The organism is Pseudomonas sp. H26/SER47-MNA-CIBAN-0231, from assembly GCF_040310465.1.
Taxonomy (GTDB): Bacteria; Pseudomonadota; Gammaproteobacteria; order Pseudomonadales; family Pseudomonadaceae; genus Aquipseudomonas; species Aquipseudomonas atacamensis.
In genome coordinates, this window is sequence record NZ_JBEOPW010000007.1 from 56,377 (window position 1) to 110,792 (window position 54,416).

Consider the following 54,416-nt stretch of genomic DNA (forward strand, 5'->3'; position numbering starts at 1 on the left):
TTTTGAATTTTTCCGCGATCGATGACTCCGTTAGATCAGAGCAGACGGAGTAAGTCATGGAAAACAACCTATTCGTCATCAATTACAAGCTTCACGGTGTGCCCAAGTCCTTCATCATCCGTAGCAAATCGATGCAAAACGCTGATGCCTGGCACTGGGCTAGTTGCGATGCGGGTGTAGCACCCATTCCCAGACCTGGTCGCCCGCCGCTGAAGATGGTGTCCAAACCTCAAGCCGAAAGATTTGGCATTACCGATGTCACCTGGCGAGCCAGCTCAACGTAGCAGTGCGTGGTATGGCGCGGGCTATTGATGAATCCGCTTCATGTCGTAACAGCCCGCAAAGTCCGATTATCCGCTGAATATTCCGACATCAGCTTTTGAAACCAACGCTGATTCGATCCGTCGTCCACTCTGAAAATACAATCGAGGTCACGATGTCGCCTTTCGATATCCAGCGGATGCTGATAGACGAATTTCCCTTAACGTTTTTGCTGGAGGTAGGTTTCAGGGCCACTTTCGCGTTCCTCGCAGTGTTTCTTTTTTTGAAATCCAGCGGTCGACGAGGGATCAGACAGCTTTCACTTTTTGAGCTGGTCGTGATTCTGACATTAGGCTCAGCGGCAGGAGACGTGTCTTTCTACCATGACGTTCCGCTATTGCCGGTTGCAGTGGTCTTTCTCACGCTCCTGCTTCTGTACCGGCTTACCGTTCTGGTGATGACGAAGAGCAAGAAGTTCGAAGCCTGGATGGATGGGCTTCCGGTAACGGTCATTCGTGACGGTCTCTACGAGCTCAAGTCTTTAGAAACGTTGAACATCTCATCTAACGAATTGCTGATGGAGTTACGACAGCAAGGGGTTGAACATCTCGGACAAGTAAGGCTTGGGCTCGTTGAGACCGACGGCGACGTCAGCCTTTATTTTTTCGAACAGAAAGATCTGCGCCCTGGGCTGTCCGTCCTGCCATTAGAGCATCGTGCCGAGTTTGAAACTGCGCCTGCATCGGGTTCGTATTGCTGCGTAAATTGCGGTTTCCCCCAGCACATGGTGGAGGCTCAACGAGCAGACTGCCCTCGGTGCAACCACAGCATTTGGTCAACTGCCCTCAACAGTCCACGCTGTCGGTGACGCGTCCCGCAATGTCGGTCGCCCTTACAGCACGCGCAACGCTGCGACTCCGCGCCCGACGTAAAAAAGAGCCCCGTAGGGCTCTCTTATCTCAACGCATAATTATTTGGTTAGCCATGACTCAACGGTTTCAGAACCGTGCTCCGCTTTCCAGTCTTTGAGGCCACGATGGTTACCGCCCTTGGTTTCGATTACTTCACCAGTGTGCGGATTTTTCTAGGTCTTGACTTGGCGGGGCTTGCGCCGCCCAAAGTTTGATTGGACAGCGGGTTCGCGACGACCAGCTCGTGGGTCAAGCACGTTGATTACGTCTTTCAGGCTGTAACCGTATTCGCAAGGAGATCACGCAGCTTAGTCTCAAACTCAATTTCTTTTTTAAGATCAGCGTCACCTTTTAGCGCTTCCAACGCCTTGAGTTGTTCTGCGAGATGTCTTTCTAATTGGCGGTATTCTGCGAGCTTGGACATGGACATTCTCTTTGGACGGTTGGTGAAGGTCTTTATGAAATAATATCTCAGATTTATAGATGGATAATCTAGCGATGATCATCACTGCGTGCAGAATCAACCTTAATCTGGCCCGATTCACCTAACGTGCGGTATTGCTCACGAAGTTTTCTGAGTTCACTCGATCCCATTTGCTCCAAACCGAGCGTGGCATTCTGCGCATCGTGAGTAGCTCGTATAAGCTCATCAATCTTCAGATGCAGGATGTCGTTGTCACGGTTCTGGGTGTTCTGAATCAGGAACACCATCAGGAAAGTAATGATTGTGGTCGATGTATTGATGATGAGCTGCCATGTATCGTTGTAGTGGAAGTATGGGCCGGTCGCCGCCCAGGCGATGATCAACAAAATTGCGCTCAAAAACGTCTTCGGGCTGCCAGCCCAATTGGATAGCGATTGGCAGAAAAGGGAAAATCTCATAACACACACTCTGGATGAACACAGTCTGTTGACCGCATAGAAGCCAGAAATACTTTATTACATTTTAACCGTCTGTCGGTTTCGAGTTTCCCGCACGGCCTTCCTTCAGCACTAACAAAATTTGAACGCCTGATTCCACCGACTGGTCATTTCTTCATGCAGCCCACATGCGTGGACATGCAAATGACGCGTCTCGACACCGAGACTTATACAGTGGAGAGGAGAAATAAGATGGCTAGAAAAACTGTTGAAGACCTGTTTATCCACGAACTTTCCGATATTTATAGCGCTGAGAAACAGATCACTCGCGCCCTCCCCCGCATGGCACGCGCGGCGACCAATCCTCTCTTGGCTGAAGCCTTCAATGCGCACCTGGAGGAAACCCAAGGACAGATTGAGCGGATTGACCAGCTCGTCGAATTGACTGGCTTAAAGCTCAAGCGCATGAAGTGCGTAGCGATGGAGGGACTGGTCGAAGAATCGAAAGAGCTTTTGGAGGAAATCGAGAAAGGTGCCGTTCTCGATGCGGGACTTATTGGCGCCGCGCAAAAGGTCGAGCACTACGAGATCGCCAGTTACGGCACGTTGATCGCTATGGCGAAGCACTTGAACTTGACTGATGCTGCCAAGCTCCTCAGCGCAACACTTGCCGAAGAGAAAGCTACGGACGACAAACTGTCGAAGATCGCCGAGCAAGGTGGTAATCAAGCGGCAACCATGGAATCAAAGTAACGCACGACCTGGTGACATGGGCGAAGTTGTGAAAACAACATCGCCCTTTTTTCTACAGCGTTCTTTAAGAGACTCTTCCCCCTCACCTTGGCTGTTCGCCGCCGCCAGCGGCCTCAGCGCGCCCCGTGGACGCATGCATAACATGTCAGCAGCACGGACGCGCTGGACGCCAACACCGACGTGCGACGAAACCTTTCGTGGCTCATAGGTAAGTGCTGGCAGTGCTAGCCGCGTTTCATTTGCGGTGATCAACATTCAGCTAATGCACAAGCATTCGCCCTATCCCTTCCCGTCAGAAAAAGACGATATCTCGGGAAAATTAATCGTAAACGTTGTGCCCTCGTCGGCAGTCGAGTGCACAGCGATATCGCCACCATGGGCCAAAGCGATTTCCCGGACTATGAAGAGGCCAAGCCCCACGCTACGGTTCTGACTATCCTGGTCTGAACCACGGGTCATCGGTTCGAAAAGCTTGGATCGAGCGGACTCAGGAATCGCCGCGCCGAAGTTGTGAACCGAAATGCTTGCACGGTTAATATCAAGGCTGGAGATGACAGTAATCGGTTTTTTCTGGTCGCCGTACGCCGCACTGTTGGCGACTAGGTTGCCGATGATCTGTTGTATACGGTCAGCGTCGAGTTCGACATTTCCCCGCCCAACCGTTTGATGCCGAAGATCGACATCTGGAAAGGCAACTCGTAGCTCTGCGACGCTTTTAGCCACTACCGAATGTAGGTCAATGGCTGAACGCGAGACGGATATACCTCGTCCGACTCTAGCTAAAGCAAAATCCAAAAGGTCAGTGATCATTCGATGCGCCCGATCCGTGGAATTGCTGATGTGGTTCAGCATGAGCTTTTCCTTCCCGTCAGGCATTTTCCGACCGAGAATCTCTGCCGCCATTTTGATTGCCGTCAATGGGTTCTTCAGGTCATGGCTGACGATCGCAACCATTTGCTCCGCGAATAACGCGCGACGCTGAGCTTTTTCATAAGCTTTGTTTAGCTTCGTCTGCGCCTGCGACAACGCTGCATCAGCGGCCACTTTATTCGCGAGAAGCTTTTCAGCGAGTTGCTTGGCTTTCAATAGCTCACGTTCGTAGTGATCCCGGTCGGTGGTACAGAACAACGCCAGTTGATAAACAACACCGGACTCATGCTGCTGACGAACGCCATTGAGTAGCATAGAAATTAAGGTCTTATCGCGGTGAACCACATCCAACTTTACCTCGGCCACCGAGCCCTGCATCTGTATCAGTGGCGCCCAATGTGTTTGGTGGAAAATTCGTCCGCCCATCGTAAGCAGATCTTGAAAGCGCCGGCGCTCCAGGTCGGTTTTCTCCCAACCGATCCAGGTACAGAAAGTTTTATTGGCGCTCAGGATGCTGCCGTCTTCCCGAGTAACGACCAAGCCGCAAGGCGCGTTGTCGAAAAGCGACTGCGAATCGGGAATTAGGGACGGTTCACCGGCCATCGCCGCCTTCCGTCCAGGGCGAAAGGAAGCTGTCCATCGCTTCAGAGCACGCACTGGGCACACTCATGTGCGGACAATGACCAACATTGGAAACTAGACAGAGGGTGCTATTGGGCAGGATCTGATGCAGGTACTCACCTACGGCGACTGGGGCGATGATGTCATCCGTGGATTGCAATATCAGCGTCGGAGTTTCTAAACCGACTACGTCATCCCGGTTATCCGACATGAACGTCACTCGGGCAAATTGCTTCGCGATCTCCGGATCAGTACGGCAAAAGCTGTTCGTCAGCTTCTCACCAAGAGCCGGTTGACCGGGAGCCCCCATGATGACGGGGGCCATGGTGCTAGACCAGCCGAGATAATTGCTATCGAGGGTATCGAGCAATGAGTGGATGTCCTCAAGCTTGAATCCGCCGACGTAATCCCCGGAGTCGACATAGCAAGGTGAAGGGCCAATCATCACGTGAGCAGCGATGCGGTCGCTGTGGGCCCTATCGGCCAATACGCCGATCATGGCACTGACGGAGTGACCGACCACTATGACTGGGCCACTGGCGAACTCATTGATGACTTCAGCCAGATCTTGCGCATAACCGTCTAACGAACCGTACTTTTCCGAATCATAAGCCGTGAGATCAGACTGTCCCGCGCCGACAAGATCATAAAGAACGACCCTAAATCGATTCGTAAAATGGTCGACGAGGTAACACCACATGGTTTGGTCGCAGCCGAACCCGTGGGAAAAAACGAGAGTTGCCGGGCCATCACCGAGCACGTTCACGTTGTTGCGATGTTGGACGGACATGCATGACGCTCCGGATGGCCCAAAAGAATTTCAGGCGCAGCACGCAGTGTAGCTAGCTAAGCATTGCAGGTCACGAATAGGATCGGTTCCACAAGAATCCCTCTTGAGACCCCGCGCTTTAGCCTTGTCATGAGTCGATATACACACGAAGGTTGATGCAAGCGAACCAGCTTTGCTTTTGGTTCACGCGTAGGGAGCATGTACGAGGCTACAGGTAGTCTTTTGCAGACCATCCTGGCATCGAGGTAGTGGGTGCAACCGCCCCGCTCCTAGCTCGGCACTGGTTGTCGATGTCCTCCATAAAAGCTCGCCATTGATATCTGTCGATCACCCCGATAATCAACAGCGCTTCGCAATAGCCGAGGAGATAAGCATGGCGTTTGTCAAAATCGCTTCGGCTTGAAGCCCTTCGCAAGCCAGCGAGACTTTGTCTGAAATGTGTGATCGCCGCGTCGGTAGTCATAGGCACGGGAGCGCCTCCTGTTCTTTGCAAGTCCAGCGCTGCACATAGGCGTTGCACTCTATAAATACCATTAACAGCTTTGAACTTTCGCGATACGTTCGTTCATTGGACAACTAACTTGCGATCATGTCACGGGCTAATCAGTCGTCGACGTCTGACGCTAGTGAAAGCGGCTGAATCAAATGTGAGCCCTGATTACGAACGTTCCCCACCTCCTTGCCAACCTTGTACCAATGAAAATCTGTAGCGGGCCTGCATTGCTCCATCGCTAGTTCACGAGCTCGCTCAGGTGAGGTATCCGGGTCAATCCATTCACGCGCATGCTCCGGCGATAAGACTAAGGGCTTGCGATCGTGGATATCGACCATGCCTTCATCACTCGCAGCAGTGATGATGACAAAGCCGTCGCGGTCATCCGGTTCTAGGCCTTCGTGCACCTCCGCCAAACCTGCGAAGAACATCGGAATTTGCTCTTTTAGAGTAATAAAATACGGCTGCTTTTTCTTCGGATCTTCTTCGTCCTTTACCCATTCGAACCAGCCGTTCGCCGGCGCGAGTACGCGTCCGTTTGGCCAGAGCTGATTGAAGAACTTGCCGGTGATGACGGTCTCGACTCTGGCGTTTATCGGGTCGGGACGCTTACCCTTCGCCCAGAACGGAGCCCATCCCCATTTGACCTTATCAATGCTCAGGCCCTCTTCCACCGGCCGGATGATTTCGACCCGCGTCGACGGCGCGACGTTGTATCGCTCAATGGGCCAAAGGTCATAGCCATTGATAACTAGCTGCTTTGGCGCAAGCTCCTTGAGGTAGTGATCCATCGATTCGTAGATCGAGTAGCGTCCGCACATGCTGTCACCCGTCGAATTGTCGTGCCTATGAGATTGACCGCAAGCGAACCAAATCGTTAACTGTATGCATGTACAGTTAACCTCCTAAGGCTTGCATCATGAGCATCACCCTCCTCGGCCCCCTCGCTACTGGCGGTACGCAGCTGCCCCTTTATTCATCCAAGGTACCGGCGGGCTTCCCTTCCCCTGCGGCTGACCACATCGAAAAGCACATTTCCCTGGATGAGCTGTTCGATATCAGGGCGCCGCACGTGTATCTGGTAAGGATTGATGGGGATAGCATGCAGGGCGCGGGCATCTATTCCGGGGATATGGTGATCGTCGATCGAAGCATCGAAGCGGTCAGTGGCGATATCGTTATCGCCGCGTTGAATTCGGAGCCCTTCTGCAAGCGCCTGCTTCTGCGCGAGAACGCCGTGTTGCTTGTGTCAGAGAACCCAAAATATCCGGCTAGACATGTCATGGAAGGCGATGAGCTTGTGATCTGGGGCGTTGTGAAATACAGCGTGCGCGATCATGACAATACGTGAGCCTGTCTTCGCCCTGATCGACTGCAACTCGTTTTACGCGAGCTGCGAGCGCGTCTTTAGACCCGACCTCGCCAAGACACCTATCGTGGTGCTGTCCAACAATGACGGCTGTGTGATCGCGCGTAGCTACGACGCCAAGCCGTTCGTAAAAATGGGGCAGCCGTACTTCCAGATCAAAGACCATCTACGCCGGCATGGAATCGTGGCCTTCAGCAGTAACTACGCTCTGTACGGCGACATGAGCGAGCGCGTCATGACTATCATCGAATCGATGGTACCGGCGCTCGAGGTCTATAGCATCGACGAAGCGTTTGCTGATCTGACTGGCATGCCTGGAGATCTGTCCGCGCTTGGCAGGCACATGCGCTCCACCCTTCTCAAGCGCACAGGTATTCCAGTTGGGGTGGGGATTGCACGCACGAAGACGCTTGCCAAACTCGCCAACCACACAGCCAAACGGCTGCTGGATATCACGGGAGGCGTGGTGGATCTGTGCGATCCGTTCAAACGAGACTGGACGTTGCGCAACACCGATGTCGGCGAAGTCTGGGGCATTGGCAAGCGCATGAAGGCTCATCTGGAAACAATGAGCATCAAGACCGCCATGGACTTGGCGAAAGCCGATCCATGGATGCTTCGCCAGAAATTCAGCGTGGTGATCGAGAAGACTGCTCGTGAGCTGGCCGGTACGCCATGTTTGGAACTGGGGGAAGCTGACCCACCGAAGCAGGAAATTTGCTGCAGCAGGATGTTCGGCACGCGGCTCACGCAGATTGAGCCGATCAAGGAAGCGGTCGCTACCTACACCCAACGCGCGGCGGAAAAGCTCCGAAGGCAAAACTCACTCTGCAAGAAAATCCGAGTCAGCATTCGCACCGGTATGTTCAACCCTGACGAAGCGAAATATGCGAATGGCGCCTTGGTGGAGTTGCCGTACCCGACCAATGACGTGCGGCTGATGACGAAGGCTGCGACCGAAGCGGTCAATCGTCTCTTCCGTCCCGGCTACAAATACAGCAAGGCAGAAGTGCTGCTGATGGATTTGCGACAACCCGGCGAATTCACTGATGACCTTTTCGCGCAATCCCAGCCGGCGATGGCAGACAAGGTGATGGGGGTGCTGGATGAGATTAATGGCCGCTGGGGACAGGGAGTGCTGCGTTTAGCCAGCGTGCCTGCAGCGCCTGGCTGGGCAATGCGTCGGGAGCTGATGAGTCAAAGTTACACGACGAAGTTAAATCAGCTGTGGACGGTGAGAGCAAAGTAGCGACCACGAAATGGCATCTACCGCCGCAGAAACGAGCAGCCTTGAACGGCTGCTTAGGGTCATTTTCAGTCAGTCACGACAGGCAGAAATCGGCCAAAAGCGGACACTTGATTCCGGGGTCGCTCAGCGACCCATCGGTCATTCAGGAATGGATATACCGGCATGAAGTAGCGCCGCGATAATAAACGGAGACTTTTTCTCCAGATACTCAGCCATCCCACCAGTATTGCTCGACTCCAACTGAAACTTCAGCGCTTCATACTGCTGGCGGATCGAGGCATCGCGCGTAAGCAAATCTCTGAACCCAAGCATCTGGGTGATCGTAAGGTGGCCACGGGTACAAGCGTGAAGCTTGTGCGTGCGAATCCCATCCACATTACGCCGATAGAAATGATGCCCTTCCGATAGATCACTTCCTCGTACATATCCCAAACCCATCAACACCTCGTCCCGCGCCGCCGCATTGCGATGATCGTGAACCTCGATGAGCACATCGATTTCGGGCTTCGCCGCGATCCCTGGAACAGAGGTGCTTCCAACGTGGTGTATTGCAATCAGTTCATCGCCAAAGGCCGAAGCGATGAGTGGTTTGTCTGCCAGAAAGCGGGCGGGCCAAGTGGGATTGTAGGGAGTGATCTTGCTGGTCAATGCCATGTCCGTTCCTTGGCGACTAATATCTAAAGCACCGAATTTTCAGTCAAAACATCTGCATCCGCCAGTGACTGATAACGAAACCTCGGCATTAGGCGATTTAGCAGATCGAATTAGAATCTGGTCGAGGTTGGGTAGTTGTCTTGTCCCGCGTCCGCTGCTGGCCGAAAGCAGTCACTCCTACCCGAATCGTCCACGGAGAATTGGCCATGAAAACCGCCGTAATATCCGACACTCACAATCTCCTCCGCTCCGAAGCAATCGGCGCGCTCCAAGGCTGTGACCTGATCATCCACGCCGGCGACATCGGCAACCCGGACATCCTCGTCCAATTGTCCAAAATTGCCCCCGTCCACGCCGTGCGCGGCAACAATGATCTCAGCAGCCCATGGGCCAAAGACCTTCCCGACCTTCTGACCTGCACGCTCAACGGCTGGCACACCATCCTAATCCACGACATCGCCGACGTCCCCGCCGATCTAGATCCAGACATAAAGCTCATCATCACCGGCCATTCCCACAAACCGCGCATCGAATGGCGCGGCGATCGTCTATACGTGAACCCTGGTAGCGCCGGCCCTAGGCGTTTCAAATTGCCGGTCACGCTGGCAATTCTCGACATCCAACCCGACAGCATCGAGCCGCGCCTGATTTCCCTGCTGGATCCCCCCACGTGAAATCGCTACGGTTACCGCCATCCAGAGCAGGGAATCCACGCGTAATCTGCAGCGCCAACAGTCGCCGCAGCGTTTTGTAGGAGCAGCCAGCCTCTGAAAACTGCTGAATAACGCCCTTGGCCCCAAGCTGCCCTCGTAGGTTAAGTCAGACACCAATCGCCTGTGGCCGAACATCGTTCCTTCGCGCAGCGCCTCTCGCGTCTCTAAGTGTTAGCAATCAATGAAAGCTACACGCGAAGGTGTCAGGGGGACTATGGTAAAACCCAAGGACTAGCCCATCAGCTGACATCAACATTTTTAACCGAGGCACCCTCACTGGTTGCTTGGGCAAGTTCCACCTGTGCACGTGATTTCTTGGTTCGTCTTCAGCCATTTCGTATGATGAGCAACCTAAGTTTGGGATGCTTGGCGTGAAACCATCATCAAAAAAAGCTTCAACCACTCCGCCCGTACCTACCGGCGTCACCCAGAATTTAAGCGATGCTGTTAGTCAGCTTTCTTGGGACGATTTGCGAATCATCAAGACGCTAAGCGAATGCGGTAATAGAGCCGCGACAGCGAAAAGGTTGGGTATCAACGTATCCACCGTATCGCGTCGTGTGGCTCAAGTGGAAAAGACGCTTGGGGTCGCCCTATTTGACCACCGTCGCTCGGGGTATATGCTGACGCCCGAGGGGATTGAGTTAAGGGCCCTCGCCGAACGCGTCGAGCTTGATATCGTGAGCGTCACGCGTAGAGTTTCTCGGGTGGGTCAAGGGCTACTTGGAAAGCTTAGGATCACTACGAGTGACTCCCTGCTGCTGTATTTTCTCACGCCGATCATCGCCGACTTCAAGGCGCTTAATGAAGGAATTGCAATCGAGGTTCTGGTTGGCAACGAGACGTTAAGTCTCGCTCGCGATGAATCTGACGTGGCGGTGAGAGCGACGAAAAAACCTGCTGAAAGTCTCGTCGGGCGCAAGCTCGCTTCGATTGCATGGGCGCCTTATGGCAGCATAAAACAAGCGACTAACTCCCCATTCGCAGATGGCCAACAGTGGGTGTCCTATTCCGCAGGATTATGTGGACTGAAGGCCAAAAGCTACGTCGAAGACAGAGTCGGCGCTGACTGTATTTCTTATCGTACCGACTCAGTCGCGGCCGCGAGCGTCGCCATTGCGGCAGGACTTGGTTATGGATTTCTCCCGTGCATGCTGGGAGACATTACACCTGGGTTAACACGCGTAGGGCCAGTTGTGCGCGAACTACAGGACGAGCTCTGGCTGCTTACGCATCAGGACATTCGAAAGTCATGGAGAGTCAAAGCATTCATGACTTTTTGTGCAGCAGCCGTAGCGCATCAAAAGCCTTTGATCGAAGGGCAGCTGGATCTCCCGGTTGCGCAGGGCGAACCGGGAGCGTCTCTTAGTCGGCGCGAGATCCGATGACCGCCTTGCAGACAATTTCAATCAGCTGTGAACGTTGAGCCAACCTGGATACACCGATGATATTGCTCGCGCACTGGGGGCGCTCAGTGCGATATGCGGCTTTGCGCACATCACCTACGACGGCGAATGCCGCGTCCATATCCAATACGTACAGCGTTTCTTCGACGACATCATCAAGGGTTGCTCCATAGAGCGCGAGCAGCTTGGCGATGTTGTCGTAGGAGGCACGCATTTGCTCTCCTATCGACGAAAAATCGCTGGGTTTACCCTCGCTATTCAGGGGCGCGGGAGCAACGAGATTACCCTCCTCATCGTGGTTGAACTGACCCGAGATATAGATCTCGTTTCCGACTTTTCTGGCCTGAGGATAGCCGTAGCCCTCCTCCCATGAAACTCCCCAGTAAGCGGTGTTTTTGCCGTGCGGTTGTGAGGCAGCCATTGCTTTCTCCTTGCAGATGACGAATCGAATGATGTCGATTCGAGTTGTCGGGAGGCAAAGGCTAGCACCGGAAACGCTATTGAAAATGCGCATTTTTGCGCCTCCCGCCGCGCAAAATTGCGCCCCCATCACGACACGCATTCCGTTAAATTTTTTCCATCGACTGACCGCTGGATTGAGCTTATCAACCGGCTACTGGGAAAAAGGAATCAGGATGAAAAACGAAACATGCGCGTCCTCACTTAAGGATTTGGCTAAACAAACCGGACGCTTGAAGCCTTGGCAGATCCAGCGCGCCAAGCAGTTGATGCTCGATAACTTGGATGCAGACATCTCCGTGGCAGCTATCGCACAAGCGTGTGCGCTATCGCGCAGCCATTTCACCCGTCAGTTTAAAAACAGCACTCTCGTCTCACCCAAAGAATGGATGCGAGAGCAGCGGATTTTACGGGGCAAGCAGCTGCTTAAGACGTCGAGATTGTTGCTTGCGGACATTGCACTGGAGTGTGGCTTCTCTGACCAGTCTCACTTCTGTCGAACATTCGTGCGAACCGAAGGTGTGACCCCGAGGGCTTGGAAACAGAACAATCAATCGCCTGCGCTGTGATTTGATGAGCTGCATAACGGGGCGAGCGCACACGTGAGCTCGTCGGTAAGCTGCGTAAGCGACTAGGTTTTTCAGGATGCGTTGTCTTGTTTGAATGTAAAGTCAGCGCTAAGATTTTAGATGAGCACACCAGTGCCAGGACTAGGAAAATGGGGAGTTTGTTTAAGGGTTACTCTTATGATCGCGGCCGAACGGGAGACGACACCATGCGCACTCAAGAACAAATCCTCTTGGAACAGGCTTTGGCCGAGGCCCTAAAGAAGCAACAGGCCGAGCAATGGCTGGCAGAGAACAGCGAAGCCGTAAATGCCTACAACAGAGAAGTGGAAGCCCACGGCGTGTTCAGCGATCAAGTACGGAGTTTCTGATACCTAAGCGAGTTTTGCAACTCCCTAGAAACGACAGTGAACAAGACTTAGTAGGGCCAGAGCAGCGAGGTTGTAAATTAAGGCGCACTCACCCAAGCCCGGGAAAAGTTGATCTAAATCGAGCGTAAGCGCCTTCATATACAATTACACACCCAATCACACCCATTAAGCCTGTCTGTGTAGCTCTCATTACCTACGAATATGCGCTCATGACACGCTTAGTATCGTGAGGAGGGCCTTGCTGACTCTCAGCCAAGGTTCCTCCTGCATTCAAATCGATACTTTTGCCGATTAAACTTTTAAACAATAGATGAGTATGATTTCAGGTAATCAAATAGTGCACTATTCGCTAGATCAAAAGAGGCTTTGTCTGATGTTGCGTGCCCGGTACTCCACTCAATGCTCCTGTCCCATATACTCCAGACACGCGTGACGAGCGAGCTGGACGAATCTGCAAGCTCCAAGCAGAGCTGAACGGCATGCTTTGGGCTCAAAAGAAATTCATCTTTTCCCTTTTTGAATCCCACAACGCCATCCCGCCTAGTTTTAAGAAACACCACGTTGGCGGGGTAATCCAAATCCTCCCCGGCTCCCTCATAAAGCCAACCCGTTGCGAAAAACTTATAGCCTGCTTCCGGGATGTAAAGCGTGTCGTCATAGATCCCCATCCCCGTACGCGAAGTCTTTTTGGGTATCGCACTCACGTGGTGAATGTGTCCGTTACGCCATGGCATATCGAAATGTCCAAGACCAGTGCGTAGAGCTGCCATTAGAAATCCTTGAGCCAGCAAATCGGCTTGAGTTGGGCTCAAGTGGTAGGCGTACTCATCAATTTTGAGCACGACTTGGTCTCCGTCCCTGTAGGCGCCTACAAGACTAGAAATCTCACAGGCTATTCGGCCTCGGAGATAATCATATGGTTGTGTTGATTCATGCGTGGTGACGGTAGCCATATATCTTGAGCCTCTCAGCGCGTTTATTGTTTGTTTATTTGTTAAACGGCTCAAAAGCGAGAATACTTTAGCTCCAATCAAAATATTTTTGCGTTTGGTTCTGCGTTGTGAAAAACAGTACGCACAATACAACTCAATATTGACCAACGGCCAAAAATCGATATTATTGACCCTGTGCACGATGCCCACTTTTTCTATATTCAGGAACAGATCTTTAAGGGCGTCGCATGAAATTTCTTATCAGCTTCATTCGCATCGACACGACTATACCCGACGACTTATGGGCCAATCGCTCTGCATTGAGTTGCGTGTGCCACGAATACGTGACGACTGACACATCTGATTTTCAGGACTGCAGCAACTTGCGCGACATCGAAGCAGCCTTCGAAGCCAATAAGAATTATGCAGAGGATGGTGATAGCTTGCTCTGCCCTCAAGCTATAATCAAAGTTATTCGGATCGAGCCTGTACCTGATACAGCCTGATCTTTCCAGTACGTCCTTGTTCGACTAACGCGGAAGAGGCTGCCGGTTTAATCATCGGTCTCTTCCTTGATATTCGCCGAATGCACCTAAGTGAATATTCCTACAAGGGATCGTTGAAAGAATGCCCTGAGCAAGAAGCATCCGGAGATTTCGTGCATTAACTCCGCGATTTCCCAATTTTCTTTTTGAGAGTAATCGAAGTTGGTTACGAATTCGTTGAGATCAAAGCCCATCTCAACCAAGATGGCCTGAATCTGTGGTGTCTCTCAAAAAAACCCCGATGCAATTCAAATTACTTCGCACTTTCTAAGTTTGATTGTCATGAAGCCTCGTGGGCGCTCAATCAGTTTGCTAGGGCGCGAATGAGAAGCTCACTGAATCGAAGGGGGCTCTTGGATTGCCTGGCTCGAAACCATCAGAAAGTTACGCAGGGTTTGTCGGCCGATGTCACGATGGAACGTTGCGATGACGTATCGCGAGTTGAGTGTGTTGAGAATCCAAAATCTGCCTTCACGCCGGGCGCAAACGATGTCAGAGGTACGCATGTAGTGACCGTCATCGAAACGTCCGAACGGGCCTTTACGCGTGTGGCCAAAGACGACTCCTACGGCAACATTGTTGCTGATGGCAACGCCGCAAAGATAGGCCGTGATGGGGCCATCGAAGTTTTCGTTTTGGGCTTTTGCGATTCTTCTAAGATCAAAGTCAGAAAGGCGTTTACTGTGAAATTCCAGAATGATAGGACTTTTCATTTGGCTGCCTTTTTACTGACCGCCACTCAAATACATCTGCGTAAGATTTGAGAGAGAGCGGTGGTTGAATTTTTTCTGAAATGAGTCGTGATATACAGAACCGTTTTCCAAGTGCATCAAACACACAGGAATGTCATTGACATCATTACCTACAGACACGCTCGACAACCTATCCATCTTCCAATCATTCCCACCATTAATCCTCGGCGGTGTGATCGCCCGGACAGATTTGACCACAATTCCCTTGTCTTGGGACTTGATTACTTCTCGCAGTCTGTATTCATCATTGATCATGAGTTCAAGCTCAAAAACTCTACTGCCTTCCTGCGCCTCGACTACAACGTGGTACCAATGCGTTCGGAGTACGCGCGACACAGCGTTCCAGTGTGCTAGGCCTTCGCCAAACATCGTTAGTCTTCCCTCAAGATCATCTTTATATGTTCGGAACATCAAAGGTCTCGCGTATATCTCTGGCAGGGCCTAAGAGAATTAAAAAATTGAGAAAATAGCTTGGATAGATGCTGACTTGCGGTGCCCGGGGCCAAGCAAAACATAGACAGAATTCCGAGTGACGAACAAAAAACCGTCAGTGAACGCAGTCCCCATGCTCGATCTTACCCAGTGACCTGGTTCGAAGCGTTGCTGTTCATCGTCGACCACTTTGTGGGCAAACATAAACATTGGCTGACAACCAGCGGCGGCCACTTTGGCTCGTTCATCCTCGGTGACGATGGCATCCATAATTACCCATTCTTCAACGGCGCAGAGGGGCATCCATTTGTAGATCTTCTTGGCCAATGCGAGGGCTTCGTCGAGGGAGAGATCAGACCCCTGTAATTCAACGCCTGAATCACCTAAGAGGCCGACGTCAAAAGCGCTATCCACACCCCACCCCCTCTTTTTGTCAATATTCAATAAATTCGAGCGGGGGCGAAGAGCCGCCACACCTACAAATATATATGTTTGTGTGGCGGCAGGCAAATGCGACATACCGTCTCCTTTTATCGGGATACTGAAATGTCGCTGCGCAAATCATATGCAGCAGTAGTTCAACTGCTTCGCGTGCAGAAAGGCCTGTCCCAGACGGAGCTTTCTGGTTCTGTAACACAAGCGCACATCAGCGCCCTTGAGCTTGGAAAAAGCTCCGCAACTGTCGACACGAGTGTCCAGATTGCCGCCGCGCTGAAGGTTGAGCCAATCACCCTACTCGCACTCGCTATCGCATCTCATGAGAAACGGACAATACGTGAAGTCCTCCTGGCTTCACTGGCGGAGGCAGAAGCTTTAGGGCTGGCAGATAATCCCCTACCTACAAAAACGCAAGCAACGGTTCCTCCAGGCGTGCTGGAGGCGCGGAAGAAGTGGCTGGATGTTCAGGAGTTAAAAGCCCGAGGTTTCAGTCAATCTCAAGCGTCGAAGGAGTTGGGCATACCTGAAAGCACGCTGCGGAGGCTGTGGCATAAAGCATTCCAGAGCTAAATGGTCGGAATAGAAGTTCTGGACATTGACGCCGAGGTGGTACCAGGGAGAGCTCGGGACACGCCATGCTAATGCAGCACCCCATCACCAAACATTCCGGGAATGCCTGGCATAGCAGCTTTGTGCCAACGGAAGATATTTTGGTCTCTGAAACAGTCGAGTCGTCAGGAGTGAGGCGGTGACACCTGACAGATGGAGGAGATGCCTTCCAGCGAAGACGACTTCCGTTGTCCTAGCCCCTTGAGCACATAGACGGTGTTCCTGGTTTCGAAGAGATAGCTGTCATCAAAGGTTCGAGCGATTGTTGACCTAACCCAGTCGCAAGGTCGAACCGCCGCTGTTCCGTGAACGATTTTGTAGGCAAACACAAACATAGGCTGGCATCCAGCCGCAGCCAACTTGGACTGCTTTCATCTGTGAGGATGGCATCCAGGTTCACCCAGTTTCAGCGACGCAAAACGGCATGCATTTGTACCGTTTTCGAGCCGCGAGAATTAAGTCCTCTAGGAGGGGGAGCCATCAGTTCAAAACCACCCTCCCCAAGCAGTCATCGTTGCTAGGACTAACCATCAAGCACTACCCGTCGTGCAGGACGGCACATTGTCTTTGGGGTCTACCGTGACGTACAGCACTTGGGTGCATTTCTCGGTAAATCGCTACTAGGGCGTGGAGGCCAGGATCTGAGTCGCGGAGGCCCATCTTGCCTCAATGATTTACTGGATCTTTAGAGGTTCCGATGGCGGACATTGGTCAGAGTGTGAGACTGCACCGGACATGCTGCGCTTCGCCAGCATCGGCGACTGTCCATTTCCGCATCCAAAATTCCGGACAGCTCCATTTTTGCATTAAGCCCGGTTTTACTGGGCTGAATGCTGTCCATATTTTTAGAAGCTCACTATTACGGGGATTCGACAAGACGATCGTCTCGATCCCGACCTGGCGGCTGATGTCCGAGTCGTTCAAGAACTGGCGCGGCATGCAGCAGTCCGGCGGTCGGCGGATCAAACGCAGCCTGTTCATCGATGCCAGCGGCGTGCGCTTCATCCGCGACGACGAGGAAGAAAAGCTTTCCCAGGTGCACCTGCTGACCGACTACATGGGCCGCAAGAAAGCCGAGCTCAAGGCCTGGAATGAGGCCCAGGGCAATGTCGCGGCAATGTCGGCCAACCGCCGCCGCATGACCAACATCGGCACCTTCCGCGCCTACGCGCTGGCGTATCTGAAGAGTCACCCGGAGATTCAGCCGAACATGACCTGCATGGTCCGGCAGATGCAAACCACCGCGCAGGGCATTCCGCTGGAAATCTACTGCTTCACCCGCACCACGGTGTGGGCCGATTACGAGCGGATTCAGGGGGATATTTTCGATTACCTGCTGGCGGTGTTGCCGGAGTTTGGCTTGAGTCTGTATCAACAGCCGAGTGGCGGGGATTTGCGCGCAGGCTTGCTGCCGGCGGTGCTGGGCTCGGCGAGTATTGCGGAGCCGGAAAAACATCTGATGTAACCCAAAGATCCAATGTGGGAGCGAGCCTGCTCGCTCCCACAAGGGTTATGCGGCGACCGGGGATCTGCGGATGCCCAACCGGCTGATCCACACAGCCGCCAGAATCACACCCCCGCCAAGGAACAACCGCCCCAGTTCCTCATGCTGATTCCAGATCAGCAAATTCAACAGCAGCCCCACCGGCACATGCAGGTTATTCATCACCGCAAGTGTGCCGCCATTGACCATGCATGCGCCCTTGTTCCACCAGTACAGACCCAGCGCAGTCGACACCAGTCCGAGAAACAGCAACACCGCCCATTGCAGCGGCGCTTCCGGCAGGAAGTTCGACTTGCCGAACAACAGGAACGCCGGCAGCACCACCGCAAGTGCGCCCAGGTAGAAATAACCGAAGCGGCGGTAATGCGGCAGATCGCTCGGATGCTTGGCCACCAGATGCTTGTACAGGACCTGCCCGGCGGCATAAGTGAAGTTGGCCAGTTGCAGCAGCAGGAAGCCCATGAAGAAGTCGGGACTGATGCTGTCGAAGCGAATCACCGCCGCACCGCCGACTGCCACTAGCGCAGCAACCAATGCCCACGCATTAAAGCGACGGTTCAGCGCGTCTTCGATCAACGTCACATGCAGCGGCGTAAGAATGGTGAACAGCAAAACCTCCGGCACCGTCAGCACGCGGAAGCTCAGGTACAGGCAGACGTAAGTGACCCCGAACTGCAACGCGCCGATCAGCAACATGCCACGCATGAACGCCGGCTCCACCGAACGCCAGCGGGTCAGCGGAATAAACACCAGCCCGGCCAGCACCACGCGCACCAGCACCGCGAAGTAACTGTCGACATGCCCTGCCAGGTACTCGCCGATCAGACTGAAGGAAAACGCCTGGATCAGCGTCACAAAAAGTAGATAGCCCATGCTCGCCTCGAAAATCGAATGGCGGCGACGATAGCGGGTTTTGCCGCTCACTGCGAATAGCCGGAAACACAAATAACCGGTGGGAGCGAGCCTGCTCGCGAAGGCAGCGTGTCAGACGGCAGATACTTTTCTGAGACACCGCTTTCGCGAGCAGGCTCGCTCCCACAAGGAGTCATGTGTTGTTCGTCAAATCGCAGACAAAAAAAAGCCCGATCTCGCTAAAGCGTTCAATCGGGCTACAGCACTCAGGAGCAAAAGTGCAAAGGGAGGTTCGATGCGCGTGGAACCTTGAAGGGGTTGCGCCAGGTCACTAGACCATCCAGCGATTATCTGGCGATTAACCGATCAAGCGACCTGAGACAGTTTGGCGTTGGCCTGATTCAGGCCCTTCTCCTGGAAGTCACCGCCCAGGTTCATGCCCTCGGCATGGATAAAGGTCACGTCGTTGATCCCGATGAAACCCATCACCTGACGCAGGTACGGTTCCTGATGATCCGCCGGGCCACCGGCATACACACCACCGCGAGCAGTCAGGACAAAGGCGCGCTTGCCGCTGAGCAGACCTTGCGGGCCGGTTTCGGTGTACTTGAAGGTCACCCCGGCACGCAGTACATGGTCAAGCCAGGCCTTGAGCGTGCTCGGGATCGCAAAGTTGTACATCGGTGCCGCCAGCACCAGCACGTCGGCGGCAAGCAGTTCATCAGTCAATTGGTTGGAACGATCCAGCGACGCCTGTTCGCTGTCGTTGCGCTGTTCGGCGGGCTTCATCCAGCCACCCAGCAAGTTGGCGTCCAGATGCGGCACCGGGTTCGCGGCGAGGTCACGCACGGTGATCTGATCGGCAGGATGCGCGGCTTTCCACTGAGCGATGAAGGTCTGGGTCAGTTGACGGGAAACCGAGTCTTGCTGGCGGGCACTGCTTTCGATGATCAGAACGCGGGACATGGTGTGTAGCCTCCATCCGAGAATGTTGTAAGTCGATGGAGTGAAGGTTAAACAGAGCTGAATCGATGAAAAAGCGCAAATATCCGCTGTAACCCATCGATAAATTCGTTTATAAGCTAGACCCATATCCCCTGTGGGAGCGAGGCTGCTCGCGAAAGCGGAATGTCAGTCACATCATCTCTGGATGACACTCCGTCTTCGCGAGCAGGCTCGCTCCACAGGGAAATAGCGTTATTTCGGGGTGCAGGTCAGTTTGATGCGCAGCTTGATGATCTCGCGGGTGAACTTGGCCGTGGCGTTTTTATGCTTGCCCGCCGGCACATCGATGCTGCGCGTGCGCGGTGCTTCCGGGCCGTTGCTGAACACCGCACGGCAGGTCGCATCGACGTCACCGTAATTGGCTACGCGGATCGAGCCGATGTCGTTGTCCGTGTCGTAAGTCTCGTAGTCGATCTTCATGCCGTTGAGATCCTTTTGCACATCGATTGGATAGGCAAACGCGGTCAACGGCAGCAGCGCCAGCACCACACAACAGAATTTTTTCATTCGGCAGTCTCCATGAGGGACGGCCAGCTTAGGACAAGAGGAGCTATTGATGAAAGCGCCCCGCGTGACCCTTGATCAATGGCGAACGTTGCAGGCCGTGGTCGACCACGGCGGATTCGCCCAGGCCGCCGAGGCCCTGCACCGTTCGCAATCGTCGGTGAGCTACACCGTCGCCCGCATGCAGGATCAGCTCGGCGTGCCATTGCTGCGCATCGACGGGCGCAAAGCTGTGCTCACCGAAGCCGGCGGCGTATTGCTGCGCCGTTCGCGGCAATTGGTCAAACAGGCCAGCCAACTCGAAGACCTCGCCCATCACATGGAGCAAGGCTGGGAAGCGGAAGTGCGGCTGGTGGTCGACGCCGCCTACCCGAGCGCGCGGATCGTCCGCGCCCTGACCGCGTTCATGCCGCAGAGTCGCGGCTGTCGCGTGCGTCTGCGCGAGGAAGTGTTGTCGGGGGTCGAGGAAGTGCTGCTCGAAGGCGTGGCGGACCTGGCAATCACCGGACTGAGCATTCCCGGCTACCTGGGTGCGGAATTGAGTGATGTCGAGTTCGTCGCCGTTGCCCATCCTGATCATCCGCTGCATCGGCTCAACCGCGAGCTGAGCTTTCAGGATCTGGAAACCCAGATGCAAGTGGTGATCCGCGACTCCGGGCGCCAACAGCCGCGCGATGTCGGCTGGCTCGGCGCCGAGCAGCGCTGGACCGTCGGCAGCCTCGCCACCGCCGCGACCTTTGTCAGCAGCGGCCTGGGATTTGCCTGGCTACCGCGGCACATGATCGACCGCGAATTGAAGGATGGTTCGCTCAAGCTGCTACCGTTGGATCGGGGCGGCAGCCGCAATTCGAGCTTCTATCTGTATTCGAACAAGGACAAACCCCTGGGCCCGGCCACGCAGATCCTCATCGAACTGCTGCGCACCTTCGACACCTTGCCGCTGGACGCACCGTTTGCCGCACCTGAACAAGCCTGACACGGAGTTCACCGATGGCGTATTTCGAGCACGAAGGTTGCAACCTGCATTACGAGGAATATGGCCACGGTGCGCCGTTGCTGCTGGTCCACGGGCTCGGCTCGAGCACCCTGGACTGGGAAATGCAGATCCCCGCGCTGGCCGCGCACTTCCGGGTGATCGTCCCGGACATTCGCGGCCACGGGCGCTCGGACAAACCCCGCGAGCGCTACAGCATCGCCGGGTTCAGCGCCGACCTGCTGGCCTTGATCGAACACCTGCGCCTCGGCCCGGTGCACTACGTCGGGCTGTCGATGGGCGGGATGATCGGTTTTCAGCTGGCTGTCGATCAGCCGCAAGCGCTCAAGAGCCTGACCATCGTCAATAGCGCGCCACAGGTCAAATTGCGCAGCCGCGATGATTATTGGCAGTGGTTCAAACGCTGGAGCCTGATGCGCCTGCTCAGCCTGGAAACCATCGGCAAAGCCCTCGGCAGCAAACTTTTCCCCAAGCCGGAACAGGCCGATCTGCGACGGAAAATGGCCGAACGCTGGGCAAAAAACGACAAACGTGCTTATCTCGCCAGCTTCGATGCGATCGTGGGCTGGGGCGTTCAGGAACGACTTTCCCGGGTGTCCTGTCCAACGCTCGTCATCAGCGCCGACCGTGACTACACACCGGTGGCGTTAAAGGAAACCTATGTAAAACTGCTGCCGGATGCGCGGCTGGTGGTCATTGACGACTCGCGCCATGCCACCCCGCTCGATCAACCCGAACGCTTCAATCACACGCTGCTGGATTTTCTCGCCACAGCCGACCTTCACTCTCAGGATCACTGACCCATGCTGAAAAAACTTGCCCTCGCCGCCGGCTCCGTACTGTTTGCCGCCAACCTGATGGCTGCTACCCCGGCCAAGGCGCCTCACGTGCTGCTGGACACCACCAACGGCCAGATCGAAATCGAACTGGACCCGGTCAAGGCACCGATCAGCACGAAGAACTTCCTTGAATATGTCGACAGCGGCTTCTACAACAACACCATTTTCCACCGCGTGATCCCGGGTTTCATGGCTCAGGGCGGCGGCTTCACCCAGCAGATGCAACAGAAAGAAACCAAGGCGCCGATCAAGAACGAGGCCAGCAACGGCCTGCACAACGTTCGTGGCACCCTGTCGATGGCGCGTACTTCCAACCCTGATTCGGCGACCAGCCAGTTCTTCATCAACGTCGCCGACAACGCGTTCCTCGATCCGGGCCGTGACGCCGGTTACGCGGTGTTCGCCAAAGTGGTCAAGGGCATGGACGTCGTGGACATCATCGTCAACTCGCAGACCACCACCAAAAGCGGCATGCAAAACGTGCCTGTCGACCCTGTGATCATCAAGTCGGCCAAGCGCATCGACTGAGTTTCGCCGGGCATATCGAGCGGCGCCGGGCTGAGCCTGCGCCGCTCGCACTGATAAAAGGAGAGCCCGGATTCCGGGCGGTTATCTGATGCTCTATCGCCGTTTCGAACAACTGATCGATATCTTCCGCGACGCCCCGACGGCGTCCCCGCCGGACCGCGTCTGGCCCTTCTACGTCTATTACCTGAAGCAGGTCTGGCCGAGTTTCGCTGCCCTGCTTGTTATCGGCCTGTTTGCCTCGTTGATCGAAGTAGCGTTGTTCAGCTACCTGAGCCGCATCATCGACCTGGCGCAAGGCACGCCCAACCCGAATTTCTTCAGCGACCACGCCCTCGAATTGACCTGGATGCTGGTGGTCGCTCTGGTGCTGCGACCGATCTTCTTTGCCCTGCACGACCTGCTGGTGCATCAGACCCTGAGCCCGGGCATGACCAGCATGATCCGCTGGCAGAACCACAGCTACGTGCTCAAGCAGAGCCTGAATTTCTTCCAGAACGACTTCGCCGGGCGCATCGCCCAGCGCATCATGCAGACCGGCAACTCGCTGCGCGATTCCGCCGTGCAAGCGGTGGATGCACTGTGGCACGTGGTGATCTATGCGATCAGCTCGCTGGTGCTGTTCGCCGAAGCCGACTGGCGCCTGATGATCCCGTTGCTGACCTGGATCGTTGCCTACATCGGCGCGCTGTATTACTTCGTGCCACGGGTGAAGGAGCGCTCGGTGGAAGCCTCCGACGCGCGCTCGAAACTGATGGGCCGTATCGTCGACGGCTACACCAACATCGCCACGCTGAAATTGTTTGCCCACACCAATTTCGAACAGCACTACGCCAAGGAAGCCATCGAAGAACAGACCGTCAAAGCGCAGATGGCCGGTCGCGTGGTCACCAGCATGGACGTGGCGATCACTACCATGAACGGCCTGCTGATCGTCGGCACCACGGCGCTGGCGTTGTGGCTGTGGACGCAGTCGCTGATTACCGTCGGCGCGATTGCCCTGGCCACCGGCCTGGTGATTCGTATCGTCAACATGTCCGGCTGGATCATGTGGGTGGTCACCGGCATTTTCGAAAATATCGGCATGGTTCAGGACGGTCTGCGCACCATTTCGCAACCGGTCAGCGTCACCGACCGCGAGCAGGCAAAACCGCTGGCCGTGGCCTCGGGCGAAGTGCGTTTCGAGCACGTGGATTTTCACTACGGCAAGAAGAGAGGCATCATCGGCGACCTCAATCTGACGATAAAACCAGGGGAGAAAATCGGCTTGATCGGCCCGTCCGGCGCCGGCAAATCGACCCTGGTCAACCTGTTGCTGCGCCTGTACGACGTCGAGGGCGGGCGCATCCTGATCGACGGGCAGAACATCGCCGACGTCGGCCAGGAAAGCCTGCGTGCGCGGATCGGCATGATCACCCAGGACACCTCGCTGTTGCACCGCTCGATCCGCGACAACTTGCTTTACGGCAAACCCGACGCCACCGACGCTGAACTGTGGGAGGCGGTGCACAAGGCTCGCGCCGATGAGTTCATTCCACTGCTGTCCGACGCTGAAGGCCGCAGCGGTTTCGATGCGCATGTCGGCGAGCGCGGGGTGAAATTGTCGGGCGGTCAGCGCCAGCGCATCGCGATTGCGCGGGTGCTGCTCAAGGACGCGCCGATCCTGATCATGGACGAAGCGACCTCGGCACTGGATTCGGAAGTCGAAGCAGCGATTCAGGAAAGCCTCGAGACCTTGATGCAGGGCAAAACCGTGATCGCCATCGCCCACCGTCTCTCGACCATCGCGCGCATGGATCGCCTGGTGGTGCTGGAAAACGGCAAGATCGCCGAGAGCGGCACCCATGCCGAACTGCTCGCCCATCGTGGCCTGTATGCACGGTTGTGGGCGCACCAGACCGGAGGCTTTGTCGGCATCGACTGATCGCGCGATATGATCGTTCCCACGCTCCGCGTGGGAGTGCCTCAAGGGACGCTCCGCGTCCAGTGACGCGGAGCGTCACGGCCTGCATTCCCACGCAGAGAGTGGGAACGATCATGCTCAGGTTTGGCGATAAGGCAACGCGGTGCGGGCCTCTTCGGCATAGGCCAGAACCCCGGCGCGCTCTTGCTGAAGGAAATCCTTCACCGCCGCTTTCAAACCCGGATGGCGCAGGTAATGCCAGGAATGGGTAATCACCGGTTCAAAGCCGCGAATCAACTTGTGCTCGCCCTGTGCCCCGGCATCGAAACGCTGGATGCCATGGGCAATCGCGTAATCCATCCCCTGATAGAAACACGTCTCGAAATGCAGCCGATCAAACTCGGCCAGGCAGCCCCAATAACGCCCGTAGAAACTGTCGCCACCGACCAGACTGAACGCCATCGCCACCGGCCGGGAGCCCTGTTTGGCCAAGACCACGCGAATCGCTTCGGGCATGCGTTCGGCCAGCAGGCTGAAGAACTCGCGCGTCAGATACGGCGCCTGACGCCGCACCGCATAAGTGTTGGCATAGCAGGCGTACACGAAATCCCACTGCGCCTCGCCCAGCTCTCGCCCCTCCAGCCACTCGAACTCGAAGCCCTGCCCCGCCACCTGCTCGCGTTCCTTGCGCATCTGCTTGCGCTTGCGCGAACTGAGGGCGTCGAGAAAATCCTGAAAGTCGCGGTAACCACGGTTCTGCCAGTGATATTGACAGCCGATGCGCTGCAGCCAGCCCGGCTGCTCGGCCATCGCCGCATCGGTAAACGGATTGGTGAAGTTGATGTGCGCGCTGGACAGTTCTTCGATCTGCAAATAGCCGGGCAGGCTTTTCAGCAGTTCGAAACCGTCCTCCACTGTTGCCGCCAGCAAGCGCGGGCCGCTGACCGGACTGAACGGCACGGCGGTCAACAGTTTGGGGTAGTAATCGATGCCGGCGCGGGCGCAGGCGTCGGCCCAGCCATGGTCGAACACGTACTCGCCGTACGAATGCCACTTGCGATAACTGGGCAGTGCGGCGATCAGTCGATCATCTTCAATGTGCAGCAAATGCTCCGGCTGCCAGCCTGTATGCGGGCCGACACTGCCACTGTCTTCCAGCGCGCTGAGGAAGGCGTGGCGCAGGAACGGCTGGTTGTCCGGCACCAGCGCATCCCAGCTTGCCGGGGCGATTTCTGACAGGTCTTGCAGGCGTTGCAACGGCATTCACTGGCACTCCACAGCTTGGCGACAAAGCCCGGCGAGTATCGCTGATCGCGACCCCGTTGCACACGCTCAATCGGCCGACAGCGCTCTAACTCGATAGTTCACGCCTGATCCGCATCGTCATCAACCTGCCATCACTGTGCCACCGCTCTGTCATAAACCATCGCGATACTGGCGCCTGTTTTTAGAGCGCCGGGTTCTAACCCGGACACAGTTTTCCGGCCTTCAGGCCGGTTGTGCCCAGGATGGTTCAGCCATCCCCTTCATCTTCGGAGATTGCTATGCGTCTTGCTTCCACGAAAACTGCAGCGGCCCTGTGCGGCGGCTTGTTGCTGGCCATGAGCGTTCCGGCCAGTGCTGCAGTCGACGCCAAACTGCTCGACATGCTCAAGGCCAACGGGTCGATTTCCCAGGCGCAGTACATCGAGCTGCAAACAGAACTGGCCAAGGATCAGAAGGCTCAGCAAATCGCCCAACAGGCGCAGCAGGAAACCAACGAACAAGTGGCGGCGGTCGCGAAGAAGACCAACGAACAGAGCCTGTTCGATCAGAAACTGGCCTGGGCGGCCAAGACCCAGTTCAAGGGCGACGTCCGTATCCGTCAGGAAACCATCAAGATCGACGGCGAGCCGAACAACGGCGGCCGCGACAAGGACCGCCAGCGCATCCGTGCGCGTCTGGGCGCCTATACCGAGATCAACCCGCAAGTCGACACCGGTATCCGTATCGCCACCGGCGGCGGTGACGACGCGCGCTCGACCAACCAGGATCAGGACAACTACTTCGACAAGAAGCAGATCTGGCTCGACCTCGGCTACATCGACTATCACCCGGATCAGATCAAGAACCTGCACGTGATCGGCGGCAAGATGCTGCAACCATGGGTAAGCATGGGCGACGTGATCTGGGACAGCGACATCAACCCGGAAGGTCTGGCCGTTACCTACAAATACCCACTGGGCGGCAGCGCCGAACTGTTCGGCAGCCTGGGTAACTACAACCTCAAGGACAACGTTGACGGCGACGGCGTGCAATTCCGCCACGACCTGCGCCTGACCGCCGGCCAGTTGGGCAGCCGTTTCAACATCACCGACAACCTGAAGATGACCGTCGGCGGCAGCGTTTACGCTTACCAGAATGACGATGACAGCCGCTGCACCGGCACCTCGACGCCGTGCGCCCTGGCAGTCAACGGCAACTCGGCCGACAACGAATTCCGTCTGTATGAAGGGTTCAGCCAGATCGACATCGGCGGCCTGCCAATGCCGCTGTCGTTCTACGGCCAGTACGTGAAGAACAACGATGCCGTGACCGATCAGGACACCGCATGGTTGCTCGGCGCCAAGTCGAAAGTCTTCGGCTTCAACCTCGACTACAACTATCGCGACGTGCAGCGCAACGCCGTGGTCGGCGCCTTCACCGACTCCGACTTCGCCAACGGCACCACCGGTTCGCGCGGGCACAAGTTCAAGGTCGGTTACGACATCGACAAGAACTTCGCCGTCGGCGCCACGTACTTCCTGACCAAGGCCGACTTCGCCAGCCGCAGCCAGCGCGATGCAGATGCCAACACCCTGCAGCTGGATGCTGAAGCGAAGTTCTAACAAAGTAATAGCCCGGTGCGGGCGGGACGATCCCCATCATCCGTTCGTTTCACCCGCACCGGGTTATTTCTGCAGGATGCAAAAACCCCCTGTAGGAGCTGCCGAAGGCTGCGATCTTTTGATCTTGATCCTGAAAACAAGATCAAAAGATCGCAGCCTCGTTTCACTCGACAGCTCCTACAGGGGGTTGTCTCTCCGTCGTTGCTCGGCCAAGCGTTCGGCCAAGGCATCGACGTTCTCTTCCGGTTTTTCCGGCAGCGCCTTCAGGGTTGCCTGCATCACGCGCATCTGCCGCATGAAGCGCCGGCAGTTGCGGCAGAACAACAGGTGATGACGCACCATCAGCGTCTCGCGAAAGCTCAGTTGGCCATCGAGATAATCGCTGGATCGTGCCACTTGCTCCTTGCAGGTCAACATTCTCCTGTCTCCTCAAAATGTTCCACGGTCGCGAAGACCTTCAAGCGTGCCCGGTGCAGCAGCACGCGGACATTGGAGAGCGAGATCTCCAGAAGATTACAGATATCTTCCAGCTCCAGGCCCTGGCGCTCGCGCAACAGCAGGACACTGCTCTGCAACTCGGACAGACTCAGCAACGTGTGTTCGAGGCATTCGCGCAGTTCGTTTTCGGTGAGCAGCGCCTCTGGGGTGTCCTGATGCCAGGCAAATGGCGCGACCAGCCAATGACCGTCGCTCGAGGAAAATCGATCGTCACCGATGGTGCCGTGAGGTGATGGCAAGTCATCGAGCAACACTTCCCGGCGATTGAGCTTGTACCGGCTCTTGGCCGAATTGGCGGTGATGGTCAGCAACCAGGTCTTGAGGCTGGACCGACCTTCGAAACTGGCCAGATGGCGCACCACCGACAGCCAGGCATCCTGCACCACTTCCTCGACATGACGCTGGCCGACAATCGCGTAAGCCACCGCGCGCATGGCGCTCTGATAGGTGGTGACCAGTTCCTTGAAAGCCTTTTGCTCCCCCGCCAGCAAGCGCGTGAGCAGTTGGGTGTCGTCAGCCGCCATCCATCAATCCCCTTGTCCGGACTTCGAAAATGAACGCGGCAGGTGTGCACCTGCCGCGACGTCCGAAAAATTACAGCGTTTCAGCCGCTTCGAATGTAGGAAAGATCGACGCGATTAAGGGGAAATTAACCTGTTTCAGCGCTTGCGCAGCAACACGCTACCGATCGAATAACCAGCACCGAAGGAACTGAGCACCGCCAGCGAACCCGAGGCCAGATCATCCTGGTATTTGTGGAAGGCAATGACCGAACCGGCCGAGCTGGTGTTGGCGTAGCTGTCGAGAATCACCGGCGCTTCTTCTTCGGTAGCTTCGCGGCCGAGCAGCTTGCGCACGATCAGGTGGTTCATGCTCAGGTTGGCCTGGTGCAGCCAGAAACGCCTCACGTCGCCGACGTTGAGCTGGTTCTCTTCCAGGTGCTCGCCAATCAGCTCGGCGACCATCGGGCAGACATCCTTGAACACCTTGCGGCCTTCCTGCACGAACAGCTTGTCGCGGGCACCGATGCCCTCTTCCGCCGCTCGGTTGAGGAAGCCGAAGTTGTTGCGAATGTTGTTGGAGAACTTGGTCAGCAATTTGGTGCTGACCACGTCGAACTGGTACGGGGAGGTCGCCAGATCCGCACGCTCGATGATCACCGCAGTCGCGGCATCGCCGAAGATGAAATGGCTGTCGCGATCACGGAAGTTCAGGTGCCCGGTGCAGACTTCCGGGTTGACCATCAGGATCGCCCGCGCCTGGCCCAGTTGCACGCTGTTGGCGGCGGCCTGGATGCCGAAGGTGGCGGAAGAACACGCCACGTTCATGTCGAAACCGAAACCTTCAATGCCCAGCGCTTCCTGGACTTCGATGGCGATGGCCGGGTAAGCGCGTTGCAGGTTGGAGCAGGCGACGATCACGCCGTCGATGTCGGCGGCGGTTTTGCCGGCTCGTTGCAGGGCTTGTTCGGCAGCGCCAACGGCCATCTGGCAGAGCACCGACCATTCATCGTTGGAACGCTCGGGCAGGCGCGGGGCCATGCGTTGCGGATCGAGGATGCCGTCCTTGTCCATGACAAAGCGGCTCTTGATGCCCGAGGCCTTTTCGATGAACGCGGCGCTGGATTCGGTCAGGGCCTGGACTTCACCGCTGGCAATCGCCTCGGCGTTATCGGCGTTGAACTGGGCGACGTAAGTATTGAAAGACTGCACCAGCTCTTCGTTGGAGATGCTGTTGGCCGGTGTGTACAGGCCGGTGCCGCTGATGACGACATTATGCATGGTCGTTTCTCTAATCTGTTCAGGCAGAAAGTGCTGGAACCGTCGTACCAACACGCAAAGGGTCTATTCCCATCCGGGGGACGCAAACCTGGCATCGTTTTATTCCGCAGCGCAACACGGCCGAAGGCTCTGGGTCGCGAAACGGCGGATTATGGTGGCGAAGTTTGCCATAAACCCGAGGTTTTGGCGCCTTTCTCCTGCTCAACTCGATCCCCGCAGGAGCTGCCGAAGGCTGCGATCTTTTGATGATCGTTCCCACGCAGAGCGTGGGAACGATCAATGAACCGAGGTTGCAGGTTTTGGGGCGGCTTCGCCACCAAGCGGGGATAAATCCCCTCGCCACAAAGACCGCTTCCACAGAGGGATTGTGTATGGCGGCAGGTCAGGGCTCGACCTGGCTCCACTGTTTGCTCAGGCGCTTGTCCGAGATCGGCACTTTGGTGCCCAACTGTTGCGCGAACAGCGACACGCGGTATTCCTCCAGCCACCAGCGGTACAACTCCAACTGCGGATCGCGCTTGCCTTCCTGCGCATGCTTGGCCGCGCGGGTCTGGTATTGCGCCCACAGGCCAGCGAGTTCGCCGCTCCAGACCCGATCCTTCTGCACCTGCGCACCGAGTTTCTCGAAACGTTGCTCGACCGCTTTCAGGTAACGCGGCAACTCCTTGAGCCACTGCATCGGCGTTTCGCGGACGAAACCCGGATAGACCAGATTGCCGATCTGCTGCTTGATGTCGTTGAGTGCCACTGCTTGCGCCAGGTCGATCTTGCCCTTGAAGCGTTTTTGCAGACCGTGCCAGATCTTGAGGATTTCCAGCGTCAGCCGCGCGACACGCTCGGCGTGCTCGGTCCAGTTGCCGCGTTTGCGTTCGGCCAATGCCGCCAATCCGGCGCCATCGCGGGGCAACGGGTCTTCACCTTCGAGAATGCAGCTGTCGAGGCTGGCCAACAGAATGTCTTCAACCAGCGCATCGACGCGGCCCAGTTCGCGATACAGCAAGCCCAATTCAGTCTGCCCGGGCAACTTGCCGCGCAGGAATTTCGCCGGCTCGGCCAGTTGCTGCATCAGCAAACGCTGCAAGGCGCGCCGGTGCTGGAACTCGGCTTCGGCCGGGGTCGAGAAGCGCCCTTCCTTGACCGTGCCGCCCTCTTCCACCAGCGCCGGGTACACGGTCATCGACAGCCCGGCGATCTTCTGCTGGGTCTTTTCCGCCACCGGCGCAAAGACTTTTGCCTCCACCGGTTGCTGACTTTGCGCACTCTGCGGCACTGCCAGCGCGGCCTGGCTGGCTTCGGCGAAGCGTGCAGTCAACTCAGCCAGATCGCGGCCTTCGCCAAGGAACTTGCCCTGGCCATCGACGATTTCCAGGTTCATGCGCAGATGGCTCTCAACCTGCTGCGCCGCTTCTGCCCACGCTTCATCGCTGACCCGCGCGCCGGTCATGCGCAGCAGCTCGCGACCGAGCGCTTGCGGCAGCGAACCTTCGGCGAAAGTCATGCGCTGCAACGCGGCCTTGATGAAGTCCGGCACTGGCACGAAGTTCTTGCGCAGGGCTTTCGGCAGGTTGCGCACCAGGGCTATGCATTTGGCCTCAATCAAGCCCGGCACCAGCCATTCCAGACGCTCCGGCGGCAACATCGGCAGCAACGGCGCCGGCACCCGCAAGGTCACGCCGTCGCGCGGGTGATTGGGCTCGAAATGATAAGTCAGCGCCAGTTCCAGATCGCCAATGTGCAACGTATCCGGGTAATCACGGGCGGTGACTTCGCTGGCCTCGCGGGCCAACACGTCTTCTTCGCGCATGATCAGCAGTTGCGGGTCTTTCTGGCTGTTGACCTTGTACCAACTGTCGAAGGTCGCGGTCTGGTGGATCTCCGCCGGCAGACGTGCATCGTAGAAGGCGTAGAGGGTTTCTTCGTCGGCGAGAATATCGCGACGGCGAGCCTTGGCCTCCAGTTCGTCGAGCTGCTCGAGCAGTTTCTGATTGGCGCTCAGGCATTTGGCCCGCGACTGAATCTCGCCGCGCACCAAGCCTTCGCGGATAAACAGCTCACGGGATACCACCGGATCGACCGGGCCGTAATGCACCGGGCGACGACCGACGACGATCAGGCCGAACAGGGTGATCTGCTCGTAGGCGACGACCTGACCGCGCTTCTTTTCCCAGTGCGGCTCGAAGTGGTTCTTCTTGATCAGGTGCCCGGCCAGCGGCTCGATCCAGTCTGCATCGATCTTGGCGACCATGCGCGCGTAAAGCTTGGTGGTTTCCACCAGTTCGGCGGTCATCAGCCACTGCGGGCGCTTCTTGCCGATGCCCGACGACGGATGAATCCAGAAGCGCCGCTGCCGCGCGCCGAGGTAATCGCCGTCTTCGGTTTTCTGGCCGATCTGGCTGAGCAAGCCGACCAGCACCGCTTTGTGCAGCTTCGGATAATCCGCCGGCTCTTTGTTCAGGCTCAGCTGCATGTCGCGGCAGATCAGGCTCAACTGGCGATGAGAGTCACGCCACTCGCGCAAGCGCAGGTAATTGAGGAAATTCTTCCGGCACCAATTGCGCAGCGGATTGGCGGTCAGCGCCTGGCGCTGTTCTTCAAAACCACGCCACAGATTGACCAGGCCGGCGAAGTCGGAATCCGGATCCTTCCATTGCGCATGGGCCTGATCCGCCGCTTGCTGACGCTCCGGTGGACGCTCGCGCGGGTCCTGAATCGACATGGCGCTGGCGACGATCAGCACTTCCTGCAGACTGCCAAGCCTGGCCGCTTCCAGGAGCATGCGGCCCATGCGCGGGTCGACCGGCAAGCGCGCCAACTGTCGACCGAGCGGCGTCAGCTGACTGTTGCGATCCACTGCCGAAAGCTCTTGCAGCAGGTTGAAACCGTCGCTGATCGCCTTGCCGTCCGGCGGTTCGATAAACGGGAACGCGGTGATTTCGCCGAGGCGCAGATGGAGCATCTGCAAAATTACGGCGGCGAGGTTGGTGCGCAGAATTTCCGGATCGGTAAATTCCGGGCGGCCGAGGAAATCCTCTTCGCTGTACAAACGCACGCAGATGCCCGGCTCGACCCGCCCGCAACGACCTTTACGCTGATTGGCGCTGGCCTGGGAAATCGCTTCGATTGGCAAGCGCTGGACCTTGGCGCGGTAGCTGTAACGACTGATGCGCGCGGTGCCGCTGTCGATCACATAGCGAATGCCCGGTACGGTCAACGAGGTTTCGGCGACGTTGGTCGCCAGCACCACACGACGGCCCGGGTGCGACTGGAAGATGCGCTGCTGTTCAGCCGGCGACAGGCGCGCGTACAGCGGCAGGATTTCAGTGTGCTTGAGCTGGGCCTTGCGCAACATGTCGGCGGCGTCGCGAATCTCGCGCTCGCCGGGCAGGAACACCAGCACATCGCCGGGGCTGCGCCGTTCGCTGCGCTCGTAGGCGGCGATTTCGTCGAGGGTGGCGAGAATCGCCTGATCGACGGTCAGGTCATCCTCGACCCGGTTGCCCTCTTCGTCCTGCTCCAGGGTCAGCGGCCGGTACCAGGTTTCCACAGGAAAAGTACGGCCCGACACTTCGACGATCGGCGCGTCATCGAAGTGCTTGGAGAAGCGCTCCAGATCGATGGTCGCCGAAGTAATGATGACCTTGAGGTCGGGACGGCGTGGCAGCAGGGTTTTCAGGTAGCCGAGGAGGAAATCGATGTTGAGGCTGCGTTCGTGTGCTTCGTCGACGATGATCGTGTCATAGCGTTCCAGATAACGATCGTTCTGGGTTTCCGCCAGCAGAATGCCGTCGGTCATCAGTTTGATCAGGGTGTTGGAATCGCTTTGATCTTCGAAACGCACCTGATAGCCGACCAGCGCTCCAAGCGGCGTGCCGAGTTCTTCGGCGACGCGACTGGCGACACTGCGCGCGGCGATCCGACGCGGCTGGGTATGGCCGATCAGACCGTGCTGGCCACGACCGATTTCAAGGCAGATTTTCGGCAACTGGGTGGTTTTGCCCGAACCGGTTTCGCCAGCGATGATCAGCACCTGATGTTGCTCCAGGGCCTTTTTGATTTCGTCGCGCTTGGCCGCGATCGGCAAACTGTCGTCGTAACGAATCACCGGCAGGCTCGCGCGACGCGCCAGTACCTGATCACAGGATGCCTGCATGCGCGTCACCCACTGGGCCAGTTTGGCCTCGTCGGGTTTCTTGCGCAGTTCAAGCAACTGCCGCCGCAGCCGGTGACGGTCGGCGAGCATGGCGTGATCGAGGTTTTTCAGCAGTTTGTCGATGGAGGGCGATTCGTCGGTCATCGGGTAGGCAATTCGGTCGTCTATTTATGCAGGGGGCGGATTGTCGCAGATTTGCGGCACCGAACACGACTGTGAGGTGCTCTTGTGGCGAGGGGATTTATCCCCGATCGGCTGCGCAGCAGTCGCCGACTGGATATCAACGTCGATCTGAAGCGTCTGAGTTGAATGGTTTTGGGGGTGCTTCGCAACCCATCGGGGATAAATCCCCTCGCCACAATGTATTCAGGGGGATTTATTCGTTATCAAGGCCCTTGCGCCGGTATGGGAAGACGTCGATGACCTTCCCCGCCCGAATCGCCTCCTGCAAGCCCTTCCAGTAATCGGCGTTGTACAACTCGCCATGCAATTGATCGAACAATTTCCGCTGCCCGGCATCGGCAAACAGGAACGGCGGAAACTCTTCGGGAAACACGTCCAGCGGGCCGATCGAGTACCACGGCTCAGAGGCCATTTCATCCTCCGGCGTGCGCGGTTGCGGGATGTGGCGGAAGTTGGCTTCGGTCAGGAAGCAGATTTCGTCGTAGTCGTAGAACACCACGCGCCCGTGACGGGTGACGCCGAAGTTTTTCAGCAGCATGTCGCCGGGAAAAATATTCGCCGCCGCCAATTGCTTGATCGCCAGACCGTAATCTTCCAGCGCTTCGCGCACTTGCGCGTCGTTGGCGTTTTCCAGATACAGGTTGAGCGGAGTCATCCGCCGCTCGGTCCAGCAGTGGCGGATCAGCACGGTTTCGCCTTCGACCGAAACCGTCGACGGCGCGACCTCTAGCAGTTCCTCCAGACACGCCGGATCGAACTTGCTCAGCGGAAAACGAAAGTCGGCAAATTCCTGGGTATCGGCCATGCGCCCGACCCGATCGACGCTTTTCACCAGCCGATACTTTTCGATCACCGTGGCGCGGTCGACGTTTTTCGACGGCGAAAAGCGGTCCTTGATGATTTTGAATACGGTGTTGAAACCCGGCAGGGTAAACACGCTCATGACCATGCCGCGCACGCCCGGGGCCATGATGAACTGATCGTCGGTGTTGGCCAGGTGATTGATCAGCGCGCGGTAGAACTCCGACTTGCCGTGCTTGTAGAAGCCGATCGAGGTGTACAGCTCGGCGATGTGCTTGCCCGGCAGAATGCGTCGCAGAAAACCGATGAACTCCGCCGGCACCGGTACATCGACCATGAAATACGAACGGGTGAAAGAGAAGATGATCGACACATCGGCTTCGTCGGTGATCAACGCATCGATCTGAATGCCCCGACCTTCGCGGTGCAACAGCGGAATCACCAACGGCCATTGCTCATCGCGGGTGTAAATGCGTCCGACCAGATACGCGCCCTTGTTGCGGTAGAGCACCGAGGAAAATAGCTCGACACTCAGCTCCGGGTCCTTGCACACCCAGTCCGGCAGATTCTCGCGCAGTTGTGCTTCGAGCCGCAGCAGGTCGCCAGGCAGATCGGCGTAATCTTCGCTGAAGCGGTAGTCGGCGAAGATGCTGGCGAGCATCCCGGACAGTTGGCCCTGCGGCTTGTACGTACGGGTTTGCGCGGCGCGGGCGCGGCGCAGGCTCGGGCGCGTGGTGTGGATGAACATGCAGCCGTCGCTGATCAGGTCGTGGCTGAACAGCCCGCAGAAAATCGAGTTGTACCAGGTTTCGGACAGCTCATCGTCGAAGCGCAGGTCAATCACACTGATGTAGGCGCTTTTCACCAGCGGCCAGCAGCTGACGTCCATCAGTGTTTCGTCATTGAAATACTCGCGCAGGCGAGCAACGGTTTCGCCGACCTTTTCTTCGTACAGATTGATCCGCGCCGCCGAGGCGACCTGCGCCTCCTGCCAGCGCGCCTGTTCGAAGCGCTCGCGCGCGCCGTCGGTGATGCGGCGGAAATGCTCGCGGTAATCGTCGAAGCCGGCGAGGATCATCCGGGCGATCTCGGTGGCTGGCCATTGCTGCGACATAAATGAAACCTCGGCGGGAATTCGGTTGGTCTGAGCTTAGTCACGGAAGCGCTCGCAGGAAAAGCGCAATTTCTGCCAAAACCGATACAGCGCTGACCGTTGACGGTGTTTCTCGCGCAGGTTAATCCCAAGGCAGAATTAAAAGCCCGAATAGCGGTTGCCATGATCCGGACGCTCGGCAACACTCTCGTCCCGATCAAGGAAGGAGCCCGCCGTGAGCCCTGTCGATATTTTCCGCATGTTGTCGCTGGCCGCTATCTGGGGCGCGAGTTTTCTGTTCATGCGCATCATTGCCCCGGTGATCGGCACGATCCCGACCGGTTTCTTTCGGGTGTCGATCGCGGCTGCCGGGCTGCTGGTGATCCTTGGGCTGATGCGCATCAGCTGGGATTTCAAGGGCAAGCTGAAGACCGTGATGCTGCTGGGCGTAATCAACTCGGGAATTCCGGCGACGCTGTATTCGGTTGCCGCCCAGGTATTGCCGGCGGGCTATTCGGCGATCTTCAACGCCACGACGCCGCTGATGGGCGTGTTGATTGGCGGTTTGTTCTTCAGCGAAAAGCTCACGGCGGCCAAGCTCAGCGGCGTGTTCCTCGGTCTGTTCGGCGTCGGTGTGCTGACGCGTGCCGGTCCCGTAGCCTTCGATCTGCAACTGCTGATGGGCGCGGTCGCCTGCCTGCTGGCGACCACTTGCTACGGCTTTGCCGGATTCCTCGCACGGCGCTGGCTGGATCAGGCCGGTGGGCTGGACAGCCGTTTGTCGGCATTGGGCAGCATGCTCGGGGCGACGTTGTTTTTGCTGCCGCTGTTCGCCTACAGCACCATTACCGCGCCGCCGGTCAGCTGGGGCGGCTGGCAGGTCTGGCTGTCGCTGCTAGGCCTGGGCCTGGGTTGCACGGCGTTTGCCTACATCATCTATTTCCGCCTGCTCAGCTCGATCGGCCCGGTGAAATCGATGACCGTGACCTTCATGATCCCGCCGTTCGGCGTGTTGTGGGGGGCGTTGTTGCTGGATGAGCCGTTGTCGATGGCGCACATTTATGGCGGAGTGTTGATTGCGGCGGCGTTGTGGCTGGTGTTGAAGCCGGCGGTGGTCAAGCCTGCGAAGGTGCCAGCCCGTTAGAGGGTATGTGTCGCAGTTATTCGCGAGCAGGCTCGCTCCCACAGAAAAATACATTCCAATGTGGGAGCGAGCCTGCTCGCGAAAGGCGGCGCAACAAGCGCCACCTGCCTATCGGCTATCCGGTTTTACGGAACACAAATACCAACCCGACAATAATCAGCAGCATCCCCAGCACACTCAACGCCGCCAGCCGATTGCCGAAAATCAGGTAATCCATCACCGCCGTCACCGCCGGCACCAGATAGAACAGGCTGGTGACATTCACCAAATTGCCCCGCGCGATCAGTCGATACAGCAACAGCGTCGCCAGCACTGAAACCACCAGCCCCATCCATAACACCGGGACAATGAAGCCTGCGCTGTGTTCGAAGTGAAACGGCTGGAACGGTACGAAAATCGCGCACAGCAACAGGCCGGCCAGGTACTGCACTGGCAGCGTGCCGAGCGGATTGTCGGTGATGCGTTTTTGCATGATCGAGCCGAGCGTCATGCTCGCCAGCGCCAGCAAACCGAACAGCATGCCGGCCCAGGACATTCCAGCCAGACCGATCCCTTGATAAACCACCATGACCAGCCCGGCCAGGCCCAGCGCCAGGCCGAACAGGCGGCTCGCCGAACGCTGGCGTTCCATCAAGACCACGGTGAGGATCGGCTGAACGCCCATGATCGTCGCCATTACCCCCGGCGTGACTTTGCAATCCAGCGCCAGCAGATAAAAGATCTGATAGGCCCCGAGCAACACCAGTCCCGTGGCGATCGCGAACAGCATCGGCTTGCCGCCCTTGGGCAACTTCAATTTCAGCAACGGCGCCAGCAAGACCAGCCCGCACAGGGCGATGGCGAAGCGAATCAGCAGAAAGGCAAAGGGCGAAGCATGGGCGAGGCCCCACTTGGAGAAAATCGCCCCGCTGCTCCACAGCAGAACGAACAGGCTCGTGGACGTCGCCGCGAGCGCGGATTGTTTCGAAAGGACAAACATGAATACCACCTGTAGTCAGGCAAGAAGCCAACTCAGCCGAAGCTGAAATTCAGTAGGTTGTTCTGGCGGGCGCAGGGGTCAGCAGAAACTGCCGATCAACCCCGCACACCAACGCCCGGCGGCGAAACGACTGCGCACACCGGCGTGCTACTGACAGGCGGAGGGTAATGACTGATCTGCACAGGCTGCCGACTCCCGCACGGCACGACGCCAGCGTTGACCGCTGAATCGACTACCGCGTTGATGAGGGATGCAGGCATGGATGCTGATCTTTATTGAGGAAATGAAGGCGTGAGCATGGCGCTCAAGCGGGCTGACTATAACCAGCCCGGGACACAGATTGCAATGACTTGGGCAATGGGCCGGTAGCGACAGTGCGGCGCCGGGTGGTTAGGGTTATTGGCGTGGCAACGGATTGTCAGGAGACATGGAATGCAAGAGATCATATGCCAAGGGAACGGACGTATTTGCGGTATCAAATTTATCGGTCGGAGGCGAGGAAGCGGGCCGCTTCGCAGATTGCCGGCTTACAAGGCCAACTCAAGGCGGCCGACGCTTCGATTATGGATGTATCCCTGATTCAATTCGAACCGATAAACAGGCATGCGCTTCATGCTTTTGAAACATGGGAAGAACCCTGCTTTTTCTGGCATGAAGTCATCGCGTGGAAATCACGTGAGCCACGCGCATTGGACATTTCTATCTGGTTCGCCGGGCAGCTCTGCGGCCTGTGTTTTGCAAACCCGAACAATAGTCGACGAAGATTACGAGTTGTGAGATTGGAAGGGCGTCCTGGCGGAACACATCCTTTGAAAAATCGCATAGGACTACTAGCGATGATGGTAATTGAGCAATACGCGCATTTCGTTGGCTGCGATGTTATCGAAATACAAGAGCCGCTGGACGGTGCGATACCCGTTTATCAGAAGCTGGGTTTCAGCTTCGACATCGAAGGCCGCCTTGTCAAAACCTTGGAGAATCCAGTACTGTGAAAGCCAATCAATCACTGATCAAAGCGGGAGGCAACATGAAAAAAGCGAAACATAGACCTCCCGAAGCACTGGTCAGATCGCTGAAAACTAAAAGATTGGCTGATCATGAATTGACCGCTAATCAACGGCGTCTGTTGCAACTGCTGATCACCGGTATCGAAGATGAGCCCTCGGTGCTGGCCGCTGGCCGATTGTGAAAAAACCGCTCCTGAGGAGCGGTTTTTTATTTCTGAGCCAGCGTCAACCAAACAACCAATACCCCAGCAACGTCAGCACCAACACCGCCAGCACCGGGCGCATTACCCTGTAGGCCTTGGGATGCCGGCGCTTCCACTGCTTGACCACGCCGCTGAAACGGTCGCTGAAGTTCTTGCTCCAGGCATAAGCCTGGTTGATGCCGCCAACGCGTTCATCATCAAGATTCTGCGGCGCGGTGGCGCGGCCGAGCCAGCCGCTGATGAAGCGATTGATGCGGGTCATCAGGCGGTTGCTCAGCGGGCGTTCGATGTCACAGAACAGAATCACTCGAGTCTGAGCGGTTTCATTCTTGACCCAGTGCACGTAAGTCTCGTCGAACATCACGTCATCGCCGTCGCGCCAGGCATAGACCTGACCGTCGACGAAGATCCGGCAATCATCGGAGTTGGGTGTCGACAGGCCGAGGTGATAACGCAGGGAGCCGGCGAACGGGTCACGGTGCGGATTGAGGTGACTGCCGCCCGGCAGCAGCGCGAACATTGCGCCCTTGACGTTGGGTATGGCACTGACCAGCGCCACGGTTTTCGGGCAAAGGGCTTCGGCCGACGGCAGCGGTTTGTCGTACCACTTCAGATAGAACCGCTTCCAGCCCTTCTTGAAGAACGAACCGAAACCCGCATCATTGTTCTTCTCGGCGGCGCGAATGTAGCCTTCGTCGAACAGGTGCATAGCTTCGTCGCGAATGGTTTCCCAATTGTCGCGCAGTACATCCAGCTCCGGAAACTTGCTGCGATCCAGATACGGTCTGGATGGCACTGCGGAAAACAGGTACATCAACGCGTTGTACGGAGCAAACAGTGCGGAGTGGTTGACGAACTGGCGCAATACCGGCAAACGCGCCTTGCCGCGCAAATGCACATAGAGCGTACTGCCCAGAAACAGCAACAGCACAAACGCCTTGGCGGCAAACGAAACGGTCATCAACGACTCCTTGAATAAAGACAACGCTGCGCAATGCCCTTTTCCCGGCATGGCAGCCGGCCATGATAAACACTACCGGCTCCGGGAAAAACCCGCCTGACACAAGATTCAGTGTTAAGCATTACGCAACAAAGCCTTTATTAACATGCAGCGCCTGAACCCTGGCTGACTTGAATCAACAGGCTTACTGCTGGTTCTCCTGCTCGGTAAACAGGTCACTGAACAGCATGCTCGACAGATAACGCTCGCCCGAATCCGGCAGCACCACGACGATGGTTTTGCCCTGCATCTCTGGTTTCTCCGCCAGACGCACCGCCACCGCCATGGCAGCACCGCAGGAAATCCCGCACAAAATCCCCTCTTCCTGCATCAGGCGCAAAGCCATGGCCTTGGATTCTTCATCGGTCACCTGTTCGACGCGATCGACCATCGACAGATCAAGATTCTTCGGCACAAAACCGGCGCCAATGCCCTGAATCTTGTGCGGGCTCGGCTTGATCTCGGCACCGGCCAACGCTTGCGTAATCACTGGCGAAGACGCCGGCTCGACGGCCACCGACAGAATCGGTTTCCCGGCGGTGTTCTTGATATACCGCGAGACACCGGTAATGGTTCCACCGGTACCTACGCCAGCCACCAGCACATCCACGGCGCCGTCGGTGTCGTTCCAGATTTCCGGGCCGGTGGTCTTCTCATGAATCGCCGGGTTGGCCGGGTTATCGAACTGCGCCGGCATGAAGTATTTGTCGGCATCGCTGGCGACGATTTCCGCAGCTTTCTCGATGGCGCCCTTCATGCCCTTGGCCGGCTCGGTCAACACCAGTTCCGCGCCCAAGGCTTTCAGAACCTTGCGGCGCTCGATGCTCATCGACGCCGGCATGGTCAGCATCAATTTATAGCCACGCGCAGCGGCAACGAAGGCCAGACCGATACCGGTGTTACCGGAAGTCGGCTCGACAATGGTCATGCCCGGCTTGAGTCTGCCGCTGCTTTCGGCGTCCCAGATCATGTTGGCGCCGATTCGGCATTTGACCGAGTAACCGGGGTTGCGCCCCTCGATCTTGGCCAGGATGGTGACCCCGCGCGGCGCGATGCGGTTGATCTGGACCAGCGGCGTATTACCGATGGAATGGGCGTTGTCAGCGTAAATACGGCTCATGGCTGGGTCCTTATGCAGCGTTGAATTCAGCCTTCCAAGGTAAGCCCGTTGCCGATCACAGTCCAGTCGGGTCGAACGTCTGCAAACGCGCGGAGTCAATCGCTTTGAATCGTCAAGCCACACTCTTGAAGGAACAATGGCATGAAACGTCGTTACAGCTGGCCGCTCTGGACCCTGACGGGTGTCGTGGTGCTGCTGGTCGCCCTGCATTTCGCCCTGCCCTATCTGGTACGCGACTACCTCAATGACAAACTTGCGGACATGGGCGATTACCGTGGCCAGATCACCGATGTCGACCTCGCGCTGTGGCGCGGCGCCTACAAAATCAACGGCCTGAAGATCGTCAAGGTCGACGGCAAAGTACCGGTGCCGTTCGTCGATGCGCCGTTGATCGATCTGTCGGTGAGCTGGCATTCGTTGTGGTACGACCATGCCGTGGTCGCGCAGGTGCAATTCCTCAACCCCGAAATCAACTTCGTCGACGGCGGCCCCAACAAGCAGAACTCGCAGACCGGTCAGGGCACCGACTGGCGTGAGCAGTTGGGCAAGCTGCTGCCGATCACCCTCGATGAGGTGCAGATCAACGACGGCCGTATCACCTTCCGCAACTTCAATTCCAAGCCGCCGGTGAACATGAATGCCAGCAACGTCAACGCCAGCATCTACAACCTGACCAATGTGGTCGACAAGGAAGGCAAACGCGACGCGCGCTTTGAAGGCAAGGCGTTGCTGCTGGGGCACGCGCCATTGGAAACCACCGCCACCTTCGATCCACTGAGCAACTTCGAAGACTTCGAATTCCGCCTGCGCGCCCGTGACATCGAGCTCAAACGCATGAACGACTTCGCCGCTGCCTACGGCAAATTCGATTTCAACGCCGGCCACGGCGATGTGGTTATCGAAGCCAAGGCAGAGAAAGCCCGACTCACCGGCTACATCAAACCCCTGCTGCGCGACGTCGACGTATTCAACTGGCAGCAAGACGTCGAAAACAAGAACAAAGGCCTGTTCCGCTCAATCTGGGAAGCGCTGGTCGGCGGCACCGAGACCGTGCTGAAAAACCAGAACAAAAACCAGTTCGCCACCCGCGTTGAACTCAGCGGCAATGTTCACCAGCAGAACGTCAACGCCTTCGAAGCGTTTTTGCAGATTTTGCGCAATGGCTTCATCCAGGCATTCAATGCGCGGTACGAACGGCCGAAGCCAGATGAGGATTAAGTTTTGCGGTTGACGAAATATTCGGCCATCCGCCGAGACTGAGTCAACATGTGACGCTCCATTCAGAGACTGAATAAGCCGTCTGCGTTCACAGTCGACCGGCGTGCGCGTTATAGTCGAGCATCCGATTATTTCGCCCCGCCCTGCCCGCAAGGTCAGCGTTACCGTTCGAGGATTTGCAGATGAAGTTCGAAGGCACCCAGGCCTACGTCGCCACCGATGACCTGAAGCTGGCGGTCAACGCCGCCATCACCCTGGAACGGCCGCTGCTGGTCAAGGGTGAGCCCGGCACCGGCAAGACCATGCTCGCCGAGCAACTGGCCGAGTCGTTCGGTGCCAAGCTGATCACCTGGCACATCAAGTCCACCACCAAGGCCCATCAGGGTCTGTACGAGTACGACGCCGTCAGCCGTTTGCGCGACTCGCAGCTGGGCAATGAAAAAGTCCACGACGTGCGCAACTACTTGAAGAAAGGCAAGCTCTGGGAAGCCTTCGAGTCCGAGGAGCGGGTGATTCTGCTGATCGACGAAATCGACAAGGCCGACATCGAGTTCCCCAACGACCTGTTGCAAGAACTCGACAAGATGGAGTTCTACGTTTACGAGATCGACGAGACCATCAAGGCCAAGAAGCGCCCGATCATCATCATTACATCCAACAACGAGAAAGAGCTGCCGGACGCCTTCCTGCGCCGCTGCTTCTTCCACTACATCGCTTTCCCCGACCGCACTACCCTGCAGAAAATCGTCGACGTGCACTACCCGGACATCAAAAAGGACCTGGTCAGCGAAGCGCTCGATGTGTTCTTCGACGTGCGCAAGGTACCGGGTCTGAAGAAAAAGCCTTCGACATCCGAGCTGGTCGACTGGCTGAAACTGCTGATGGCCGACAATATCGGCGAAGCGGTGCTGCGCGAGCGCGATCCGACCAAAGCCATTCCGCCGCTGGCAGGCGCACTGGTGAAAAACGAACAGGACGTGCAACTGCTTGAGCGCCTGGCGTTCATGAGCCGGCGCGGCACCCGCTAAGAGGCTGCTGCCATGTTGCTCAACCTGTTCAACGAAATGCGTGCAGCCAAGGTACCGGTGTCGGTGCGCGAGCTGCTCGACCTGATCAACGCGCTGAAACAGCGCGTGACCTTCGCCGACATGGACGAGTTCTATTACTTGTCGCGGGCGATCCTGGTGAAGGACGAACGCCATTTCGACAAGTTCGACCGCGCGTTCGGCGCCTACTTCAATGGCCTGGAGAAACTCGACGATCACTTGCAGGCGCTGATTCCCGAGGACTGGCTGCGCAAGGAATTCGAGCGCTCGCTGAGCGACGAAGAACGCGCGCAGATCCAGTCCCTCGGTGGGCTGGACAAGCTCATCGAAGAGTTCAAGAAGCGTCTGGAAGAACAGAAGGAACGCCACGCCGGCGGCAACAAATGGATCGGCACCGGCGGCACCAGCCCGTTCGGCTCCGGCGGTTTCAACCCTGAAGGCATCCGGGTTGGCGACGCCGGCAAGCGTCAGGGCAAAGCGGTCAAGGTCTGGGATCAACGCGAGTACAAGAACCTCGACGATTCGGTGGAACTGGGCACACGCAATATCAAGGTCGCCCTGCGTCGTCTGCGCAAGTTCGCTCGCCAGGGTGCGGCGGAAGAACTCGACATCGACGGCACCATCGACCACACCGCCAAGGACGCCGGCCTGCTGAACATCCAGATGCGCCCGGAACGGCGCAACACGGTGAAGCTGCTGCTGTTGTTCGACATCGGCGGCTCGATGGACGCGCACGTGAAGATCTGTGAGGAATTGTTCTCGGCCTGCAAGACCGAGTTCAAGCACCTGGAGTACTTCTACTTTCACAACTTCATTTATGAATCAGTGTGGAAGAACAACATGCGCCGCACTTCCGAACGCACTTCGACTCAGGATCTGCTGCACAAGTACGGCGCCGACTACAAAGTGATCTTTATCGGTGACGCCGCGATGGCGCCCTACGAAATCACCCAGGCTGGCGGCAGCGTCGAGCACTGGAACGAAGAGCCGGGTTACGTGTGGATGCAGCGCTTCATGGAGAAATACAAGAAGCTCATCTGGATCAACCCGTATCCGAAGGACACGTGGGGCTATACCTCGTCGACCAACATCGTCCGCGATCTGATCGAGGATCAGATGTATCCGCTGACGCTGCGCGGGCTTGAGGAAGGGATGCGGTTTCTTTCCAAATGACGACCTGATCGTGCCCATGCTCCGCGTGGGAATGCATCAAGTCACGCTCTGCGTCACAGGGACGCGGAGCGTCCCGGGCGGCATTCCCACGCGGAGCGTGGGAACGATCAACATCTTCGCCAGCAGGCTTTTAGCGATCTTTGAAGCGCTGCAAATATTCGACATGCTCGCGGTGCGCGACGTCCTGCACTACCGGCCTCAATCTCACCTTCGCTCCCGGCAGGCATTGCGCCAATTGTGCCAGTGCCAGCGGCGTCAACGCGCCCAGGCGCGGGTATCCGCCAATGGTCTGGCGATCGTTGAGCAACACGATCGGTTGGCCATCGGGCGGCACCTGCACCGCGCCCAGTGGAATCCCCTCGGAGATCATCGGCGCACCCTGATATTGCAACGCCGCGCCGAGCAGGCGGATGCCCATGCGGTCGGCGCGACTGTCGATGGTCCAGGTGCTGTTGAAGACATCGAACAGGCTCTGCCCGCTGAACTGGCCGATCTGAGCTCCGAGCACCAAGTCCAAAGGCGCATGCGTTTTGAAATCCGGCCGCAGCGCCGAAGGCATTTCGCGCACCGCTGACGCTTCGCCGCTGTAACCGAGCGCCGCCCCTTTGGCGAGCGGAAGGCCCATGCCATCAAGTCCGCCCAATTCTTCTCGCAGTACCGTGGCACTGCTGCCCAGTACCTTGGGCGCAGCAAACCCACCGGGCGCGGCCAGATAAGCCCGGGCGCCGAGCAAGGGTTGGCTAATCCGCAATGTCTGCCCTTTCGCCAACCGGAAACTGCGCCACGGCGCCAGCGGTTGGCCGTCGATCTGCGCGCCGAGATCCGCTCCCGCCAGCGCCAACAGGCAATTCTCTTCAGCCACCACGGCAAACCCGCCGAGGGTGATTTCAACTACCGCCGCATCCAGTTCATTGCCCAATAGCCAATTGGCCCAGCTCATGGAACACCAATCCGCCGCGCCGCCCTGGGTCACGCCCAGATGTCGCACGCCAAACCGCCCGGCGTCCTGCAACAGGCACAGCGGCGTGCTGGCTTCGATCGTCAATCGACTCATGGCAACGCCTCCAGTGGAGTGTCGTCGCCGCCCAAGCGTATGAATTCGGCGTGGTCGACCGCTTCGAAGCGCACCGTGTCGCCGGGTTGCATCAGGCTGTAGCCGTCGCGATGGCGATCGAAGAGTTTTGCCGGGGTGCGCCCGATCAGGTTCCAGCCACCGGGTGAGACCACCGGATACGCTGCGGTCTGCCGCTCGGCGATACCGACGCTGCCGGCGGCGACTTTCTTGCGCGGTGTGTTCAAGCGCGGCGCGGCGAGCATTTCTTCGACCAGGCCCATGAAGGCAAAACCCGGCGCAAAGCCAAGGGCGAACACCTGATATTCCCGTGCGCTGTGGCGACGAATCACCTCCTTCACCGCCAGCCCGCTGCGTTCGGCCAACAGGCTCAGTTCCGGGCCGACACTCAAGTCGTACCAGACCGGCAAGACGTGGCACTGCCCAGCGCTTCGCGCATTCGGCGCCAGATCGACCAGCGCTTCGGCGATCAAGTCACGCGCCTGAGCAGGACTCAACAGCGTCAGATCGTAATGCACCATCAACGTCGTGTAGGACGGCACCAGATCGATCAGTTGTGCACCAAACGCCGTGCGCAAGCGCTCGCTGGCGGCGAGCATCCACGGCATGTTGGCTTCGGCGATGTCATCGAACAGACGCAACATCAGGCAGTCGAGCGCCACCACTTCAATCCGTGGGTTCATGACGCACTCGACTGTTGCAAGGCCTGGCGAATGCGCTGCACGGCGGCCACGGAACTGGCGTTGTCGCCATGTACACACAATGTATTGGCGCGCAGGATCAAGGCGCTGCCATCGCTGGCGGTGAGCGCGCCGCCAGCGGCGATGGTCAGTGCTTGCCCGATGATCTTTTCGGCCTCGTGATGCACCGCGCCCGGCAATTGCCGCGAGACCAATCGACCCACGCTGTCGTAGGCGCGATCGGCAAAAGCTTCGAACCACAACGTTACTCCGTATTCATCACCGATTTGCTGCGCTGCGGCGTTGTCACGGGTTGCCATCAACATAAGTGGCAGGTTGCTGTCATACGCGGCCACGGCCTGCACTACCGCGCGCAATTGCGCCGGGTTGGCCATCATGTCGTTGTACATCGCGCCGTGGGGTTTGACGTAACTCACACGTCCGCCCTGCGCCTTGCAGATGCCGTCGAGGGCACCGATCTGGTAATGCAGGATGTCCTGCAGCTCTTGCGCGGAATAGGCCATGGAGCGCCGGCCGAATCCGACCAGATCCTGATAGGCCGGGTGCGCGCCAATCTGCACGCCGTGTTCGAGGGCCAGCGCCACGGTTTTGCGCATGATGCTCGGGTCGCCAGCATGGAAACCGCAGGCGATGTTGGCGCAATCGATGAAGGGCATGACCTCGGCGTCCAGACCCATGGTCCAGCTGCCGAAGCTCTCGCCAATGTCGCAATTCAATAGCAGGCGGCTCACGGTGAACACTCCTGTAGCTGCTGGTCTTTTTATCTGTAGGAGACTTCTGCGCAGGGTATCAGTTACTGCGCGTCGAGTTGCTTGCCACGGGTTTCCGGCAGGCTCAGCGCCGCCAGAATCACCACGCCGTAAGACACCGCCGCGAAGGCGCCGATGCCCATGCTCAATGGCACTTTCTGGCTGAGCAGGCCGATCAGCAGCGGAAACAACGCCGCCAGTGCGCGGCCGATGTTGTAGCAGAAACCCTGACCCGAGCCGCGAATCCGCGTGGGGAACAATTCAGTCAGAAACGCGCCCATGCCGCTGAAAATCCCCGAAGCGAAGAAGCCCAGCGGAAAGCCCAGCCACAGCATCACGCCGTTGCTGACCGGCATCTGCGTGTAGAGCAGAACGATGGTGAACGAGCCGACCGCGAACAAGATGAAATTCTTTTTCCGCCCGAGCAGGTCGGTCAGATACGCGCTGATCACATAGCCGACGTAGGAACCGACGATCACCATCGCCAGATAACCGCCGGTGCCGAGCACGCTCAAGCCACGTTCGTTCTTGAGGAAAGTCGGCAGCCAGGAGGTGATCGCGTAGTAACCGCCCAGCGCACCGGTGGTCAGCAAGGAAGCGCGAAACGTGGTGAAGAGCATGCCGGGGGCAAAGATCTCGTAGAACTTCGCCGGGTTCTCTGGTGTTTGTGCTGCTTTGGCTTCGCGATAGATTTCCGGATCTTTTACCAGGCGACGGACAAAAATCACGAATATCGCCGGCACGATGCCAAGGATGAACAGCGCGCGCCAGGCGTCTTCCGCTGGCAGCACCGAGAACAGCAACGCGTACAGAATCGCCGTCAGGCCCCAGCCCAGCGCCCAGCCGGATTGCACCATGCCCACCGCTTTGCCGCGATCCTTGGCGCGGATCACTTCACCGATCAGCACCGCGCCGGCGGTCCATTCACCGCCGAAACCGAAGCCCATCAGGGTGCGCGCGATCAGCAATTGTTCGTAGTTTTGCGCGAAGCCGCAGAGGAAGGTGAAGAAGGCGAACCACAGCACCGTCAGTTGCAAGGTGCGCACGCGGCCGATGCGGTCGGAGAGGATCCCGGCGACCCAACCGCCGATCGCCGAGGCGATCAGAGTGCTGGTGTGAATCAGCCCCGCTTCGCCCGTGGTGATGCCCCACATTGCGATCAGCGTCGGCACAACGAAGCTGAGCATCTGCGTGTCCATGCCGTCCAGACCGTAGCCGATCTTGCAGCTCCAGAACGTGCGGCGCTCCTGCTGGTTGATGTTGCGATACCAGTCGAACGGCCCGGGGCGCGCCGCAGGCTTGGATAAAGGGAGGGTATCGGGAGCACTCATGGCAAATCTCCGCAGGGCTTTTATTGGTCTTGTTCGAAGCTCCGACGACGCCTATCGTGGGAACCGGATGCGCCGATTTTTCGTCGCCCTGCCCTGCGCCGTCCAACGAATAAAAACCCGCCTTAGGCATAAGAAAAATTTGTCACTCGAGCCTTGTCCATGAATCTGAAGTTTCTCGAGACCTTTGTCTGGGTCGCGCGCCTGAAGAGTTTTCGCCTGACCGCTGACAAGCTGTTCACCACCCAGGCATCGATTTCCAGCCGCATTGCGGTGCTCGAAGGCGAGCTGGGCGTAAAGCTGTTTTTGCGCGACTCACGCGGCGTCAGCCTGACCCCGGAAGGCCTGAAAGTGCTCGACTATGCCGAGCAGATGCTCGACACCATGGCGGCGCTGAAGCAGTCGATCGAAACCCGTTCGAGCAAGGTCGGCCGGGTGCGTATCGGCGTGATGGACACGGTGATTCATACCTGGCTGAGCCCGCTGGTGGCGCAGATGACCGATCTATACCCACGGGTGGAAATCGAACTGGTCGCGGATACTGCGCTGAACCTCTGCGATCAGCTGCAAAAGGGCTTTCTCGATCTGGTGTTGCAAACCGATCTGATCCGCCACGAAAGCGTGCGCAGCCTGGAGTTGGCCAGCCATCCGCTGGGCTGGATCGTCGCCAGCAATTCGATCTACAACCGCGACTACGCCGACCTCGCCGAACTGGCGCAGGAGCGGATTATCACCTACTCGAAAAACTCACGACCGCATCAGGATATCGTCGCCCTGATGCAGGCCAACGGCGTCATGGCGCCACGCTTGAATTGCGTGAATTCGGTGTCAGCGATCACCCGGTTGTTGCGCGATGGCTTCGGTATCGGCGCGCTGCCGCCGGTGCTGGTGGCCGAGGAACTGGCGCGTGGCGAATTGATCTTGCTCGACATCGAGCAGCGGCCGGCGAATCTGCCGGTGGTGGTGTCGTGGCGGGTCGGGGTTGAGTGGGTCGAGGAGATTGTGACGTTGTGTCAGCAGGTGCTAGCGGGGTATGCGCACAAGGTGGGCAAGGACTGCATCACCCTCACTGGATGATTAGTGGCGAGGGGATTTATCCCCGCTCGGCTGCGCAGCAGTCGTGATTGCGGCCAACGCGGTCTTTCAGAGGTACCGCATTTGCAGGTTTTGGGGCTGCTGCGCAGCCCAACGGGGATAAATCCCCTCGCCACAGAACTCATTCACCACAGAACTTACTCCCCCATAGCCCATTCACCACAGAACCCACTCACCTCAGTACCCACCCACCACAGAGCCTCGCCACAGAATCCCCATGCCATAAAGCCTCTGTTGCCAGAGGGGATTGAGCAGGTCTTACAAACCGCGGACGTCGCGATCTTCGATCGGTCGGCTCTGGCGCAGGCGGCGGCCGCCGAGGACGACCCAGTCGATCAGGCGGAACAGGCATTCGATGCCGAACGACAGCAGCAATGCGCCGCTCATGCCCCAGATCATCGCCTCGGGCGTCAGCAGGATCTGATAGCTGTAACCGTTCCAGGTTTCCTTGCGAATATCCGGATCGGCGGCCAGCACCACTTGCAGGAAGCGCACATACCACGGGCCTTGCATCGCCTGGAATTGCTTGTCCAGCGCGACCTGGCGCGTGAGCAAGGTGTTCAGGCTGTCGGCATCGCTGCGGAAAATCGGGTCTTCGCTGGCCCGGTAATGTGCGACCAGCGCCTGCATATCGCCTTTGAAAAACTGATCCGCCGTGCCCTGGAAACCACGCAGACCGGTCTGCGCTTCGATCAGGTGCGCTTCGACACGTTGCGCGTAATCGTTGATGAACCCCGGCACCTGGACACCGATCAACAGGCCCGCCGCAAACAACACCAGCCGTAGATAACTGAGCAACATGGGTGCAAATCCTTATTCGGTCTTGCCCTGGCTGACGCATTCGCCGCGTCGCCACAGGCTCCATTGGCCCGGTTCGTAGCGGGTCCAGGTTTCATTTTCGGTCAAAGGCTCGGTGGCAATCACCGTGACCACGTCGTTGGGCGTGGTTTCGGCCTGGAAATCGACGATCACATCGACATCCTTGAGCCGCGCCGGGCCGAACGGTGCGCGGCGGGTGATCTGAGCGAGTTTGGTCGAGCAGTAACAGAACAGCCAGTCGCCGTCGCTGAGCAGGCAATTGAACACGCCCTTGCTGCGATATTCAGCGCAAGCCGCGACCAGATCCGGCAGCAGCACTTCGATATCGACCGGCTCGGGGAAGGCTGCGCGTACCCGGTTGAGCAAATCGCAGAAGGCCGCTTCGCTGTCGGTATCGCCGACCGGGCGGTAGAAACTCTTGATCGGAGTGAAGTCGGCGAGTTGACCGTTGTGCGCGAAACACCAGTTGCGCCCCCACAGTTCGCGGACGAACGGGTGGGTGTTGGACAGGCAGACCTTGCCGACATTGGCCTGGCGGATGTGGCCGATGACCACTTCGCTCTTGATCGGATAGCGCTGCACCAGATTGGCCACTTCCGACTCGCTGCTCGCCGCCGGGTCCTGAAACAGACGCAAGCCGCGCCCTTCGTAGAAGGCAATGCCCCAGCCGTCGCGGTGCGGGCCGGTGCGGCCGCCGCGCTGCATCAGGCCGGTGAAGCTGAACACGATGTCGGTCGGCACGTTGGCACTCATGCCCAGTAATTCACACATGTGCGGACTCTCGGGTTACAGACGCGGCTCGACCCGCATACGCTGCGGATTGTTCGGTACTGGCGGGCGGCCGTAGCGGTCGTCACCGGCGCCACCGAATGGCTGATCGTCGTCGCGCTCCTCGGCACGGGCCGCGGCCTTGGCGGCCTCGGCGCGTTCACGCCGGGCTGTCGAGGCGCGCTCGATCGGCAGGCGGATCAAGACGAAAACCAGATACACCCCGAAGGCGATCATGCCGTACATGAACAAATCGGAAACCGCGCGCCAGGCGTTGTTGCCGACCTTGAACAGCATGTCCAGGGCGGTGATGGCGATGGCCGGTGCTACTTTGGCCTTCACCGGATCGACGATGGTCGGGCTGAACAGCAACACCGCCATCAGCACACGCAGCGGCTCGCGCAGCCAGCGCCACATCCAGGTGGTCAGGCGCATCCATACCAGCAGGCAGCCCACGGCGGCAAAGGCGTAAAGGCCCCAGGCGATCAGATAGTCGTTCTCGGTCATGGTGTCCATGGCAAGGCAGGCAAATAGGCGCTTATAGTAACGACTTTTCGCCCATGCGGCTTGTCCCAATACCAGACGGCCACTGTTATCCCTGTGGGAGCGAGCTTGCTCGCGAATGCGGTGTGTCATTGCAGCAAAAGTCATCTGCCAGGACGCCTTCGCGAGCAAGCTCGCTCCCACAGGGCTCTGCGGCGGTTTCAAAATACGCGAAACCTTTATCCGAATATTGTCCGAGAGCCTTCCATGCCCCAATCCGCCAATGTCATGACTGCCCCGATTGCCCAGCGGGCGCCCGGCGCCGACCCGTATGCCTGGCTGCAGGAGCGCGACACCGACGCGGTGCTCGACTACCTCAAGGCTGAAAACGCTTATCAGGAAGCGCAAACCGCCGATCAGGCCGAGCTGCGTGAAAGCCTGTTCAATGAGATCAAGGGCCGGATTCTCGAGACTGATCTGTCACTGCCCTCGCCTTGGGGCCCTTATCTGTATTACACGCGCACCACCGCCGGTGACGAATACGCCCGGCACTACCGCTGCCCGCGTCCTGCCGACGACAGCCTGACCCTCGATGAAAGCCGCGAACAATTGCTGCTCGACCCGAATGCGCTGGCCAATGGCGGCTTCTTCTCGCTCGGTGCTTTCAGCATCAGCCCCGATCACCAGCGCCTGGCCTACAGCGTCGATGCTTCGGGCGACGAGATCTACACGCTGTTCGTCAAGGAGCTGTCCAACGACAGGGTCAGCGAACTGGAATTCGAGGACTGCGACGGCAGCATGACCTGGGCCAACGACAGCCTGACCCTGTTTTTCGGTGTGCTCGACGACACCCATCGCCCGCATAAACTGTTCCGCTATCGCCTCGACGGCACTGCCGCCGAAGAGGTTTTTCACGAGCCAGACGGGCGGTTCTTCCTGCATTGCTACCGCGCCAGCTCCGAACAGCAATTGCTGCTGTCGCTGGGCAGCAAGACCACCAGTGAAGTCTGGGCGCTGGACGCCAATCAGCCACATCTGCCATTCAGCTGCCTGGCGCCACGGGTCGAAGATCACGAATACGACGTCGACCACGGCCTGCTCGCTGGCGTCTGGACCTGGTTTATCCGCACCAACCGCGACGGCATCAACTTCGCCCTGTATCAGGCCACGGACACTGGCGTGCCGCCGAGCGAAGCCGACTGGCAGAACCTGATCCCGCACAACGATGATGTGATGCTCGACGGCGTCAGCCTCAACGCAGAGGCGATGACCTTGAGCCTGCGCGAAGGTGGCCTGCCGATCATTGAGGTTCACCCGCAGGACCAGGCGTCGTATCGCGTGCAGTTGCCCGATGCGGCCTACAGTCTGCATGTGCAAAACAGCCTGGAATTCGACAGCGATCGCATTCGCTTGCGCTACGAAGCGTTGAATCGCCCGGCCCAGGTGCGCCAGTTGATTCTTGCCAGCGGCGAGCAAACGGTGCTCAAGGAAACCCCGGTACTCGGCCAATTTGATGCCGACGCCTATGTCAGCCAACGCCTATGGGCCACCGCCCCGGACGGTACGCAGGTGCCGATCAGTCTGGTGATGAAACGCGAGATGGTCGGTAAACCAGTGCCGCTGTATCTGTATGGTTATGGCGCTTACGGTTCCAGCCTCGATCCGTGGTTTTCCCATGCACGCCTGAGCCTGCTGGATCGCGGCATGGCCTTCGCCATCGCTCACGTACGCGGTGGTGGTGAATTGGGCGAAGCCTGGTATCGCGCCGGCAAGCAGGAACACAAACACAACACCTTCAGCGACTTTATCGCCTGCGCCGAGTTTCTGATCCTCAACGGCATCACCACGGCGGAGAAACTGGCGATCAGTGGCGGCAGCGCCGGTGGTTTGCTGATCGGCGCGGTGCTCAACCGGCGCCCGGATCTGTTCGGCGTAGCGATTGCCGAAGTGCCGTTCGTCGACGTGCTCAACACCATGCTCGACCCCGAGCTACCGCTGACCGTCACCGAATACGACGAATGGGGCAACCCGGAAGAACCGGACGTCTATGATCGGATCAAGGCTTACGCGCCGTACGAAAACGTCACCGCGCAGGCTTATCCGCCACTGCTGGTGATCGCCGGCTACAACGACAGCCGTGTGCAGTATTGGGAGGCGGCCAAGTGGGTGGCGAAATTACGCGCAACCAAGACCGATGACAACGTGCTGCTGCTCAAGACCGAACTGGGCGCCGGGCATGGCGGCATGAGCGGGCGCTATCAGGGATTACGTGACGTAGCGCTCGAATATGCATTTGTGTTCAAGGTTTTGGGCCTGGCCTGAGGAACTCCGTCGGTCACTTGGGTCTTAATTCCAGACCCATTGTGGCGAGGGGATTTATCCCCGTTGGGCTGCGAAGCGGCCCCAAAACCTGCAAACTCAGTATTTCTGAAGCACCGAGTTGGCAGGACTTGCGACTGCTGCGCAGCCGAGCGGGGATAAATCCCCTCGCCACAAAAGCCCGTTCCTACGGGATCCGTGTATAGCCTTGAAATGTGAAAACAATAAAGACCGCACCGACATGTCAGAACCGACCTTCCTGAACAACGAAATCCGCGACTGGCTGATGGACTGTGGCCTGTTCGATCAATTGCAGCTGGCCGACTTTGCGGCCGCTTCCGGTTACTTCAGCATCAGCACCGTGGCTGAGGGCGAGGCGATTTTTCGCGAGGGTGATGCCGGCAGTTTCATGTGCATCATCCACACCGGCCAGGTCGCCGTGCAGAAAACCGGCGCTGACGGCCAGGTGATCACCATGGCCACCCTGCGCAGCGGCCGCGCCTTCGGTGAAATGGCCGTGCTTGATGGCGAGCGCCGTTCAGCCACGTGTATCGCGGCGAGCAACTGTCAGTTGCTCAATCTGGGCAAGGACTCGCTGGAAAAAATGCTCAACGACGCACCGAAAATCGCCGCAAAGA

55 protein-coding genes and 2 pseudogenes (1 of these 57 running past the window's edge) are annotated in these 54,416 nt (G+C 57.7%); 26 read left to right on the plus strand and 31 right to left on the minus strand.

Annotation, left to right across the window (positions count from 1 at the left end; genetic code table 11):
- Window positions 1-56: 56 nt before the first annotated feature.
- Window positions 57-284, plus strand: a complete 228-nt coding sequence (locus tag AAEZ10_RS13095) for a DUF6555 family protein (protein WP_122746257.1) — start codon at window positions 57-59, stop codon at window positions 282-284.
- A gap of 152 nt (window positions 285-436) precedes the next feature.
- Window positions 437-1,129, plus strand: a complete 693-nt coding sequence (locus AAEZ10_RS13100; protein ID WP_024013811.1) for a DUF421 domain-containing protein — start codon at window positions 437-439, stop codon at window positions 1,127-1,129.
- A gap of 102 nt (window positions 1,130-1,231) precedes the next feature.
- Here AAEZ10_RS13100 and AAEZ10_RS13105 read toward each other — a convergent pair.
- Window positions 1,232-1,596 (minus strand): annotated as a pseudogene (locus AAEZ10_RS13105) (histone-like nucleoid-structuring protein, MvaT/MvaU family).
- A gap of 68 nt (window positions 1,597-1,664) precedes the next feature.
- Window positions 1,665-2,054: a low affinity iron permease family protein gene (locus tag AAEZ10_RS13110; protein ID WP_024013813.1), complete on the minus strand. Its 390-nt coding sequence runs from the start codon at window positions 2,052-2,054 to the stop codon at window positions 1,665-1,667.
- 231 nt (window positions 2,055-2,285) lie between these two features.
- Between AAEZ10_RS13110 and AAEZ10_RS13115 the strand changes: the two genes are divergently transcribed.
- On the plus strand, window positions 2,286-2,786 hold the full coding sequence (locus tag AAEZ10_RS13115) for a YciE/YciF ferroxidase family protein (protein WP_039768421.1): 501 nt from the start codon (window positions 2,286-2,288) through the stop codon (window positions 2,784-2,786).
- Between the two features lie 279 nt (window positions 2,787-3,065).
- On the opposite strand, the gene AAEZ10_RS13120 is transcribed toward AAEZ10_RS13115, so the two are convergent.
- The 3 genes from AAEZ10_RS13120 to AAEZ10_RS13130 form a co-directional block, all read right to left on the minus strand.
- Complete coding sequence (locus tag AAEZ10_RS13120; protein WP_024013815.1) at window positions 3,066-4,259, minus strand: PAS domain-containing sensor histidine kinase; 1,194 nt, start codon at window positions 4,257-4,259, stop codon at window positions 3,066-3,068.
- Complete coding sequence (locus AAEZ10_RS13125) at window positions 4,249-5,067, minus strand: alpha/beta fold hydrolase (RefSeq protein WP_024013816.1); 819 nt, start codon at window positions 5,065-5,067, stop codon at window positions 4,249-4,251. Before AAEZ10_RS13125 ends, AAEZ10_RS13120 begins: the two co-directional genes overlap by 11 nt.
- 603 nt (window positions 5,068-5,670) lie before the next feature.
- Window positions 5,671-6,381 carry an SOS response-associated peptidase family protein gene (locus AAEZ10_RS13130; protein ID WP_122746253.1) on the minus strand — a complete coding sequence of 237 codons (711 nt, stop codon included), beginning with the start codon at window positions 6,379-6,381 and terminating at the stop codon, window positions 5,671-5,673.
- 98 nt (window positions 6,382-6,479) lie between these two features.
- Here AAEZ10_RS13130 and AAEZ10_RS13135 point away from each other — a divergent pair, with 98 nt between their 5' ends.
- Both AAEZ10_RS13135 and umuC read left to right on the plus strand, forming a co-directional pair.
- The gene (locus AAEZ10_RS13135; protein WP_150635258.1) at window positions 6,480-6,911 is read left to right on the plus strand and encodes a LexA family protein; all 432 of its coding nucleotides are present in this window, start codon (window positions 6,480-6,482) and stop codon (window positions 6,909-6,911) included.
- Window positions 6,898-8,178: a translesion error-prone DNA polymerase V subunit UmuC gene (gene umuC / locus AAEZ10_RS13140; RefSeq protein WP_350569512.1), complete on the plus strand. Its 1,281-nt coding sequence runs from the start codon at window positions 6,898-6,900 to the stop codon at window positions 8,176-8,178. The genes AAEZ10_RS13135 and umuC overlap by 14 nt, the downstream gene beginning before the upstream one ends.
- A 138-nt stretch (window positions 8,179-8,316) precedes the next feature.
- Here umuC and AAEZ10_RS13145 read toward each other — a convergent pair whose 3' ends face one another.
- Window positions 8,317-8,832 (minus strand): GrpB family protein, encoded by a 516-nt coding sequence (locus AAEZ10_RS13145; protein ID WP_350569514.1) that lies wholly within the window; start codon window positions 8,830-8,832, stop codon window positions 8,317-8,319.
- Window positions 8,833-9,038: 206 nt separating this feature from the next.
- Between AAEZ10_RS13145 and AAEZ10_RS13150 the strand changes: the two genes are divergently transcribed.
- Window positions 9,039-9,506: a metallophosphoesterase family protein gene (locus AAEZ10_RS13150; protein ID WP_350569516.1), complete on the plus strand. Its 468-nt coding sequence runs from the start codon at window positions 9,039-9,041 to the stop codon at window positions 9,504-9,506.
- Between the two features lie 401 nt (window positions 9,507-9,907).
- Window positions 9,908-10,933, plus strand: coding sequence for a LysR family transcriptional regulator (locus AAEZ10_RS13155; RefSeq protein ID WP_024013831.1), 1,026 nt, complete (start codon window positions 9,908-9,910; stop codon window positions 10,931-10,933).
- Here AAEZ10_RS13155 and AAEZ10_RS13160 read toward each other — a convergent pair.
- Entirely contained in the window at window positions 10,911-11,372 is a 462-nt protein-coding gene (locus AAEZ10_RS13160) for a Rid family hydrolase (RefSeq protein WP_039759017.1), read from the minus strand. The two genes, AAEZ10_RS13155 and AAEZ10_RS13160, sit on opposite strands and share 23 nt — an antisense overlap.
- 85 nt (window positions 11,373-11,457) lie before the next feature.
- Here AAEZ10_RS13160 and AAEZ10_RS13165 point away from each other — a divergent pair, with 85 nt between their 5' ends.
- Both AAEZ10_RS13165 and AAEZ10_RS13170 read left to right on the plus strand, forming a co-directional pair.
- Window positions 11,458-11,979, plus strand: coding sequence for an AraC family transcriptional regulator (locus tag AAEZ10_RS13165; protein WP_432431822.1), 522 nt, complete (start codon window positions 11,458-11,460; stop codon window positions 11,977-11,979).
- Window positions 11,980-12,185: 206 nt separating this feature from the next.
- On the plus strand, window positions 12,186-12,347 hold the full coding sequence (locus AAEZ10_RS13170; RefSeq protein WP_350569518.1) for a type II toxin-antitoxin system CcdA family antitoxin: 162 nt from the start codon (window positions 12,186-12,188) through the stop codon (window positions 12,345-12,347).
- A 299-nt stretch (window positions 12,348-12,646) separates the two neighbouring features.
- Here AAEZ10_RS13170 and AAEZ10_RS13175 read toward each other — a convergent pair whose 3' ends face one another.
- The gene (locus tag AAEZ10_RS13175) at window positions 12,647-13,480 is read right to left on the minus strand and encodes a hypothetical protein (protein WP_350569520.1); all 834 of its coding nucleotides are present in this window, start codon (window positions 13,478-13,480) and stop codon (window positions 12,647-12,649) included.
- Window positions 13,481-13,527: 47 nt separating this feature from the next.
- Between AAEZ10_RS13175 and AAEZ10_RS13180 the strand changes: the two genes are divergently transcribed.
- Window positions 13,528-13,785, plus strand: coding sequence for a hypothetical protein (locus AAEZ10_RS13180; protein ID WP_273526010.1), 258 nt, complete (start codon window positions 13,528-13,530; stop codon window positions 13,783-13,785).
- A 371-nt stretch (window positions 13,786-14,156) separates the two neighbouring features.
- Here the strand turns inward: AAEZ10_RS13180 and AAEZ10_RS13185 are convergent, their stop codons facing one another.
- The 3 genes from AAEZ10_RS13185 to AAEZ10_RS13195 form a co-directional block, all read right to left on the minus strand.
- The gene (locus AAEZ10_RS13185; protein WP_350569522.1) at window positions 14,157-14,537 is read right to left on the minus strand and encodes a hypothetical protein; all 381 of its coding nucleotides are present in this window, start codon (window positions 14,535-14,537) and stop codon (window positions 14,157-14,159) included.
- A gap of 12 nt (window positions 14,538-14,549) precedes the next feature.
- Complete coding sequence (locus tag AAEZ10_RS13190) at window positions 14,550-14,945, minus strand: hypothetical protein (protein WP_350569524.1); 396 nt, start codon at window positions 14,943-14,945, stop codon at window positions 14,550-14,552.
- An 81-nt stretch (window positions 14,946-15,026) separates the two neighbouring features.
- On the minus strand, window positions 15,027-15,527 hold the full coding sequence (locus AAEZ10_RS13195) for a DUF6957 family protein (RefSeq protein ID WP_305965252.1): 501 nt from the start codon (window positions 15,525-15,527) through the stop codon (window positions 15,027-15,029).
- A gap of 27 nt (window positions 15,528-15,554) precedes the next feature.
- On the opposite strand from AAEZ10_RS13195, the gene AAEZ10_RS13200 reads away from it, so the two are divergent.
- Window positions 15,555-16,016, plus strand: a complete 462-nt coding sequence (locus AAEZ10_RS13200) for a helix-turn-helix domain-containing protein (protein WP_041478820.1) — start codon at window positions 15,555-15,557, stop codon at window positions 16,014-16,016.
- A 164-nt stretch (window positions 16,017-16,180) separates the two neighbouring features.
- Here AAEZ10_RS13200 and AAEZ10_RS27975 read toward each other — a convergent pair whose 3' ends face one another.
- The gene (locus AAEZ10_RS27975; protein WP_371924046.1) at window positions 16,181-16,390 is read right to left on the minus strand and encodes a DUF6957 family protein; all 210 of its coding nucleotides are present in this window, start codon (window positions 16,388-16,390) and stop codon (window positions 16,181-16,183) included.
- Between the two features lie 524 nt (window positions 16,391-16,914).
- Between AAEZ10_RS27975 and AAEZ10_RS13205 the strand changes: the two are divergent.
- A pseudogene (locus tag AAEZ10_RS13205) lies at window positions 16,915-17,520 on the plus strand (mechanosensitive ion channel family protein); the annotation flags it as partial.
- Window positions 17,521-17,565: 45 nt separating this feature from the next.
- Here AAEZ10_RS13205 and AAEZ10_RS13210 read toward each other — a convergent pair.
- The 3 genes from AAEZ10_RS13210 to AAEZ10_RS13220 all read right to left on the minus strand — a co-directional run bounded on the left by AAEZ10_RS13210 (window position 17,566) and on the right by AAEZ10_RS13220 (window position 19,923).
- Window positions 17,566-18,432 carry a carboxylate/amino acid/amine transporter gene (locus AAEZ10_RS13210; protein ID WP_122505883.1) on the minus strand — a complete coding sequence of 289 codons (867 nt, stop codon included), beginning with the start codon at window positions 18,430-18,432 and terminating at the stop codon, window positions 17,566-17,568.
- A gap of 345 nt (window positions 18,433-18,777) precedes the next feature.
- On the minus strand, window positions 18,778-19,377 hold the full coding sequence (locus tag AAEZ10_RS13215) for an FMN-dependent NADH-azoreductase (RefSeq protein WP_076566485.1): 600 nt from the start codon (window positions 19,375-19,377) through the stop codon (window positions 18,778-18,780).
- Between the two features lie 231 nt (window positions 19,378-19,608).
- Window positions 19,609-19,923, minus strand: a complete 315-nt coding sequence (locus tag AAEZ10_RS13220) for a hypothetical protein (RefSeq protein WP_016771198.1) — start codon at window positions 19,921-19,923, stop codon at window positions 19,609-19,611.
- Between the two features lie 49 nt (window positions 19,924-19,972).
- On the opposite strand from AAEZ10_RS13220, the gene AAEZ10_RS13225 reads away from it, so the two are divergent.
- From AAEZ10_RS13225 to AAEZ10_RS13240, 4 genes are all read left to right on the plus strand, one after another.
- Entirely contained in the window at window positions 19,973-20,896 is a 924-nt protein-coding gene (locus AAEZ10_RS13225) for a PA3225 family LysR-type transcriptional regulator (protein ID WP_016771199.1), read from the plus strand.
- 14 nt (window positions 20,897-20,910) lie between these two features.
- Window positions 20,911-21,714 carry an alpha/beta fold hydrolase gene (locus tag AAEZ10_RS13230; protein WP_130929392.1) on the plus strand — a complete coding sequence of 268 codons (804 nt, stop codon included), beginning with the start codon at window positions 20,911-20,913 and terminating at the stop codon, window positions 21,712-21,714.
- Between the two features lie 3 nt (window positions 21,715-21,717).
- Window positions 21,718-22,281 (plus strand): peptidylprolyl isomerase, encoded by a 564-nt coding sequence (locus AAEZ10_RS13235; protein WP_041478824.1) that lies wholly within the window; start codon window positions 21,718-21,720, stop codon window positions 22,279-22,281.
- An 88-nt stretch (window positions 22,282-22,369) separates the two neighbouring features.
- A complete protein-coding gene (locus tag AAEZ10_RS13240; RefSeq protein WP_073472886.1) occupies window positions 22,370-24,202 on the plus strand; it encodes an ABC transporter ATP-binding protein in 1,833 nt (610 codons plus the stop codon).
- Between the two features lie 117 nt (window positions 24,203-24,319).
- Here AAEZ10_RS13240 and AAEZ10_RS13245 read toward each other — a convergent pair whose 3' ends face one another.
- Window positions 24,320-25,444 carry a GNAT family N-acetyltransferase gene (locus AAEZ10_RS13245; protein WP_323168200.1) on the minus strand — a complete coding sequence of 375 codons (1,125 nt, stop codon included), beginning with the start codon at window positions 25,442-25,444 and terminating at the stop codon, window positions 24,320-24,322.
- A 281-nt stretch (window positions 25,445-25,725) separates the two neighbouring features.
- Here AAEZ10_RS13245 and AAEZ10_RS13250 point away from each other — a divergent pair, with 281 nt between their 5' ends.
- Entirely contained in the window at window positions 25,726-27,048 is a 1,323-nt protein-coding gene (locus AAEZ10_RS13250) for a putative porin (RefSeq protein ID WP_016771204.1), read from the plus strand.
- A 177-nt stretch (window positions 27,049-27,225) separates the two neighbouring features.
- Here the strand turns inward: AAEZ10_RS13250 and AAEZ10_RS13255 are convergent, their stop codons facing one another.
- From AAEZ10_RS13255 to aceK, 5 genes are all read right to left on the minus strand, one after another.
- Window positions 27,226-27,465 (minus strand): anti-sigma factor family protein, encoded by a 240-nt coding sequence (locus AAEZ10_RS13255; RefSeq protein ID WP_350569529.1) that lies wholly within the window; start codon window positions 27,463-27,465, stop codon window positions 27,226-27,228.
- Window positions 27,459-28,070: an RNA polymerase sigma factor gene (locus tag AAEZ10_RS13260; RefSeq protein WP_125925316.1), complete on the minus strand. Its 612-nt coding sequence runs from the start codon at window positions 28,068-28,070 to the stop codon at window positions 27,459-27,461. The genes AAEZ10_RS13255 and AAEZ10_RS13260 overlap by 7 nt, the downstream gene beginning before the upstream one ends.
- Before the next feature lie 135 nt (window positions 28,071-28,205).
- Entirely contained in the window at window positions 28,206-29,327 is a 1,122-nt protein-coding gene (locus AAEZ10_RS13265) for a beta-ketoacyl-ACP synthase III (protein WP_350569531.1), read from the minus strand.
- Between the two features lie 382 nt (window positions 29,328-29,709).
- Entirely contained in the window at window positions 29,710-33,621 is a 3,912-nt protein-coding gene (hrpA, locus tag AAEZ10_RS13270) for an ATP-dependent RNA helicase HrpA (protein WP_350569533.1), read from the minus strand.
- Between the two features lie 232 nt (window positions 33,622-33,853).
- Window positions 33,854-35,575: a bifunctional isocitrate dehydrogenase kinase/phosphatase gene (aceK, locus tag AAEZ10_RS13275; RefSeq protein ID WP_350569535.1), complete on the minus strand. Its 1,722-nt coding sequence runs from the start codon at window positions 35,573-35,575 to the stop codon at window positions 33,854-33,856.
- 214 nt (window positions 35,576-35,789) lie between these two features.
- Here aceK and AAEZ10_RS13280 point away from each other — a divergent pair, with 214 nt between their 5' ends.
- A complete protein-coding gene (locus AAEZ10_RS13280) occupies window positions 35,790-36,698 on the plus strand; it encodes a DMT family transporter (protein ID WP_073472898.1) in 909 nt (302 codons plus the stop codon).
- A gap of 115 nt (window positions 36,699-36,813) precedes the next feature.
- Here the strand turns inward: AAEZ10_RS13280 and AAEZ10_RS13285 are convergent, their stop codons facing one another.
- On the minus strand, window positions 36,814-37,677 hold the full coding sequence (locus tag AAEZ10_RS13285) for a DMT family transporter (protein ID WP_071174701.1): 864 nt from the start codon (window positions 37,675-37,677) through the stop codon (window positions 36,814-36,816).
- 446 nt (window positions 37,678-38,123) lie between these two features.
- Between AAEZ10_RS13285 and AAEZ10_RS13290 the strand changes: the two genes are divergently transcribed.
- Together AAEZ10_RS13290 and AAEZ10_RS13295 are read left to right on the plus strand one after the other, a co-directional pair.
- Window positions 38,124-38,669: a hypothetical protein gene (locus AAEZ10_RS13290; RefSeq protein WP_350569538.1), complete on the plus strand. Its 546-nt coding sequence runs from the start codon at window positions 38,124-38,126 to the stop codon at window positions 38,667-38,669.
- 35 nt (window positions 38,670-38,704) lie between these two features.
- Window positions 38,705-38,866 (plus strand): hypothetical protein, encoded by a 162-nt coding sequence (locus AAEZ10_RS13295; protein WP_162999814.1) that lies wholly within the window; start codon window positions 38,705-38,707, stop codon window positions 38,864-38,866.
- A gap of 43 nt (window positions 38,867-38,909) precedes the next feature.
- Here AAEZ10_RS13295 and AAEZ10_RS13300 read toward each other — a convergent pair whose 3' ends face one another.
- Window positions 38,910-39,848 (minus strand): aspartyl/asparaginyl beta-hydroxylase domain-containing protein, encoded by a 939-nt coding sequence (locus AAEZ10_RS13300; RefSeq protein WP_041478836.1) that lies wholly within the window; start codon window positions 39,846-39,848, stop codon window positions 38,910-38,912.
- 184 nt (window positions 39,849-40,032) lie between these two features.
- The gene (cysK, locus tag AAEZ10_RS13305) at window positions 40,033-41,007 is read right to left on the minus strand and encodes a cysteine synthase A (RefSeq protein ID WP_016771214.1); all 975 of its coding nucleotides are present in this window, start codon (window positions 41,005-41,007) and stop codon (window positions 40,033-40,035) included.
- A gap of 141 nt (window positions 41,008-41,148) precedes the next feature.
- Here cysK and AAEZ10_RS13310 point away from each other — a divergent pair, with 141 nt between their 5' ends.
- The 3 genes from AAEZ10_RS13310 (at window position 41,149) to AAEZ10_RS13320 (ending at window position 44,444) form a co-directional block, all read left to right on the plus strand.
- Window positions 41,149-42,225, plus strand: coding sequence for a DUF748 domain-containing protein (locus AAEZ10_RS13310; protein ID WP_071174698.1), 1,077 nt, complete (start codon window positions 41,149-41,151; stop codon window positions 42,223-42,225).
- A gap of 182 nt (window positions 42,226-42,407) precedes the next feature.
- Window positions 42,408-43,253: an AAA family ATPase gene (locus AAEZ10_RS13315; RefSeq protein ID WP_007911294.1), complete on the plus strand. Its 846-nt coding sequence runs from the start codon at window positions 42,408-42,410 to the stop codon at window positions 43,251-43,253.
- Window positions 43,254-43,265: 12 nt separating this feature from the next.
- Entirely contained in the window at window positions 43,266-44,444 is a 1,179-nt protein-coding gene (locus tag AAEZ10_RS13320; protein ID WP_016771218.1) for a vWA domain-containing protein, read from the plus strand.
- 130 nt (window positions 44,445-44,574) lie between these two features.
- Here the strand turns inward: AAEZ10_RS13320 and AAEZ10_RS13325 are convergent, their stop codons facing one another.
- From AAEZ10_RS13325 to AAEZ10_RS13340, 4 genes are all read right to left on the minus strand, one after another.
- Window positions 44,575-45,498 (minus strand): 5-oxoprolinase subunit C family protein, encoded by a 924-nt coding sequence (locus tag AAEZ10_RS13325; protein ID WP_350569542.1) that lies wholly within the window; start codon window positions 45,496-45,498, stop codon window positions 44,575-44,577.
- Window positions 45,495-46,199, minus strand: coding sequence for a 5-oxoprolinase subunit B family protein (locus AAEZ10_RS13330; protein WP_130929399.1), 705 nt, complete (start codon window positions 46,197-46,199; stop codon window positions 45,495-45,497). Before AAEZ10_RS13330 ends, AAEZ10_RS13325 begins: the two co-directional genes overlap by 4 nt.
- Entirely contained in the window at window positions 46,196-46,948 is a 753-nt protein-coding gene (locus tag AAEZ10_RS13335; protein ID WP_350569544.1) for a 5-oxoprolinase subunit PxpA, read from the minus strand. Before AAEZ10_RS13335 ends, AAEZ10_RS13330 begins: the two co-directional genes overlap by 4 nt.
- Window positions 46,949-47,010: 62 nt before the next feature.
- The gene (locus tag AAEZ10_RS13340) at window positions 47,011-48,297 is read right to left on the minus strand and encodes an MFS transporter (protein ID WP_016771221.1); all 1,287 of its coding nucleotides are present in this window, start codon (window positions 48,295-48,297) and stop codon (window positions 47,011-47,013) included.
- Between the two features lie 159 nt (window positions 48,298-48,456).
- On the opposite strand from AAEZ10_RS13340, the gene AAEZ10_RS13345 reads away from it, so the two are divergent.
- A complete protein-coding gene (locus tag AAEZ10_RS13345; protein ID WP_071174694.1) occupies window positions 48,457-49,371 on the plus strand; it encodes a LysR family transcriptional regulator in 915 nt (304 codons plus the stop codon).
- A 276-nt stretch (window positions 49,372-49,647) separates the two neighbouring features.
- On the opposite strand, the gene AAEZ10_RS13350 is transcribed toward AAEZ10_RS13345, so the two are convergent.
- From AAEZ10_RS13350 to AAEZ10_RS13360, 3 genes are read right to left on the minus strand one after another with little or no spacing between them, the layout of a single operon-like run.
- Window positions 49,648-50,190 (minus strand): DUF2937 family protein, encoded by a 543-nt coding sequence (locus AAEZ10_RS13350; RefSeq protein ID WP_016771223.1) that lies wholly within the window; start codon window positions 50,188-50,190, stop codon window positions 49,648-49,650.
- 12 nt (window positions 50,191-50,202) lie between these two features.
- Complete coding sequence (locus AAEZ10_RS13355; protein WP_024012022.1) at window positions 50,203-50,979, minus strand: class II glutamine amidotransferase; 777 nt, start codon at window positions 50,977-50,979, stop codon at window positions 50,203-50,205.
- A 15-nt stretch (window positions 50,980-50,994) separates the two neighbouring features.
- Window positions 50,995-51,492, minus strand: a complete 498-nt coding sequence (locus tag AAEZ10_RS13360) for a hypothetical protein (RefSeq protein WP_016771225.1) — start codon at window positions 51,490-51,492, stop codon at window positions 50,995-50,997.
- Between the two features lie 234 nt (window positions 51,493-51,726).
- Between AAEZ10_RS13360 and AAEZ10_RS13365 the strand changes: the two genes are divergently transcribed.
- Both AAEZ10_RS13365 and AAEZ10_RS13370 read left to right on the plus strand, forming a co-directional pair.
- A complete protein-coding gene (locus AAEZ10_RS13365; RefSeq protein ID WP_350569548.1) occupies window positions 51,727-53,781 on the plus strand; it encodes a S9 family peptidase in 2,055 nt (684 codons plus the stop codon).
- Window positions 53,782-54,019: 238 nt separating this feature from the next.
- Window positions 54,020-54,416 carry the 5' portion of a cyclic nucleotide-binding domain-containing protein gene (locus tag AAEZ10_RS13370; protein ID WP_016771227.1) on the plus strand. 77 nt of this gene lie beyond the right edge of the window, so the window shows 397 of its 474 coding nt (coding positions 1-397); the start codon lies at window positions 54,020-54,022; the stop codon falls past the right edge of the window.

Bases quoted from the DNA above. Each gene is read 5' to 3' on its own strand.
- AAEZ10_RS13095 (WP_122746257.1), top strand. From the start codon at position 57: ATGGAAAACAACCTATTCGTCATCAATTACAAGCTTCACGGTGTGCCC.
- AAEZ10_RS13100 (WP_024013811.1), top strand. From the start codon at position 437: ATGTCGCCTTTCGATATCCAGCGGATGCTGATAGACGAATTTCCCTTA.
- AAEZ10_RS13110 (WP_024013813.1), bottom strand. From the start codon at position 2,054: ATGAGATTTTCCCTTTTCTGCCAATCGCTATCCAATTGGGCTGGCAGC.
- AAEZ10_RS13115 (WP_039768421.1), top strand. From the start codon at position 2,286: ATGGCTAGAAAAACTGTTGAAGACCTGTTTATCCACGAACTTTCCGAT.
- AAEZ10_RS13120 (WP_024013815.1), bottom strand. From the start codon at position 4,259: ATGGCCGGTGAACCGTCCCTAATTCCCGATTCGCAGTCGCTTTTCGAC.
- AAEZ10_RS13125 (WP_024013816.1), bottom strand. From the start codon at position 5,067: ATGTCCGTCCAACATCGCAACAACGTGAACGTGCTCGGTGATGGCCCG.
- AAEZ10_RS13130 (WP_122746253.1), bottom strand. From the start codon at position 6,381: ATGTGCGGACGCTACTCGATCTACGAATCGATGGATCACTACCTCAAG.
- AAEZ10_RS13135 (WP_150635258.1), top strand. From the start codon at position 6,480: ATGAGCATCACCCTCCTCGGCCCCCTCGCTACTGGCGGTACGCAGCTG.
- umuC (WP_350569512.1), top strand. From the start codon at position 6,898: ATGACAATACGTGAGCCTGTCTTCGCCCTGATCGACTGCAACTCGTTT.
- AAEZ10_RS13145 (WP_350569514.1), bottom strand. From the start codon at position 8,832: ATGGCATTGACCAGCAAGATCACTCCCTACAATCCCACTTGGCCCGCC.
- AAEZ10_RS13150 (WP_350569516.1), top strand. From the start codon at position 9,039: ATGAAAACCGCCGTAATATCCGACACTCACAATCTCCTCCGCTCCGAA.
- AAEZ10_RS13155 (WP_024013831.1), top strand. From the start codon at position 9,908: ATGCTTGGCGTGAAACCATCATCAAAAAAAGCTTCAACCACTCCGCCC.
- AAEZ10_RS13160 (WP_039759017.1), bottom strand. From the start codon at position 11,372: ATGGCTGCCTCACAACCGCACGGCAAAAACACCGCTTACTGGGGAGTT.
- AAEZ10_RS13165 (WP_432431822.1), top strand. From the start codon at position 11,458: ATGCGCATTTTTGCGCCTCCCGCCGCGCAAAATTGCGCCCCCATCACG.
- AAEZ10_RS13170 (WP_350569518.1), top strand. From the start codon at position 12,186: ATGCGCACTCAAGAACAAATCCTCTTGGAACAGGCTTTGGCCGAGGCC.
- AAEZ10_RS13180 (WP_273526010.1), top strand. From the start codon at position 13,528: ATGAAATTTCTTATCAGCTTCATTCGCATCGACACGACTATACCCGAC.
- AAEZ10_RS13185 (WP_350569522.1), bottom strand. From the start codon at position 14,537: ATGAAAAGTCCTATCATTCTGGAATTTCACAGTAAACGCCTTTCTGAC.
- AAEZ10_RS13190 (WP_350569524.1), bottom strand. From the start codon at position 14,945: ATGTTTGGCGAAGGCCTAGCACACTGGAACGCTGTGTCGCGCGTACTC.
- AAEZ10_RS13195 (WP_305965252.1), bottom strand. From the start codon at position 15,527: ATGTCGCATTTGCCTGCCGCCACACAAACATATATATTTGTAGGTGTG.
- AAEZ10_RS13200 (WP_041478820.1), top strand. From the start codon at position 15,555: ATGTCGCTGCGCAAATCATATGCAGCAGTAGTTCAACTGCTTCGCGTG.
- AAEZ10_RS27975 (WP_371924046.1), bottom strand. From the start codon at position 16,390: ATGTTTGTGTTTGCCTACAAAATCGTTCACGGAACAGCGGCGGTTCGA.
- AAEZ10_RS13210 (WP_122505883.1), bottom strand. From the start codon at position 18,432: ATGGGCTATCTACTTTTTGTGACGCTGATCCAGGCGTTTTCCTTCAGT.
- AAEZ10_RS13215 (WP_076566485.1), bottom strand. From the start codon at position 19,377: ATGTCCCGCGTTCTGATCATCGAAAGCAGTGCCCGCCAGCAAGACTCG.
- AAEZ10_RS13220 (WP_016771198.1), bottom strand. From the start codon at position 19,923: ATGAAAAAATTCTGTTGTGTGGTGCTGGCGCTGCTGCCGTTGACCGCG.
- AAEZ10_RS13225 (WP_016771199.1), top strand. From the start codon at position 19,973: ATGAAAGCGCCCCGCGTGACCCTTGATCAATGGCGAACGTTGCAGGCC.
- AAEZ10_RS13230 (WP_130929392.1), top strand. From the start codon at position 20,911: ATGGCGTATTTCGAGCACGAAGGTTGCAACCTGCATTACGAGGAATAT.
- AAEZ10_RS13235 (WP_041478824.1), top strand. From the start codon at position 21,718: ATGCTGAAAAAACTTGCCCTCGCCGCCGGCTCCGTACTGTTTGCCGCC.
- AAEZ10_RS13240 (WP_073472886.1), top strand. From the start codon at position 22,370: ATGCTCTATCGCCGTTTCGAACAACTGATCGATATCTTCCGCGACGCC.
- AAEZ10_RS13245 (WP_323168200.1), bottom strand. From the start codon at position 25,444: ATGCCGTTGCAACGCCTGCAAGACCTGTCAGAAATCGCCCCGGCAAGC.
- AAEZ10_RS13250 (WP_016771204.1), top strand. From the start codon at position 25,726: ATGCGTCTTGCTTCCACGAAAACTGCAGCGGCCCTGTGCGGCGGCTTG.
- AAEZ10_RS13255 (WP_350569529.1), bottom strand. From the start codon at position 27,465: ATGTTGACCTGCAAGGAGCAAGTGGCACGATCCAGCGATTATCTCGAT.
- AAEZ10_RS13260 (WP_125925316.1), bottom strand. From the start codon at position 28,070: ATGGCGGCTGACGACACCCAACTGCTCACGCGCTTGCTGGCGGGGGAG.
- AAEZ10_RS13265 (WP_350569531.1), bottom strand. From the start codon at position 29,327: ATGCATAATGTCGTCATCAGCGGCACCGGCCTGTACACACCGGCCAAC.
- hrpA (WP_350569533.1), bottom strand. From the start codon at position 33,621: ATGACCGACGAATCGCCCTCCATCGACAAACTGCTGAAAAACCTCGAT.
- aceK (WP_350569535.1), bottom strand. From the start codon at position 35,575: ATGTCGCAGCAATGGCCAGCCACCGAGATCGCCCGGATGATCCTCGCC.
- AAEZ10_RS13285 (WP_071174701.1), bottom strand. From the start codon at position 37,677: ATGTTTGTCCTTTCGAAACAATCCGCGCTCGCGGCGACGTCCACGAGC.
- AAEZ10_RS13290 (WP_350569538.1), top strand. From the start codon at position 38,124: ATGCCAAGGGAACGGACGTATTTGCGGTATCAAATTTATCGGTCGGAG.
- AAEZ10_RS13295 (WP_162999814.1), top strand. From the start codon at position 38,705: ATGAAAAAAGCGAAACATAGACCTCCCGAAGCACTGGTCAGATCGCTG.
- AAEZ10_RS13300 (WP_041478836.1), bottom strand. From the start codon at position 39,848: ATGACCGTTTCGTTTGCCGCCAAGGCGTTTGTGCTGTTGCTGTTTCTG.
- cysK (WP_016771214.1), bottom strand. From the start codon at position 41,007: ATGAGCCGTATTTACGCTGACAACGCCCATTCCATCGGTAATACGCCG.
- AAEZ10_RS13310 (WP_071174698.1), top strand. From the start codon at position 41,149: ATGAAACGTCGTTACAGCTGGCCGCTCTGGACCCTGACGGGTGTCGTG.
- AAEZ10_RS13315 (WP_007911294.1), top strand. From the start codon at position 42,408: ATGAAGTTCGAAGGCACCCAGGCCTACGTCGCCACCGATGACCTGAAG.
- AAEZ10_RS13320 (WP_016771218.1), top strand. From the start codon at position 43,266: ATGTTGCTCAACCTGTTCAACGAAATGCGTGCAGCCAAGGTACCGGTG.
- AAEZ10_RS13325 (WP_350569542.1), bottom strand. From the start codon at position 45,498: ATGAGTCGATTGACGATCGAAGCCAGCACGCCGCTGTGCCTGTTGCAG.
- AAEZ10_RS13330 (WP_130929399.1), bottom strand. From the start codon at position 46,199: ATGAACCCACGGATTGAAGTGGTGGCGCTCGACTGCCTGATGTTGCGT.
- AAEZ10_RS13340 (WP_016771221.1), bottom strand. From the start codon at position 48,297: ATGAGTGCTCCCGATACCCTCCCTTTATCCAAGCCTGCGGCGCGCCCC.
- AAEZ10_RS13345 (WP_071174694.1), top strand. From the start codon at position 48,457: ATGAATCTGAAGTTTCTCGAGACCTTTGTCTGGGTCGCGCGCCTGAAG.
- AAEZ10_RS13350 (WP_016771223.1), bottom strand. From the start codon at position 50,190: ATGTTGCTCAGTTATCTACGGCTGGTGTTGTTTGCGGCGGGCCTGTTG.
- AAEZ10_RS13355 (WP_024012022.1), bottom strand. From the start codon at position 50,979: ATGTGTGAATTACTGGGCATGAGTGCCAACGTGCCGACCGACATCGTG.
- AAEZ10_RS13360 (WP_016771225.1), bottom strand. From the start codon at position 51,492: ATGGACACCATGACCGAGAACGACTATCTGATCGCCTGGGGCCTTTAC.
- AAEZ10_RS13365 (WP_350569548.1), top strand. From the start codon at position 51,727: ATGCCCCAATCCGCCAATGTCATGACTGCCCCGATTGCCCAGCGGGCG.